This is a genomic window from Marivita sp. (assembly GCF_051251565.1).
Lineage (GTDB): Bacteria > Pseudomonadota > Alphaproteobacteria > Rhodobacterales > Rhodobacteraceae > Marivita.
Window position 1 is genome coordinate 1 of the sequence record NZ_JBPOFB010000009.1, and the last position, 57,048, is coordinate 57,048.

54 protein-coding genes and 1 tRNA gene (1 of these 55 only partly in view) are annotated in these 57,048 nt (G+C 60.4%); 23 read left to right on the forward strand and 32 right to left on the reverse strand.

What is annotated here, in order from left to right:
* Nucleotides 1-134 precede the first annotated feature (134 nt).
* Nucleotides 135-638: a DUF2306 domain-containing protein gene (locus ACSHXH_RS12695; RefSeq protein ID WP_435672175.1), complete on the reverse strand. Its 504-nt coding sequence runs from the start codon at nt 636-638 to the stop codon at nt 135-137.
* Nucleotides 639-733: 95 nt separating this feature from the next.
* Here ACSHXH_RS12695 and ACSHXH_RS12700 point away from each other — a divergent pair, with 95 nt between their 5' ends.
* From ACSHXH_RS12700 to ACSHXH_RS12730, 7 genes are all read left to right on the forward strand, one after another.
* Complete coding sequence (locus ACSHXH_RS12700) at nt 734-1,513, forward strand: LytTR family DNA-binding domain-containing protein (protein WP_435672176.1); 780 nt, start codon at nt 734-736, stop codon at nt 1,511-1,513.
* Between the two features lie 5 nt (nt 1,514-1,518).
* Complete coding sequence (lipB, locus tag ACSHXH_RS12705; protein ID WP_435672177.1) at nt 1,519-2,217, forward strand: lipoyl(octanoyl) transferase LipB; 699 nt, start codon at nt 1,519-1,521, stop codon at nt 2,215-2,217.
* A 68-nt stretch (nt 2,218-2,285) separates the two neighbouring features.
* The gene (locus tag ACSHXH_RS12710) at nt 2,286-4,220 is read left to right on the forward strand and encodes a PhoX family protein (RefSeq protein ID WP_435672178.1); all 1,935 of its coding nucleotides are present in this window, start codon (nt 2,286-2,288) and stop codon (nt 4,218-4,220) included.
* Nucleotides 4,221-4,488: 268 nt separating this feature from the next.
* Nucleotides 4,489-6,162: a cytochrome c oxidase subunit I gene (gene ctaD, locus ACSHXH_RS12715; RefSeq protein WP_435672179.1), complete on the forward strand. Its 1,674-nt coding sequence runs from the start codon at nt 4,489-4,491 to the stop codon at nt 6,160-6,162.
* Between the two features lie 119 nt (nt 6,163-6,281).
* A complete protein-coding gene (locus ACSHXH_RS12720; protein WP_435672180.1) occupies nt 6,282-6,464 on the forward strand; it encodes a type II toxin-antitoxin system CcdA family antitoxin in 183 nt (60 codons plus the stop codon).
* A 6-nt stretch (nt 6,465-6,470) separates the two neighbouring features.
* Nucleotides 6,471-6,962, forward strand: a complete 492-nt coding sequence (locus ACSHXH_RS12725) for a DUF2244 domain-containing protein (RefSeq protein ID WP_435672181.1) — start codon at nt 6,471-6,473, stop codon at nt 6,960-6,962.
* Nucleotides 6,963-6,973: 11 nt separating this feature from the next.
* On the forward strand, nt 6,974-7,894 hold the full coding sequence (locus ACSHXH_RS12730; RefSeq protein ID WP_435672182.1) for a hypothetical protein: 921 nt from the start codon (nt 6,974-6,976) through the stop codon (nt 7,892-7,894).
* Nucleotides 7,895-7,980: 86 nt separating this feature from the next.
* Here the strand turns inward: ACSHXH_RS12730 and ACSHXH_RS12735 are convergent, their stop codons facing one another.
* Nucleotides 7,981-8,445 (reverse strand): GatB/YqeY domain-containing protein, encoded by a 465-nt coding sequence (locus ACSHXH_RS12735; protein WP_435672183.1) that lies wholly within the window; start codon nt 8,443-8,445, stop codon nt 7,981-7,983.
* A gap of 180 nt (nt 8,446-8,625) precedes the next feature.
* Between ACSHXH_RS12735 and carA the strand changes: the two genes are divergently transcribed.
* Nucleotides 8,626-9,795, forward strand: a complete 1,170-nt coding sequence (gene carA, locus ACSHXH_RS12740) for a glutamine-hydrolyzing carbamoyl-phosphate synthase small subunit (protein WP_435672184.1) — start codon at nt 8,626-8,628, stop codon at nt 9,793-9,795.
* Between the two features lie 64 nt (nt 9,796-9,859).
* Complete coding sequence (locus ACSHXH_RS12745; RefSeq protein ID WP_435672185.1) at nt 9,860-11,650, forward strand: glycosyltransferase; 1,791 nt, start codon at nt 9,860-9,862, stop codon at nt 11,648-11,650.
* Nucleotides 11,651-11,654: 4 nt separating this feature from the next.
* Here the strand turns inward: ACSHXH_RS12745 and ACSHXH_RS12750 are convergent, their stop codons facing one another.
* A complete protein-coding gene (locus tag ACSHXH_RS12750; RefSeq protein ID WP_435672186.1) occupies nt 11,655-12,299 on the reverse strand; it encodes a GntR family transcriptional regulator in 645 nt (214 codons plus the stop codon).
* A 103-nt stretch (nt 12,300-12,402) separates the two neighbouring features.
* Between ACSHXH_RS12750 and ACSHXH_RS12755 the strand changes: the two genes are divergently transcribed.
* The 3 genes from ACSHXH_RS12755 to ACSHXH_RS12765 all read left to right on the forward strand — a co-directional run bounded on the left by ACSHXH_RS12755 (nt 12,403) and on the right by ACSHXH_RS12765 (nt 14,665).
* Nucleotides 12,403-13,047, forward strand: coding sequence for a pyrimidine 5'-nucleotidase (locus tag ACSHXH_RS12755; RefSeq protein ID WP_435672187.1), 645 nt, complete (start codon nt 12,403-12,405; stop codon nt 13,045-13,047).
* A gap of 85 nt (nt 13,048-13,132) precedes the next feature.
* On the forward strand, nt 13,133-13,378 hold the full coding sequence (locus tag ACSHXH_RS12760; protein ID WP_435672188.1) for a hypothetical protein: 246 nt from the start codon (nt 13,133-13,135) through the stop codon (nt 13,376-13,378).
* 90 nt (nt 13,379-13,468) lie between these two features.
* Complete coding sequence (locus ACSHXH_RS12765) at nt 13,469-14,665, forward strand: UbiH/UbiF family hydroxylase (protein ID WP_435672189.1); 1,197 nt, start codon at nt 13,469-13,471, stop codon at nt 14,663-14,665.
* Between the two features lie 22 nt (nt 14,666-14,687).
* On the opposite strand, the gene msrB is transcribed toward ACSHXH_RS12765, so the two are convergent.
* From msrB to ACSHXH_RS12785, 4 genes are all read right to left on the reverse strand, one after another.
* Nucleotides 14,688-15,161 (reverse strand): peptide-methionine (R)-S-oxide reductase MsrB, encoded by a 474-nt coding sequence (gene msrB, locus ACSHXH_RS12770; RefSeq protein ID WP_435672190.1) that lies wholly within the window; start codon nt 15,159-15,161, stop codon nt 14,688-14,690.
* Nucleotides 15,162-15,269: 108 nt separating this feature from the next.
* A complete protein-coding gene (locus tag ACSHXH_RS12775; RefSeq protein WP_435672191.1) occupies nt 15,270-15,839 on the reverse strand; it encodes a fasciclin domain-containing protein in 570 nt (189 codons plus the stop codon).
* A gap of 95 nt (nt 15,840-15,934) precedes the next feature.
* Nucleotides 15,935-16,648: an anti-sigma factor gene (locus ACSHXH_RS12780; protein ID WP_435672192.1), complete on the reverse strand. Its 714-nt coding sequence runs from the start codon at nt 16,646-16,648 to the stop codon at nt 15,935-15,937.
* On the reverse strand, nt 16,645-17,187 hold the full coding sequence (locus tag ACSHXH_RS12785) for a sigma-70 family RNA polymerase sigma factor (protein WP_435672193.1): 543 nt from the start codon (nt 17,185-17,187) through the stop codon (nt 16,645-16,647). The genes ACSHXH_RS12780 and ACSHXH_RS12785 overlap by 4 nt, the downstream gene beginning before the upstream one ends.
* Before the next feature lie 89 nt (nt 17,188-17,276).
* Here ACSHXH_RS12785 and cobS point away from each other — a divergent pair, with 89 nt between their 5' ends.
* From cobS to ACSHXH_RS12805, 4 genes are all read left to right on the forward strand, one after another.
* Nucleotides 17,277-18,263, forward strand: coding sequence for a cobaltochelatase subunit CobS (cobS, locus tag ACSHXH_RS12790; RefSeq protein ID WP_435672194.1), 987 nt, complete (start codon nt 17,277-17,279; stop codon nt 18,261-18,263).
* Nucleotides 18,264-18,360: 97 nt separating this feature from the next.
* Nucleotides 18,361-20,238, forward strand: a complete 1,878-nt coding sequence (gene cobT, locus ACSHXH_RS12795) for a cobaltochelatase subunit CobT (protein ID WP_435672195.1) — start codon at nt 18,361-18,363, stop codon at nt 20,236-20,238.
* A 175-nt stretch (nt 20,239-20,413) separates the two neighbouring features.
* Nucleotides 20,414-22,195: an aminopeptidase P family protein gene (locus tag ACSHXH_RS12800; protein WP_435672196.1), complete on the forward strand. Its 1,782-nt coding sequence runs from the start codon at nt 20,414-20,416 to the stop codon at nt 22,193-22,195.
* A gap of 59 nt (nt 22,196-22,254) precedes the next feature.
* Complete coding sequence (locus tag ACSHXH_RS12805; protein ID WP_435672197.1) at nt 22,255-22,599, forward strand: DUF427 domain-containing protein; 345 nt, start codon at nt 22,255-22,257, stop codon at nt 22,597-22,599.
* Between the two features lie 4 nt (nt 22,600-22,603).
* Here ACSHXH_RS12805 and ACSHXH_RS12810 read toward each other — a convergent pair whose 3' ends face one another.
* The 5 genes from ACSHXH_RS12810 to ftsZ form a co-directional block, all read right to left on the reverse strand.
* Nucleotides 22,604-24,247, reverse strand: a complete 1,644-nt coding sequence (locus ACSHXH_RS12810; protein ID WP_435672198.1) for a chloride channel protein — start codon at nt 24,245-24,247, stop codon at nt 22,604-22,606.
* Nucleotides 24,248-24,443: 196 nt separating this feature from the next.
* Complete coding sequence (recN, locus tag ACSHXH_RS12815) at nt 24,444-26,096, reverse strand: DNA repair protein RecN (protein ID WP_435672199.1); 1,653 nt, start codon at nt 26,094-26,096, stop codon at nt 24,444-24,446.
* 41 nt (nt 26,097-26,137) lie between these two features.
* Nucleotides 26,138-26,992, reverse strand: coding sequence for an outer membrane protein assembly factor BamD (locus ACSHXH_RS12820; RefSeq protein WP_435672200.1), 855 nt, complete (start codon nt 26,990-26,992; stop codon nt 26,138-26,140).
* A 159-nt stretch (nt 26,993-27,151) separates the two neighbouring features.
* The gene (lpxC, locus tag ACSHXH_RS12825; protein ID WP_435672201.1) at nt 27,152-28,072 is read right to left on the reverse strand and encodes a UDP-3-O-acyl-N-acetylglucosamine deacetylase; all 921 of its coding nucleotides are present in this window, start codon (nt 28,070-28,072) and stop codon (nt 27,152-27,154) included.
* Between the two features lie 213 nt (nt 28,073-28,285).
* Nucleotides 28,286-29,905 (reverse strand): cell division protein FtsZ, encoded by a 1,620-nt coding sequence (gene ftsZ, locus ACSHXH_RS12830; protein WP_435672202.1) that lies wholly within the window; start codon nt 29,903-29,905, stop codon nt 28,286-28,288.
* A gap of 429 nt (nt 29,906-30,334) precedes the next feature.
* On the opposite strand from ftsZ, the gene ACSHXH_RS12835 reads away from it, so the two are divergent.
* Nucleotides 30,335-31,567 (forward strand): PhnD/SsuA/transferrin family substrate-binding protein, encoded by a 1,233-nt coding sequence (locus ACSHXH_RS12835; protein WP_435672203.1) that lies wholly within the window; start codon nt 30,335-30,337, stop codon nt 31,565-31,567.
* 137 nt (nt 31,568-31,704) lie between these two features.
* A complete protein-coding gene (locus ACSHXH_RS12840; protein ID WP_435672204.1) occupies nt 31,705-32,169 on the forward strand; it encodes a DsrE family protein in 465 nt (154 codons plus the stop codon).
* A 74-nt stretch (nt 32,170-32,243) separates the two neighbouring features.
* On the opposite strand, the gene ftsA is transcribed toward ACSHXH_RS12840, so the two are convergent.
* The 10 genes from ftsA to ftsW form a co-directional block, all read right to left on the reverse strand.
* On the reverse strand, nt 32,244-33,578 hold the full coding sequence (gene ftsA, locus ACSHXH_RS12845; RefSeq protein ID WP_435672205.1) for a cell division protein FtsA: 1,335 nt from the start codon (nt 33,576-33,578) through the stop codon (nt 32,244-32,246).
* A complete protein-coding gene (locus tag ACSHXH_RS12850; protein WP_435672206.1) occupies nt 33,575-34,450 on the reverse strand; it encodes a cell division protein FtsQ/DivIB in 876 nt (291 codons plus the stop codon). The genes ftsA and ACSHXH_RS12850 overlap by 4 nt, the downstream gene beginning before the upstream one ends.
* Nucleotides 34,438-35,352: a D-alanine--D-alanine ligase gene (locus ACSHXH_RS12855; RefSeq protein WP_435672207.1), complete on the reverse strand. Its 915-nt coding sequence runs from the start codon at nt 35,350-35,352 to the stop codon at nt 34,438-34,440. Before ACSHXH_RS12855 ends, ACSHXH_RS12850 begins: the two co-directional genes overlap by 13 nt.
* A 107-nt stretch (nt 35,353-35,459) precedes the next feature.
* Nucleotides 35,460-36,407 (reverse strand): UDP-N-acetylmuramate dehydrogenase, encoded by a 948-nt coding sequence (gene murB, locus ACSHXH_RS12860; protein ID WP_435672208.1) that lies wholly within the window; start codon nt 36,405-36,407, stop codon nt 35,460-35,462.
* 39 nt (nt 36,408-36,446) lie between these two features.
* Nucleotides 36,447-36,704, reverse strand: coding sequence for a DUF2484 family protein (locus tag ACSHXH_RS12865; RefSeq protein ID WP_435672209.1), 258 nt, complete (start codon nt 36,702-36,704; stop codon nt 36,447-36,449).
* Between the two features lie 182 nt (nt 36,705-36,886).
* Entirely contained in the window at nt 36,887-37,936 is a 1,050-nt protein-coding gene (locus ACSHXH_RS12870) for a flavin monoamine oxidase family protein (protein ID WP_435672210.1), read from the reverse strand.
* Entirely contained in the window at nt 37,936-38,604 is a 669-nt protein-coding gene (locus ACSHXH_RS12875) for a cupin domain-containing protein (protein WP_435672211.1), read from the reverse strand. The genes ACSHXH_RS12870 and ACSHXH_RS12875 overlap by 1 nt, the downstream gene beginning before the upstream one ends.
* 200 nt (nt 38,605-38,804) lie before the next feature.
* Nucleotides 38,805-40,202: a UDP-N-acetylmuramate--L-alanine ligase gene (murC, locus tag ACSHXH_RS12880; RefSeq protein ID WP_435672212.1), complete on the reverse strand. Its 1,398-nt coding sequence runs from the start codon at nt 40,200-40,202 to the stop codon at nt 38,805-38,807.
* Entirely contained in the window at nt 40,199-41,317 is a 1,119-nt protein-coding gene (locus ACSHXH_RS12885) for a UDP-N-acetylglucosamine--N-acetylmuramyl-(pentapeptide) pyrophosphoryl-undecaprenol N-acetylglucosamine transferase (RefSeq protein ID WP_435672213.1), read from the reverse strand. Before ACSHXH_RS12885 ends, murC begins: the two co-directional genes overlap by 4 nt.
* An 89-nt stretch (nt 41,318-41,406) precedes the next feature.
* The gene (gene ftsW, locus ACSHXH_RS12890) at nt 41,407-42,573 is read right to left on the reverse strand and encodes a putative lipid II flippase FtsW (protein ID WP_435672214.1); all 1,167 of its coding nucleotides are present in this window, start codon (nt 42,571-42,573) and stop codon (nt 41,407-41,409) included.
* 143 nt (nt 42,574-42,716) lie between these two features.
* Here ftsW and ACSHXH_RS12895 point away from each other — a divergent pair, with 143 nt between their 5' ends.
* Genes ACSHXH_RS12895 through ACSHXH_RS12905 form a run of 3 tightly spaced genes read left to right on the forward strand, consistent with a single transcriptional unit; the run spans nt 42,717 to nt 45,282 of the window.
* The gene (locus tag ACSHXH_RS12895; RefSeq protein WP_435672215.1) at nt 42,717-43,898 is read left to right on the forward strand and encodes an NAD(P)/FAD-dependent oxidoreductase; all 1,182 of its coding nucleotides are present in this window, start codon (nt 42,717-42,719) and stop codon (nt 43,896-43,898) included.
* Nucleotides 43,899-43,930: 32 nt separating this feature from the next.
* Complete coding sequence (locus tag ACSHXH_RS12900; protein ID WP_435672216.1) at nt 43,931-44,593, forward strand: hypothetical protein; 663 nt, start codon at nt 43,931-43,933, stop codon at nt 44,591-44,593.
* The gene (locus ACSHXH_RS12905) at nt 44,590-45,282 is read left to right on the forward strand and encodes a hypothetical protein (protein ID WP_435672217.1); all 693 of its coding nucleotides are present in this window, start codon (nt 44,590-44,592) and stop codon (nt 45,280-45,282) included. The genes ACSHXH_RS12900 and ACSHXH_RS12905 overlap by 4 nt, the downstream gene beginning before the upstream one ends.
* Here the strand turns inward: ACSHXH_RS12905 and murD are convergent, their stop codons facing one another.
* Genes murD through ACSHXH_RS12935 form a run of 6 tightly spaced genes read right to left on the reverse strand, consistent with a single transcriptional unit; the run spans nt 45,283 to nt 50,534 of the window.
* On the reverse strand, nt 45,283-46,686 hold the full coding sequence (gene murD / locus ACSHXH_RS12910; RefSeq protein ID WP_435672218.1) for a UDP-N-acetylmuramoyl-L-alanine--D-glutamate ligase: 1,404 nt from the start codon (nt 46,684-46,686) through the stop codon (nt 45,283-45,285).
* 57 nt (nt 46,687-46,743) lie between these two features.
* Nucleotides 46,744-48,045, reverse strand: coding sequence for a histidinol dehydrogenase (gene hisD / locus ACSHXH_RS12915; RefSeq protein WP_435672219.1), 1,302 nt, complete (start codon nt 48,043-48,045; stop codon nt 46,744-46,746).
* A 53-nt stretch (nt 48,046-48,098) separates the two neighbouring features.
* A complete protein-coding gene (locus ACSHXH_RS12920) occupies nt 48,099-48,617 on the reverse strand; it encodes an N-acetyltransferase family protein (RefSeq protein WP_435672220.1) in 519 nt (172 codons plus the stop codon).
* Entirely contained in the window at nt 48,614-49,093 is a 480-nt protein-coding gene (locus ACSHXH_RS12925; RefSeq protein ID WP_435672221.1) for a DUF2948 family protein, read from the reverse strand. The genes ACSHXH_RS12920 and ACSHXH_RS12925 overlap by 4 nt, the downstream gene beginning before the upstream one ends.
* Nucleotides 49,090-50,361, reverse strand: coding sequence for a UDP-N-acetylglucosamine 1-carboxyvinyltransferase (murA, locus tag ACSHXH_RS12930; protein ID WP_435672222.1), 1,272 nt, complete (start codon nt 50,359-50,361; stop codon nt 49,090-49,092). The genes ACSHXH_RS12925 and murA overlap by 4 nt, the downstream gene beginning before the upstream one ends.
* Nucleotides 50,362-50,366: 5 nt before the next feature.
* Nucleotides 50,367-50,534 (reverse strand): hypothetical protein, encoded by a 168-nt coding sequence (locus ACSHXH_RS12935; protein ID WP_435672223.1) that lies wholly within the window; start codon nt 50,532-50,534, stop codon nt 50,367-50,369.
* Nucleotides 50,535-50,633: 99 nt separating this feature from the next.
* Between ACSHXH_RS12935 and ACSHXH_RS12940 the strand changes: the two genes are divergently transcribed.
* Nucleotides 50,634-50,708 (forward strand) — tRNA-Thr (locus ACSHXH_RS12940).
* A 182-nt stretch (nt 50,709-50,890) separates the two neighbouring features.
* Here the strand turns inward: ACSHXH_RS12940 and ptsP are convergent.
* Nucleotides 50,891-53,140: a phosphoenolpyruvate--protein phosphotransferase gene (gene ptsP / locus ACSHXH_RS12945; RefSeq protein WP_435672224.1), complete on the reverse strand. Its 2,250-nt coding sequence runs from the start codon at nt 53,138-53,140 to the stop codon at nt 50,891-50,893.
* A gap of 217 nt (nt 53,141-53,357) precedes the next feature.
* Between ptsP and ACSHXH_RS12950 the strand changes: the two genes are divergently transcribed.
* A complete protein-coding gene (locus tag ACSHXH_RS12950) occupies nt 53,358-54,746 on the forward strand; it encodes a DUF3179 domain-containing (seleno)protein (protein ID WP_435672225.1) in 1,389 nt (462 codons plus the stop codon).
* Nucleotides 54,747-54,781: 35 nt separating this feature from the next.
* Here ACSHXH_RS12950 and ACSHXH_RS12955 read toward each other — a convergent pair whose 3' ends face one another.
* From ACSHXH_RS12955 to ACSHXH_RS12965, 3 genes are all read right to left on the reverse strand, one after another.
* A complete protein-coding gene (locus tag ACSHXH_RS12955; RefSeq protein WP_435672226.1) occupies nt 54,782-56,020 on the reverse strand; it encodes an aspartate kinase in 1,239 nt (412 codons plus the stop codon).
* Between the two features lie 86 nt (nt 56,021-56,106).
* Nucleotides 56,107-56,553: an SgcJ/EcaC family oxidoreductase gene (locus tag ACSHXH_RS12960; protein ID WP_435672227.1), complete on the reverse strand. Its 447-nt coding sequence runs from the start codon at nt 56,551-56,553 to the stop codon at nt 56,107-56,109.
* Nucleotides 56,553-57,048, reverse strand: partial view of an SDR family NAD(P)-dependent oxidoreductase gene (locus ACSHXH_RS12965; RefSeq protein WP_435672228.1) — the 3' portion only. Its footprint extends 155 nt past the window's final position; only the last 496 of its 651 coding nucleotides appear in the window; its start codon lies off the right edge, out of view; it ends in the stop codon at nt 56,553-56,555. Before ACSHXH_RS12965 ends, ACSHXH_RS12960 begins: the two co-directional genes overlap by 1 nt.

Sequence of the window (57,048 nt, forward strand, 5' to 3'; positions counted from 1 at the left end):
AGAGACTCGAACTCTCACGGGTGTTACCCCACAGCGACCTCAACGCTGCGCGTCTACCATTCCGCCACGACCGCACAGTCTTGACTTGGTAGGCGGGTGATTAGCGAAACGGCCGAACGGGGGCAAGCGCAAATTTACATGTCTGACGAAGTACGCAAACCTGACCGGAACCGACGCATCAGCAGCCGGTAAAGCGCCCATGCCAGAAAGGCAGCAATCACGATCCATCCCAACTCCGGCCTGTCCCCAAAGACCATGCGATTGATCGTGCGTCCCGGCAGGAAAGTCAGAAAGCCTGTAATGATCAATCCGGTGGCATAAAGACTGCGAAACACCGTTTGGTGCTTTGCGAAATCCCGGTTGATCGCGGCACGGACCCCAACCCACAGAGACCAAAGCGTCAGGAATGCGAACCCATGCAGGGGGCCAAAGTAGAACGGGCTCCAAAATGCCTCAATCCAGAAGGCGGACAGCGCGAGCGTGGCCATTGCCAACACCCAGACGTAGCCCAGCACTTTATGGACACGGTCACGTCTTGACCGGTAAAGAACAAATGGCCCAATCGTCAGACCAAGCATGGCCGATACCATATGGGCTTGAATGAAGAGTGTTGCATTTAGGAATGGGTCTAGCGTCATGTCGTCCTCTTGTCGTTTTTGGTGCGATACGGCACCACACATCGCCATGAGGCTGATCCGGCCAGAGGAGATACGTCAGTGAACGGGGAAGGTTCGTGAAAAACAGCCACACGCAACTCGCGCTTCGTGAATGGCGGCGGCATTTGCTGAACCCGCTGACCGTCACAGCGCTTGCCGGGGTGACGGCGATTCTGGCGCTGGTTGGTCCATTTGGCACGATATCGTCCCTGTCCCTGCCCGAACGCGCGACGTATTGGGGCCTGCTGGTCGTGTTGGGATATGTCGCCGGTTATCTGATCAGCTATGCGCTGTTGCGGTCCAACGATGCACACTACCGCATTGTCCGCGTTTTGCTGGCTGGCGTCCTGACTGGCATTGCCATGAATGTAATGGTCACAGCATTGAATATCCCTGTGTTCGGGTTCGTCCCCAGCCTGTCGGATTATCCGGCGTTTGTTGCAACAACGGTGGCAATTTCGGTGATTGTCATGGCCGTGATCGACACCTTCAACCGCAACCTGAAGCCGCTCCAAGTGGCGGCGGAACGACCCAAGGACACCCCGCCCCTTCTTGACCGGCTGCCGTTTGACAAGCGCGGGGCGCTGGTGGCGCTGTCAGTTGAAGACCATTATGTCCGCGTACGCACCACACAGGGCGAAGAGATGATCCTGTTGCGCCTTGCCGATGCGATCCGCGAGGTGGGCCCTGTGCGTGGCGCACAGGTGCATCGGTCCCATTGGGCGGCCTTTGATCAGGTGGCGGCGGTCACCCGCGACGCCGACCGGGCGATCCTGCGCATGACCACCGGGGGTGACATCCCGGTCAGCCGACGTCATATCCCAACCCTAAAGGAGGCCGGGCTGTTGCCCCGGTAGATGATATGGTCGAATGGCGCATCACGGACGGGTTGACTGACTATAACGAGGCTGTGGCCGTGATGGAGGCGCGCGCCGCCGCGATTGCCGACGGTACGGCAGACGAGCTGGTCTGGCTGGTGGAACATCCCCCGCTCTATACTGCGGGCACCAGCGCCAAGATCGAAGACCTGAAAGATCCCGACCGTTTTCCTGTGCACCCGTCCAAACGCGGCGGGCAGTATACTTATCACGGCCCCGGACAGCGGGTGGTCTATGTCATGCTCGATGTTGGCAAGCGCGGGCGCGATGTGCGGTGTTTCGTGCAAGATCTCGAACGCTGGGTTATTGCGACCTTGGGTGAATTTGGCCTGACTGGCCATATCCGCGACGGGCGTGTCGGGGTCTGGATTGAACGGCCTGACAAGAGATTTTTACCAAATGGTAAAATAGCCGAGGACAAGATTGCCGCCATCGGCATCCGCCTGCGCAAATGGGTGAGCTTTCATGGCATTTCAATCAATGTCGAACCAGATCTGAGCCATTTTGACGGCATTGTCCCGTGTGGCATCACACAGTACGGCGTCACGTCGCTGGTAGATCTGGGCATGCCCGTGACGATGGATGATGTGGATGTGGCCTTGCGCCGGAGCTTTGACGGGGTTTTCGGCGAAGCGGCAAAAAACCAAGAGGCTTGTCACGATTCTGATACCCGAATCCGGTGAAGTAACGCCACCCGGCGTGGCGCGATACGCTGTTGCCCGGCATCGGCAATCATCATCGGATATGGATCATGACACCCAAAGACATTCACGACATTTCTGCAGACGAGTGGGATGAACTGAACTTCCCACGCCCCGAGGGCAATGACTTTGACAAGGTGGTCGACCGTGCGATCTCGCGTCGCGGCTTTCTTGGCGGCGTGCTGGCCTTTGGGTCGGGTGCCGCCGTTATGGGCGCGGGTCTGCTCAAGGGCACGACCGCAATGGCACAGCCTGCCTCGCGTTTTCCGTTCACGCCCATCCCGGCGCAGACCGATGGCACGATCCACGTTCCCGAAGGGTATAGTTGGAAAACGCTTGTCCGTTGGGGGGATCCGCTGTTCTCGGATGCCGACGGCGCGTTTGATCCCGCAGCGGGCGTGGCACTTGACCATGCAGACCGCGTGATGGGCGAAAATACCGATGGGATGGAACTCTTCAATGTCGATGGCCGCGAGGTTTTCGTCGTCAACAGCGAATACGTGAACCCCAAGGTCAACCTGCCGCACACCGAAGACGGAATGTCCAAGTCGCTGGACGATGTGCGCATCCTGCAAAGCTTTCAGGGCGTGAGCGTGATGGAACTGGCGCAGGGCGATGATGGCTGGAACGTCGTCATCGACAGCCCTTATAACCGCCGCATCCACCACAACACGCCGATGGCCTTTTCGGGTCCGGCTGCGGGCCATGACCTTCTCAAGACCGAGGCCGATCCGACCGGTATGGAGTCGCTTGGCACGTTCAACAACTGCGGATCCGGCCGGACACCGTGGGGCACCTACCTGACCTGCGAAGAAAACTTCAACGGCTATTTCGGGGCGGTGTCCGACGTGTCCGCCGAGCCTTTGGTGATGGACGGTTTCCGCCGCTACGGCGTGTCGACCAAGGTTGATCCGGGCCGGTACAACTATCACGGTTTCGATGCGCGCTTTGACGTTGCGACCAACCCGAACGAGCCGCACCGCGCGGGTTATATCGTGGAAATCGACCCGGCAAACCCAGACGCGACCCCGATCAAGCACACGGCACTTGGCCGCTTCAAGCACGAGAACGCGGCTTACGGCATCGCCGCAGATGGACGTGTTGTGGTTTACATGGGTGATGATGAACGCGGCGAATTCATGTATCGCTGGGTCAGCAGTGACCTTTATGTGCCGGGCGAAGACACATCGACCTTGCTGGTCGACGGCACCCTGTCTGTGGCCGTGTTCGAAGACGACATGAGCGGACGCTGGGTGCCGCTGACCCCGGCGACCACGGGCATGGATGCGGCGATGATCTCGATCTTCACCCGTATGGCGGCCTCCAAGGTTGGCGCGACCACCATGGACCGTCCCGAGTGGATCGCGGTTCACCCGAACGCGTCCGAGGCCTATTGCTGCCTGACCAACAACTCGCGTCGCGGCGTGTTGAACGACGATGGCACGGTGCGCACCAATGCCGGTGGCGACCCGATGACGGTCAACGCAGTCAATCCGCGGGATACAAACCGTTACGGCCAGATCGTGCGGTGGCGCCCCGAGGGCGGGGATCATGGCGCAGACGGTTTCGCGTGGGATCTGTATGTGATGGCGGGCAACCCGACCGTCGCAGAAGGCGCACAGGCAGGATCGGCCAACATCAACGCCGGCAACCTGTTCAATTCGCCCGATGGCATGGTCATCGACTCCACCGGCCTGATCTGGATCCAGACAGACGGCGACGACAGCAACGACGGCGATTTTGCAGGCATGGGCAACAACCAAATGCTGGCGGGTGACCCGGTGACGGGCCGCATCGAGCGCTTTATGACCGGACCGAACGGCTGTGAAGTCACCGGACTGTGCTGGTCCACAGACCGTCGCACGATGTTCATAGGCATCCAGCACCCGGGTGACAGCGGCGGCAACTGGCCCGATGGTGAAGGCAGCCTGCCACGGTCGGCTGTGATTGCCGTTACCCGCGACGATGGTGATTTGATCGGCTGATCCCAACCAGGTCTCAATTCAGCCCCGGGCGCAAATCTGTGCCCGGGGTTTTCATTTGCACCTCGCAAATATCAATAAAAGTCAGAGCGTTGCGTGACGTTCCGTCGCAACGCCAGCCGCGCCAAATGACCAAACTGCGACAATAAAGTTTGATCTGCGTCAAATACATCCGTTGCCGCCACCGGTGTCACATTCTAAAACGTTGATGGAACAAATGGCGCGCGGAGAATCCCTGCGCCATTTTATTGGGAACCAGCAGGAGGCAGATATGGCAGACGCCGCCATTCACGGCCACGAACATGAAGATCAGCGGAGCTTTTTCACCCGTTGGTTTATGTCCACGAACCACAAGGATATCGGGATTCTCTACCTGATCGCCGCCGGTATCGCGGGCTTCATTTCGGTGGCCTTTACCGTTTACATGCGTATGGAGCTTATGAACCCCGGGGTTCAGTACATGTGTATGGAAGGCGCCCGCCTGACCGCAGCAGCGGTTGGCGATTGTACCCCCAACGGACATCTTTGGAACGTGCTGATCACCGGCCACGGCATCCTGATGATGTTCTTTGTGGTCATTCCGGCGCTGTTCGGCGGTTTTGGTAACTATTTCATGCCCTTGCAGATCGGCGCGCCGGATATGGCGTTCCCGCGACTGAACAACCTGTCATTCTGGCTGTTCATTGCAGGCACAACGATGGCGGTCTGTTCGGTCTTTGCACCGGGTGGCAATGGTCAGCTTGGGTCAGGCGTGGGCTGGGTTCTGTACCCGCCTCTGTCGACCAATGAAGGCGGCTTCTCGATGGACCTGGCGATTTTCGCGGTCCACATCTCAGGCGCGTCGTCGATTTTGGGTGCGATCAACGTGATCACCACCTTCCTGAATATGCGCGCGCCGGGCATGACTCTGTTCAAGGTGCCTCTGTTCGCGTGGTCGATCTTCGTCACAGCTTGGTTGATCCTTTTGGCACTGCCGGTTCTGGCGGGCGCGATCACAATGCTGCTCACAGATCGTAACTTTGGGACGACCTTCTTTGATCCCGCAGGCGGTGGTGACCCGGTTCTCTACCAGCACATTCTGTGGTTCTTTGGTCACCCCGAAGTTTACATCGTGATCCTGCCGGCCTTCGGCATCATCAGCCACGTCATCGCCACGTTCAGCCGCAAGCCGGTTTTCGGCTACCTGCCGATGGTCTGGGCGATCATCGCGATTGGGGCCCTGGGCTTTGTCGTGTGGGCACACCACATGTACACGGTCGGCATGTCGCTGACGCAGCAATCCTACTTCATGCTGGCAACGATGGTCATTGCGGTGCCGACCGGGGTCAAGATCTTCTCGTGGATTGCCACGATGTGGGGCGGATCGATCGAGTTCAAGACACCGATGCTTTGGGCATTCGGCTTCCTGTTCCTGTTCACCGTGGGTGGTGTGACGGGCATCGTTCTGTCTCAGGCTGCCGTGGACCGCGCTTATCATGACACCTACTACGTGGTTGCGCACTTCCACTATGTGATGAGCCTTGGCGCTGTGTTTGGTATCTTCGCGGGGATTTATTTCTACTTCCCCAAGATGACCGGCAAGATGTACCCCGAATGGGCAGGCAAACTGCACTTCTGGACCTTCTTCATCGGTACGAACATCACGTTCTTCCCGCAGCACTTCCTGGGCCGTCAGGGCATGCCGCGCCGCTACATCGACTATCCCGAGGCCTTCGCCTATTGGAACTACGTGTCGAGCTGGGGTGCCTTCCTGTCCTTTGCGTCCTTCCTGTTCTTCATCGGCGTGATCGTCTGGAGCCTTGCAAAGGGCCGTGCCGAGACCGCGAAGAACCCGTGGAACGAATATGCGGACACGCTGGAATGGACCCTGCCCTCCCCCCCGCCCGAGCACACGTTCGAGCAGCTTCCAAAGCGGGAAGACTGGGAAAAGTCCCACGCGCATTAATCCCAGCGCGATTGGAAACCAAAGGCTCCGGTGGAAACATCGGGGCCTTTTGCTATGAAACCTATCGTTGTTTTCCGGTACGTCTCGAGACATTATTCAAATCAAAGAAGATGTGTTAAATGCCGCGCAAATCTACCAGCCTCAGCCTTGATGCCGACCTGATCGCCCGTGCTACAGCCGTTGGCGCGAACATCTCGCGCGCCGCCGAAGCCGGAGTCGAACAAGACGTCCGCCGCGTCGAGGCGGAGCGTTGGAAAGACGACATCACCCGCGCCTGTGATCTGCTTATGACAGGATACTAAGCACCCATGCCCTATACGTGGACCGACAATTCCCAGAACACCTCAGAACTGCGCCTCTGGCCGCATCAATCGCTGCCCGCGCATGGCTTTGCCGCGACGATCCTTGGCATCTTTACCCTGTCCACGATCCCGCTTTACGGGTTGATTGGCACCGTGTTGCTTTGGGGCATTCTGCCCTTCATGCTGCTTGCGCTTGGGGCAATGTGGTATGCACTGCGCCGCAACGAACGGGATCTGCAAATCGTGGAGACCCTGACGTTGACGCCCGAGGATCTGCACCTGACACGCCAGACCCTCAAAGGCGCGCCACAGGAATGGCACTGCAATCCCTATTGGACGCAGGTCAACATGCACCACAAGGGCGGCCCGGTTCCGCACTACGTCACGCTGTCCGGGGCCGGAAGAGAGGTTGAGATCGGCGCGTTTCTGAGCGAAGACGAGCGCAAAGAGCTATACGCAGAACTGAGCGAGAAAGTTCGGCGCATCGCCACCCCCTGATCCGAGGCATCATGGCACAGGTTCCCGCCGTCCCCAAACTCAGCCGCGCCTGGCGTCTTATGCGAAGCGATACGTTAGGGCGCACAGATGCCACGCCAGATATGGCGCCATCGGAACGGGCTGCCCTTGCGCTGCGGGCATCGCAACCGCACCGATCCCGCGCAGAACAGGTGACGTTCCTTTTACCGTTGGTGGGGCCAGATCATGTTGGCGATTGGGGCGCGGTGACAGCGCGGTTGCGTACGACGCTTGCGGGGTTCATCGCGCAGGACAATCCCAATTGGAGCGCAGTTGTCTGCTGTCAGGCGCGCCCTGATCTTCCAGACGACCCGCGGATCACCTATCTGCCCTTCAGTGACCCGACGCCGGGAAATGACAAATGGCGCAAGCTGCGCCTGCTGAACGAGGCCCTGCCTGATCTGGTCACGCAGCCGGGATATGTAATGTCCTTTGACGCCGATGACCTGCTGCGCCAAGGTGCTGTGGGTGACATGCTCTCGCGGCAAGATCGCGGCGGGTATCTGGTGCAGTCCGGATATGTCATGGATGTGTCGACCGGCGATATCGGGCTGGCGGACAGGCGCACCCTGACGGCCCCGATGCGAAAACCGTTCTGGAAGCTCTGCGGGAGTTGTGCGGCGCTGTATCATGACCCGGCCAGCCCTGCCTCAACGGCGTTCCTGGCCGAGATGACGCAGCACGAGCACAGGATGTTTCCTTATCTGGCCGAATTGGCAGGGCAACCGTTGGCGCCGCTGTCCAGACCGTCGGTTTTGTATATGCTCAACCATGGCGAGAATTTCGGCGCGCGCCGTGGGCGTGTCGGGTACAAGACGCGCTTTGTTCAGACCTACAAGATCACGGACAAACAGTCGCTTGCCGACATCAGTCGGGATTTTTCTCTGCAACCGGCCGGACACAGGATGCGTTGACGCAACATAGGGTTTCCATTGACGAAAAGCGGCCAGCCCCCCCCCCCCCGATGCGAACCCGCATCAGGGGAAGTGGCTAGAGCCGCTTATGCGTTTGACAGCCGGTCCTTGACCATCGGGCCAACCGCGCCAAAATCCATCTGCCCGGTGTATTTTGATTTCAGCGCCCCCATGACCCGCCCCATATCGCGGATCGAAGACGCTCCGGTCTCTGCGACAGCGGCATCCACCGCGCTGGCGACTTCGTCTTCGGACAATTTGCGCGGCAGAAATTCGTCGATAACGACGATTTCCGCCAACTCACGTTCGGCCAGATCAAGCCGCCCGCCTTCTTCGTAGGTCTTGGCGGTATCAGCGCGCTGTTTGACCATTTTGCCAAGGATACCAAGAACTTCATCATCGCCGACACCGTCGTCGTTGCCGTCCCCACGCGCCGCGATATCGCGGTCCTTGATCGCCGCGTTGATAAGCCGAAGTGTCGATAGCCGTGCACTGTCCTTGTCGCGCATCGCCTGTTTGATAGACGTGTTGAGCCGGGTGCGAAGGTCCATGAATTCCTATCCCATGGTTGAACGAGCGAGCACATTAAGCGAGGACCTGTTTAGAAGCAAGCCTTCCAGATTTATGCTAAACTATTGAAAAATAACAAAAACGCATTTTCGCACCTCCCTTGACCGCGAGGCAGCACAGCCGTAGGTTCCGCACGATTTTACCCCCTTCGGAGTCGCGCCATGTCCCAGCCTGCAAATGACAAACCGACCGCCTGTCTGGTGCTTGCCGATGGCACGGTTTTCTATGGCCAGGGCTTTGGTGCCACGGGCACATCGGTGGCTGAACTGTGCTTCAACACCGCGATGACCGGCTATCAAGAGATCATGACCGACCCATCCTATGCAGGTCAAATCGTGACCTTTACCTTCCCGCATATCGGAAATGTTGGCGTGAACCCCGAAGACGACGAAACCGCGGACCCTGTGGCCGAAGGGATGGTCGTCAAATGGATGCCGACCCAAAGCTCGAACTGGCGGGCCGTGCAGGAATTGGGCGACTGGCTTGCTGCACGCGGGCGCATTGCCATTGGTGGGATCGACACCCGCCGCCTGACCCGCGCCATTCGCCAGCTTGGTGCGCCGCATGTGGCTCTCGAACACAACCCAGGCGGCGTGTTTGACCTTGCTGCACTGGTGGAAAAAGCCCGCGCCTTTCCCGGGCTAGAGGGGTTGGATTTGGCCAAGAGCGTCACCTGCGCACAATCCTATCGCTGGGACGAAATGCGGTGGGCCTGGCCCGAAGGCTATGCCCCGCAGACCGATCCCAAACACAAGGTCGTGGCCATCGACTATGGTGCCAAGCGCAACATTCTGCGCTGCCTTGCCAGTGCGGGATGCGATGTGACTGTCCTGCCTGCCTCGGCCACTGCCGAAGATGTACTGGCCCACAATCCTGACGGTGTGTTCCTGTCCAATGGTCCCGGCGACCCTGCCGCCACAGGCGTTTATGCGGTGCCGATGATCCAGACCATTCTGAATGAGACCGATCTGCCCATGTTCGGTATCTGCCTTGGGCACCAGATGCTCGCGCTCGCGCTTGGGGCCAAGACGGTCAAGATGAACCACGGCCATCACGGGGCCAACCACCCGGTCAAGGATACCGAGACCGGCAAAGTCGAGATCACCTCGATGAATCACGGGTTTGCGGTGGACAGCCAAACCCTGCCCAAAGGTGTGCTTGAGACGCATGTGTCGCTGTTTGACGGATCGAACTGTGGTATCCGCATGGCGGACCGCCCGGTGTTTTCGGTGCAACAACACCCCGAAGCAAGCCCCGGCCCGCAGGACAGCTTTTACCTGTTTGAACGGTTCGCAGAGTCGATGGCGGCCAAGAAAGCCGTCACTGCCTAGGCTCCGTTAACCGACAGTTAACCAGCCAGCGCTTAACTGACCCTCGGTAAGACCCGGGGGACACATGGCTTGGACGTCAAAATTTGCTGCGGACCGACCGTTTGTGCTTGGGTCGTCAAGTCGTGTTACTGCCTCTGCGGATGGGGATCTTGCGGCCAGCGTGCTGCGCAATGCCCGCTCACTGACTGCACGGCACAGACGGCTTGATCCGGCGACCAACCCGCCTGATCCCGCCCTCGATCACCTGCTGCCACCCGAATTTTGTCTTGAACACCGGGTCCTGCCCTGGGGCACGGTGGGCGAGGCAGTGCTGGTCGGCGCAACACCTGATGGCGATCGCACCCAACTGCGCGACATGCTCGAACATGTTCTGGGTCCGGTTCTGTTTGCCGATGTGTCCGAGGACGATCTGCTACACATCATTTCGGAGCGGAACGGCGATTACCTTGCCGATCTGGCCGAAACGATGGTCGCTGATGATTATAGCTGCCGCGACATCAATAAGCTGACCTGGACACGGGGGATATTGGCATCGGTGTTTTTCGGGGTCAGCCTTGCGTTGATCTTTTTCTTCCCCAACGCGTTTTTCGCCGGCATCACGGCAGTGGCCGTGGTCAACCTTTTGGCCTGTGTGCTTTTCAAGATCACTGTCTTTTTGGCGGGCTACAAGAAACCACCCGTCAAAGCGGTGCATGTGCCCCTGGCGGAAAAACCTGTGGTAAGCCTGATGGTTCCGCTTTTTCGGGAAGCGGACATCGCTCATACGCTCGTGCAACGCCTATCGCGGCTCAGCTATCCAAAGTCACTTCTGGATGTGGTTTTGGTGCTTGAGGCAGAAGACACACTTACCCGTCAGATGATCGACGCGCTGTCCCTGCCCGGCTGGATGCGGGTTGTCCGCGTGCCCGATGCCACGCTCAAGACGAAACCGCGCGCACTCAACTATGCGCTTGGGCATACGCGGGGTGACATTATCGGCGTGCTTGATGCCGAAGACGCCCCCGCCACCGACCAGATTGAACGCGTGGTCGAAGCGTTCCACCTTGCGCCAAAAGATGTGGCCTGCGTGCAGGGCATTTTGGATTTCTACAATACAAAATCGAACTGGATCTCGCGCTGTTTTACCATCGAATATGCCACATGGTTCCGCATCGTGCTGGCAGGGGCCGCACGTTTGGGCCTGCCAATCCCGTTGGGCGGCACAACAGTTTACCTAAAACGGTCAGCACTGACTCATGTCGGTGGATGGGACGCGCATAACGTGACCGAAGATGCCGATCTTGGCATTCGGCTTGCGCGGTTTGGATACCGCACCATCCTGATCCCCACCGTCACCCGCGAAGAGGCCAACAACCGGGTGGTCCCTTGGATCAAGCAACGATCACGCTGGCTTAAAGGGTATATCATCACCTATCTTGTGCATATGCGACGGCCCTTCCGTCTGCTCCGCGATCTTGGACTGCGCAAGTTTCTGGGGTTTCAGTTTTTCTTTCTGACCACGATCCTGCAATTCACCCTTGCGCCAGCGCTTTGGTCATTCTGGCTCGTGTGTTTTGGGTTATCGACGCCGTTTACGGACCTTTTTCCACCGACATGGACCGGGGGCCTTTTGGCCCTCTTTCTTTTGACCGAGCTTGTGTCCCTGCTCATTGGATTTGTCGCAGTCGCGCGCACACAGCATGAAAAACTGATGCATTGGGTGCCGATGATGTTCTTCTATTTCCCGATGGGTGTGTTTGCCGTTTACAAGGCGTGGTCGGAGCTCATCTTCAAGCCCTTCTACTGGGACAAGACGCAACATGGCCTGTCCGAACCCGATGTCTTGGGCGGCGACATTCACATGACACGGCGCTGAGGCGCTATCCCTTGGACATGGAATCCAGCTTGAGACGGGTCACAAAGGCCACCGAGATATGATCGCGCAGCGCCTTGTAGGCGGCATCCTCGTCGCGGTGCGTGATCGCGTCCACAATGGCCTGATGTTCGGCCAGCGCGATTTCACCCCGCCCCTGCGCGGCAAGCGATGTTGTCGCCATCAGCGCCATGGACCGATGAACAAGATCAAGCTGTTGCACCAGAAAACGGTTATGCGACGCCAGATGGATCTGCTTGTGAAACCGCCGGTTGGCCCGCGCCAAGGCGGATGGATCATCCAGCAGGGCGCGATCATCATGGACCATATCTTGCAGTACTTGCACCTCTTCTTCGGTGGCGTGACGCGCGGCAAGCCGTGCCGCGAGCCCCTCAAGCTCAGTTCGCACCACATATAGCTCGGCCATCTGGTTGTGGTCCAACGATGCGACGATCAAAGACCGCCCGTCCCGTGTCAGAAGCGATTGCGTCTCAAGCCGCTGCAATGCCTCGCGGATCGGGGTGCGCGACATGCCAAACCGTTCGGCCAGATCGCTTTCCACCAGCCGATCGCCAGGACGGTACACCCCCACATCAATCGCTTCGAGGATCGAGGCATACGCATCCTTCTGAGGAGGTTTGACGTCTTTCATTCCGCAATGTCCTTTGTCCGTTCGGCACAAGATAGCGCCGGACAGTCAAGGGACGCAAGTTGGGCCATTGCCGCGCCCTGCCTGCCGTCTTAAACTAGACCATATGGTAAAATCTGCTTTCTCACATGTGCGCCACTGGGTGTTTGACCTTGACAACACGCTGTATTCGCCGGCCGTTCGCCTGTTCGACCAGATCGAAGTGCGGATGACGAAATTCGTCATGGACGCCGTTGGCGTTGACCGCGACCGCGCCAATCAGCTGCGGGTCGCGTATTGGCAGACCTATGGCACAACCCTGGCCGGATTGATGCGTGAACATGACGTGGACCCGGCCCCGTATCTGCATGACGTACATGATATCGATTTCACCGTCCTGTCCGAAGACCCCTATCTGGCCTCGCTGATCAAAGACCTCCCGGGGCGTAAGATTGTCTACACCAACGGGTCAGCCCCTTATGCGGAAAACGTGCTGCGCGCGCGCGGGCTCGACGGTATCTTTGACGCGGTGTACGGCGTGGAACACGCAGAGTACCACCCAAAGCCCGAGCGCGGCGCGTTTGAGCGCGTCTTTGCCCGCGATGGCACTGATACCGGCCTTGCAGCGATGTTCGAGGATGATCCGCGCAATCTTGCCGCGCCCCACGCGATGGGCATGCGCACGGTGCACGTCGCACCAGATGCAATTGAGGCCGATCATATTCATCATCACACCTCCGACCTTGCGGAATTTCTGGCGCGGCTGACCTAGGCGCAACCTGCCGAGTTGCGGCAATTTGCCAGTTTTCGTTCGCCGCGCGCTTCCTATTTGACAAGGGTCAAAAGCGAGGTCTGATATGTCTGTTACCGAACCAACCCTGTCCCGACGCCGCCGCGCGTTTTATGCCATCCCCGTGTTCGGCTGGGTTGCCCGCGATCTGATTGAAGGATCGCCAGACACGATTTACTATCTGCTGGTCGCGCTGTTCACCATGGTGGTGCTGGCGGTGATGACATGGGGCATTGTCGCGTTAAGTATGATAGCGCTGGCCATGGTGCCGGTGGTGATGGTGACCTTGATCCTGATCACGGTCGGGAAATAGAATTGCCCGGTGGCGTGCGCGCTGAAACATAGCGCTGGGGGACCAATCACGATATATCCGTCCGGGACTATAGCACCGAAAGGCCATGCCATGGAGTATGACATCGTCGTATCAGGAGGCGGCATTGCGGGAATGGCTGCGGCAGCGGCCTTTGGCGCGGACGGCCATTCGGTCTTGTGCCTTGACCCGACGCCCCCGATCACGGACCGCGAGGCGGTCGGGGCTGATTTGCGCAGCACCGCGTTTTTGCAACCTGCCCAGTCTTTTCTGGACGAGATCGGGCTGTGGGCCCGGCTCGAAAACCACGCAATGCCATTGCAAGTCATGCGGATTGTCGATGCGGGCGGGCCAGAGCCAACAGCCCGTGTGACCAAGGCGTTCAACGCCTCTGACATCTCGGATTTGCCTTTTGGATGGAACCTCCCAAACTGGCTGTTGCGACGGGAATTTCTTGCCCATCTTGATCACCTCGATACGGTGACGTTTCGCGCCGGTGTCGGGACCACATCGCTTTTCACCCGCGAGGCTGAGGCCCGCGTCGGCCTGAGCGATGGCACCCACGTGCGCTGCAAGCTGGTGATCGCGGCGGATGGGCGCGGCTCTCCGATGCGCAAGGCGGCGGGGATCGACGTGCAGACCACGCGCTTTGGTCAAAAAGCGCTGGCCTTTGCCGTGACGCATGCAATTCCGCATGACAACGTTTCGACCGAAATTCACCGCACCGGCGGGCCGTTCACCTTTGTGCCGCTGCCCGATCTGGACGGACGCCCATCTTCGGCGATTGTCTGGATGGAGGAAGGCCCAAACGCCGACGCGTTGATGGCGCTTGAGCCGGAGGCGTTTGAAGACGCGATGACCACACGGTCATGCAGCCTGTTTGGGCCGCTAAAATTAGCCTCGCGCCACACGATCTGGCCGATCATCAGCCAACACGCCGACAGGCTGAGTGGTGAGCGTATCGCCCTTGTGGCCGAGGCCGCGCATGTGGTGCCACCCATCGGGGCACAGGGTTTGAACATGAGCCTGACGGATTTGAGCGTGCTGCGCGATTTGGCGCGGCAGGCTGGGGCGGACCTTGGCAATCGCAAGATGCTGGATGCCTACCACCAAAAGCGGATCACAGACATCCGGGCGCGTGTGGCGGGGATCACCTTGCTGAACCGCACCTCGATGCTGAGCGCGCAACCCCTGCGTGACATCCGGGCCAAGGGGTTGGATGCGCTTTATACGCTGAAGCCCGTGCGCAAGACGTTGATGCAACTGGGGCTTGGTGCACGCGGCGTATGAGCGCGTACCCTGTTGGACGAAATTACGTGGCGCGGAACGTCAGGCTGACACCGTTGATGCAGTGGCGCTTGCCGGTGGGCCGTGGACCGTCATCAAAGATGTGACCCAGATGGCTGCCGCAGCGGCGGCAATGACATTCAGTGCGCGTCATGAACAAGGATCGGTCGGCTTTTGTACCAATCCCATTGGCCTGCGCCTGCCAGAAACTCGGCCAGCCCGTACCGCTGTCATATTTGTGCTCCGACGCATAAAGCGCCAAGTCACAGCCTTTGCAGTGGAACATGCCAGCGCGCTTTTCATCGTTCAGGGGCGACGTAAATGCCCGCTCAGTGCCTTCTTCACGCATCACACGGTATTCCAGCGAAGTCAGCATCGCCTTCCATTCTGCGTCCGTGCGGGTGATTTCGAACGTGCCCTTGGCCGCGTGGGCCATTCCAGTCGAGCCGGTAAGGCCCAACACGGCCGCTGCGCCTTGCAAGAAATGTCGTCTCAACATGGTGTCCTCCTCGGATGGTCAATAGATGGTGCCCCGACCCGCGCCAACGCAAGGTCGGGGCACACACTTTTGCGCGATCTCAGTGCCGCAGATGTGGGGGGTCAGGGCTTATTGAGTCGGCAAAAGCACGCGGTCAATCACGTGGATCACACCATTGGATTGACGCACATCCGCGATGGTGACAGAGGCCTCGCGCCCGTTTTCGTCGGTTAGCGTGATCCGGGACCCCTCCATTTTCGCCTGTAAAACACAGCCCCCCACCGTCTGCACAGGATGCGCACCACCATCATCGGCGATCATTCCGGCGATGGCGTCGGACATCGCGTTGGCCGCTACCACGTGACAGGTGAGGATCTGCGTCAGTTGCGCCTTTGCTTCGGGCTGAAGCAAAGCGTTGAGCGACTCGTCCGAGATCATGTCAAACGCTGCATTGGTCGGTGCAAAGACCGTAAAGGGGCCATCACCCATCAGCGTGTCAACCAGCCCGGCCGCTTTGACAGCCGCGACTAGCGTGGTGTGATCTGCCGAATTGACCGCGTTTTCCACGATATTGCGGTCCGCGAACATCGCTGCACCGCCGACCATCGGGTTGTCGGTGCCAGCATGGCTTTCAGCAAAGGCAGCCCCCGTCACGACGGTGGCGGTCAGGAATGCGGTGGTCAGTGTCTTGAGTGTCATGTCGTTCTCCAAAAATCCCCGCCGGGTGTTGGCGGGTCGGAAGCAGACACGGGCGTCACACCGCCCCTGTTTCAAAAACACCGATCACATGAGTATCACGACGCTGTGAGCGGGCCCGCCGCGCGCACCGCCCCTGTTGGCGCACCTGTAGGCGATCCTCCAGGCGGTTCATCCGATACCGCCAAAACGGCGTCAGGCAGAAGTGCCAGCACATCCGCAGGCAGATCGATGATCGTGCTGGACGCGTCGGTCAGCAGCCCCAATGACACGGGAGACGCTTCGCCCGCAATCAGCCACAGCTCGAACACCCGACCGTCCGGGGGCGCACCTGTCGCACGGATCACCTGCACCGCGCCGCGGGCTGTGTCGACGGTGGCGGTGAGGGCAAGACCGTCTCCGTCGGGCGTTGGGACAAGCTGCGCCGTCAGATCGGCACGCAGCAGATCGTCGTCCGGTGTGATGACGCCAAAGGTGACCGCCGCCCAAAGAACGAGTGCAGCTGCGATGCCACCAAGACCGTAGGGCCAGATTTGCTGCCAAAACGACGGCCCGCTTGGTTTGAACAGGACCGATTCAAGCCGTTTTTGCAGTTGTGGCGACGGGGGCACAGGATCGACCCCGTCGAGGATCAGTTCGGCAAAGTGTTCCTGCCACGCAACAACATCCGCGCGCAGGTCTGGATCAGCCTCCATGCGGCGTTCAAACGCATCGCGTTCGGCGTCGGGCAGCAGGCCAAGCGCGTATTCCGCCGCCAGCGCCATTGGGTCGGCATCCTGCGGCCCCAGCGGGGGTGTGGTCTGGTCACTCATCGGCTCAAACACTCTCGTAGGGCAATCAAGCTGCGCCGCAGCCATGTGCGAATGGTGTTGAGGTTCACACCTGTCGCTTCGGCCAGATCGGCATAGCTGTCACCGTCCAGATAGGCTCTCTTTACCAGATGGGCGCGTGCGCGGGGCAACGCGTCAAGACAGGCCTTGATCTGGCGCGCCTCTGACGCAGCGACAGCACTGGCTTCGGGGCCGGGTTTGCTGTCAGGCATGAGATCGGCTGTTTCAATCGGGTTCGGCGGCAGCCTGAGTGCGCGGCGCCGATCCACCGCGCGATTGCGGGTGATCGTGATCAGCCATGTCATCGGGGAATACCCGTTCACCTTGTAGCTGTCGGCTTTGTTCCACACCGTCACGAACACCTCCTGCAAGACCTCCTCGGCCTCTGCGCGGTCGTTCAACACACGCAAACAGACGCCAAAAAGTTTCGCAGAGGTCCTGTCATACAGGCTGGTAAAGGCAGCGCGGTCGCCCATTGCGACACGGGCGATCAGGTTTTCCACCTCTTCTTGCGGTGTCATCGACGGATTCCCGTGCCCTTTCCCTTGCTCCTCCCGGCAATATGTTGCACCACACAGACGCAAAACCAGCTTAGAAGGATGTCCGCAACATGGCTGACGGGACGATCGACATCAACGCCAAACCGACAGAAGAAATTTCCGCGCGCGAGGTGTTTGGCATTGATACGGATATGATTGTCCATGGCTTTCCAGAGCGCACGGACCGCGTGCCGGACATCGACAGTACCTATAAATTCGACCACGATACGACGATGGCGATCCTTGCGGGATTTCGCAACAACCGCCGCGTGATGATCCAAGGCTACCACGGCACCGGCAAATCGACCCATATCGAACAGATCGCCGCGCGCCTGAACTGGCCCTGTGTGCGCGTCAACCTTGACAGTCACATCAGCCGGATCGACCTGATCGGCAAAGACGCGATCAAACTGGTGGATGGCAAGCAGGTCACGCAGTTCCAGGAAGGCATTCTGCCTTGGGCGCTGCGCAACCCCACAGCGATCGTGTTCGACGAATATGACGCAGGCCGTGCGGATGTGATGTTCGTGATCCAGCGTGTCTTGGAAACCGACGGCAAACTGACGCTGCTCGATCAGAACCAAGTCATCACCCCGCACAAGTATTTCCGCATCTTTGCCACCGCGAACACCGTTGGTTTGGGCGACACAACCGGCCTGTACCATGGCACACAGCAGATCAACCAAGGCCAGATGGACCGTTGGTCATTGGTGGCGACGCTGAACTACCTGTCGATTGATGCCGAAACATCCATCGTTCTGTCCAAAGCGCCGCATTATAACACCGAGAAGGGCCGCAAGATCGTGCGCCAGATGGTGACCGTCGCAGACCTGTCGCGCACCGCGTTCATGTCGGGCGACCTGTCCACAGTGATGAGCCCGCGAACCGTAATCGCTTGGGCGCAGAACGCCGAGATTTTCCGCGATGTCGGCTATGCGTTCCGGGTGTCGTTCCTCAACAAATGTGATGAGCTGGAACGTCAGACCGTGGCAGAGTTCTACCAGCGGTGCTTTGACGAAGAGCTGCCCGAAAGTGCAGCATCGCTGAGCATCGGGTGATGGGTTTCGGATCGGCTACGCCGATCCGACAGTCTGGGGGCTCCGCCCCCAGACCCCCGGGATATTTGAAAACCAGAGAAGCAGGGGGCAGTCTCGCATGAGCAAACCGAACGACAACCCCGCCGATCCGTTCAAGAAGGCGCTGGCCGAGGCCACCAAGGTCATGGCCAAGGACCCGGATCTGACGATCAGCTATTCTGTTGATCCAGCAGGGATCTCTGGCGATGCGATGCGGTTGCCCCAGATCAGCCGCAGATTGACCCGTGACGAAGTGCTTTTGGCACGCGGAACTGCTGACGCGATGGCCATGTACCGCCGCTATCACGATGTGGGCACCCATGCGCGCTATGCGCCTCCGGGTGACCTGGCGCGCGAGCTTTACGAGTCGATGGAAACCGCCCGCTGCGAGGCGATGGGCGCGCGCGACATGCCCGGCACCGCTGGTAATATTGATGCCAAGATTGGCCATGACGCGCAGCGCCGGGGCTATGATCAGATCAAGGAAGCCTCTGACGCCCCCTTGCCTGCTGCGGCGGGCTACCTTGTGCGCCATCTGGCCACAGGACGCGATTTGCCTGTAGGCGCGCAGAACGTCATGGAGCTTTGGCGCGGGTTTATCGAAAATCAAGCCGGCGGGACGCTCGAGACCCTGCAAGACGTCTTGAACGATCAGGCCGCGTTTGCCCGCTTCACCCGTGCGGTGATCTCGGATTTGGGATACGGTGACCAGTTGGGGGACGACCCGGACGAGGTTGACGAGGAGTCGCAGGATCAGGCCGAAGACGGCAATGACGACGAACAGGAACCGGACAGCACCGGGCAGGATGAAGACGAAAACGAAGACTCGGAAGCCAGCCCCGAATCGAGCCAGGACGAAACTCAAGACCCGAGCCAGGCTCAGGTCTCGATGGACGAGATGGCCGATCAGGAGATGAGCGACGAGGCCGAGATGCCCGAGGGCGAAGCACCGCTTGAGCCGCCCCCTCCTGCCCCGTATTCCGAAGCGGACCCGACCTACAAGGTCTTCGACGCCACCCATGACGAGGAAGTTATGGCCGAGGATCTGGCCGAACCCATCGAATTGGAACGGCTGCGCGCCTATCTCGACCAGCAGTTGGAACCGCTCAAGGGGGCGGTCAGCCGCCTGGCCAACAAGCTGCAACGCCGCCTTCAGGCCCAACAGAACAGATCGTGGGAGTTCGATCTGGAGGAAGGCATTCTGGATGCGGGCCGTTTGGCGCGTGTCGTGGCAAACCCGACAACGCCATTGTCCTTCAAGGTCGAGAAAGACACCGAATTCCGCGACACGGTGGTGACGCTTCTCTTGGACAATTCCGGGTCCATGCGTGGTCGGCCCATTTCGATTGCTGCGATCTGTGCCGATGTTCTGGCCCGCACCTTGGAGCGGTGTTCCGTCAAGGTCGAGATCCTAGGCTTTACCACCCGCGCGTGGAAGGGTGGACAAGCCCGCGAGAAGTGGTTGAATGAAGGCCGCGAACAGCAGCCCGGACGCCTGAACGACCTGCGCCACATCATCTACAAAAGCGCCGATGCCCCGTGGCGGCGGACCCGGCCCAATCTGGGTCTGATGATGAAGGAAGGCCTGCTGAAGGAAAACATTGACGGTGAGGCGCTGGAATGGGCCCACCGCCGCATGTTGCACCGCACTGAGGCGCGCAAGATCCTGATGGTGATTTCGGACGGCGCACCGGTTGATGACAGCACGTTGTCGGTGAACCCCGCCAACTACCTTGAAAAGCACCTGCGCGATGTGATCGCCATGGTCGAGCGTCGTCGCCAGGTTGAATTGCTGGCCATCGGCATCGGCCATGACGTGACCCGGTATTACGAACGCGCTGTGACGATCACCGATGTTGAACAGCTTGCCGGTGCGATGACCGAACAGCTTGCATCGCTGTTTGACAGTGATCCCCGCGCCCGCGCCCGCTTTAAGGGGATCCGTCGCGCAAGCTGACGTGATTTGTGTTGAACCGATTGTACAGGTGCGACCGACGCGGCCCAAGGGCCGCGCCTTTGTGTGTCAAAAAAAGAAGACACTTGGGCTGTGCGCACTCCAGACTGCGCCACCAGGGCTTGCCGAACTGCCTGTTTCCGGGTTGGCTTGCACCACATAATGGAAAGACCAGTATATGTTTCAGACCTTCACCGACGCGACCTCACCTGAACAGGGCCCCCCGCGACTGACCGCCTTGCGCGCGGCGATGGCCGATGCGGGTCTGGACGGGTTCATCATCCCGCGCGCCGATGCACATCAAGGCGAATACGTGGCCGAGCGCGATAGCCGTTTGGCGTGGCTCACCGGGTTCACCGGGTCCGCAGGATTCTGTGTCGCACTCGCAGACACCGCCGGTGTGTTTGTTGATGGCCGCTACCGGGTTCAAGTGCGCGCGCAGGTGGCGGACGTGTTTACGCCGGTGGATTGGCCAGAGGTGTCCTTGGGCGAATGGATCGCCGAAGCGGTAGCGCAAGACGGCGTTGTCGGCTTTGATCCATGGCTGCATACGGTGTCGCAACTGCGCGATCTTGAGGCAAGCGTCGGGTCAGTTAATTTGCGCCGCTGCGCAAATCTTGTGGACCGCATCTGGGAAGACCAGCCCCCCCCGCCGGCCACCCGCGCCTTTGTCCAGCCCGTTGATCTGACCGGTGAGGCGCATGCCTCCAAGATTGACCGGCTTGCGCAGACGCTTGGCCCTGCCACTTGCGCGGTTATCACATTGCCTGACAGCCTGTGCTGGCTGCTGAACATTCGCGGTGATGACGTGCCGCGCACGCCGTTTGTACACGGCTTTGCAATCCTGCATGCGCAAGGCGCTGTGACGTTGTTCATCAACGAGGCCAAACTGGTCGAGCTTGGAGATCACCTGGGGCCGAAGGTTCGTGTCGCCCCGGTGGATGCGTTCCTGCCGGTTCTGGCCTCGCTTGGGGGGCCGGTGCAGATTGATCCAGCTTCGTGTCCGGTGATCATCGCCGATACCCTGCGCGATGCCGGAACCGAAATCATAGATGCCGCAGACCCCTGCGCTTTGCCAAAAGCCTGCAAGAGCCAAGCCGAGCTGGACGGCACGCGGGCCGCACACCTGCGCGACGGGGCAGCCATGGCGCGGTTCCTGTGCTGGCTTGACCAGCAGCCTGTGGGCAGCCTGACCGAGATCGACATTGTCACCCGGCTTGAGGCGGAACGCGCCGCGACCAATGCCCTGCGGGATATCAGCTTTGACACGATTTCAGGCGCCGGGCCAAACGGGGCGATCGTGCATTACCGCGTGACCGAGACGACAAACCGCCGGGTCAACCAAGGCGTGTTGCTGGTGGACAGCGGAGGACAATATGTGGACGGCACCACGGACATCACCCGCACAATTGCCATCGGTCAGGCCAGTGCCGAAGAGAAGCGCGCGTTCACGCTTGTGCTCAAGGGAATGATCGCCATCTCGAAACTGCGCTGGCCCAAGGGTCTTGCCGGGCGCGACATGGATGCTCTGGCGCGCGTCGCGCTTTGGGAACAGGGCATGGATTACGGCCATGGCACAGGGCACGGCGTTGGGTCGTATCTGAGCGTCCATGAGGGCCCACAGCGTCTTGCCCGCACGGGGACAGTGCCGTTCCTGCCGGGGATGATCCTGTCCAATGAACCCGGTTTCTACAAGGAAGGCGCGTTCGGCATCCGCATTGAGAACCTTGTGGTCGTGCAAGAGGCCCCCGCCCTGCCCGGCCAGACCGTGCCGGATATGCTGTGCTTTGAGACCCTGACCTATGCGCCGATAGACACCGATCTGATCGACATTGATTTGCTGACACGTGCTGAACGCGACTGGCTCAACAGCTATCATACCGACGTGCTTGCCCGGATCGGACCATTGGTCGACGGCGACGTATCCCACTGGCTGACGCGGGCTTGCGCGCCAATCTGACCTAAATCATTTACAATATCCGGCTAACCCCGGTACATCGCATTCAAAAGGGATGGAACATGCAAAAACACATTTCAGTCAGACCTGCCGAAGGCACTTGGGTGGTACGCGCCGGGGGGGCCGTGATCGGCGAAAGCAACTCTGCGCTGGAAGTGACCGAGGGCGATTTGCCCTTCATCATCTACTTTCCACGCTCTGACATTGCGATGGCTTTTCTCGACAGTTCGGAACACAGCACGACTTGCCCACACAAGGGCAAGGCCAGCTATTTCCACATCATGTCGAAAAGCAAGACCTACTCCAACGCGGTCTGGAGCTACGAAGACCCCGAGGCTGACGTTGCTGCGATCAAGGACCACCTGGCCTTTGATGTGCAAGACGGCGTGCAGGTCGAAAGGGTCTGATCCGTTAGCTATGCTCTTCGGCTGCCGTTGCAGCAAGCGCCCGGTTATAAGCCTTTAGCGCATCCACATGGAACAATGCCCCCTGATAAATGGGGGCATCGTCATCGCCCTCCATCTTGACGACCGGCAGAAATGCCACGCCTGATTTGTCGAACAAGGGCAGCGCCGTCTCAAGCGTTGCCTGCGCTTGGACATAAAGTCCTTGGTCGATCATCGTCAGGCAGGCCTCTTCATCCGCTGCGTTTGGATCGTTGGGTTTGCGCATCACACCCTGCACTCGGAACATTGCCAAGAGATAGGCTTGCGGCCCCGCAGCAAGGTGTACGTTGCGCCGCTCAAGCTGGGTCAGGAAGAACGACCGATCCACCAGCCGCGCCGACACGGCGGTGGACATCGACACCGACACCATCACCGCCAGCCCGGTTTGCCAGTCGCCCGTCAACTCGAACACAATAAGCGTGGTTGAGATCGGTGCGCCCAGAACTGCCGCCGCCACAGCGCCCATTCCCGCAAGCGCATAAAGCGTCGCGGTGCCGGATTGATCTGGGAACAGCCCCGTTGCGATCAGGCCAAAGGCCAGCCCGGTCAACGCGCCCAGCATCAACGAGGGCGAGAACACGCCGCCACCCATGCGCCCCCCCATGGTGATGGCCACCGCCACCACCTTGAGCATGGCAAACACCACAGCCTCATGCCACAGCAGCGCCCCGGTGAGCGCGCGTGACGTCGTCTCGTATCCAACGCCGATGATGTGGGGAAACCAGATCGCCATAGCGCCCAGCAGGACACCTGCAATTGCAGGCCGCAAAAGGTGCGGAACCCCCAATTGCCTTTGGAACCGCGTTCCCACGTCATCGGCCAGAAACACCGCGCGCATCATGGCCACCGCAACCAAACCGCACAGCAGCCCAAGGATAAAGAACGCAGGCAGCTCAAGATAGAATTCAACTGTTGTGGTTCCCGGCAAGGTAAATTCGGTGACATCGCCGAACACCAGACGGTTGATCACCGTGCCTGCCGCACTGGCCACGACGATGGGGGCAAAGGCATGCACGGCAAAGTGCCGCAGAACCACCTCAAGCGCGAACAGAGCCCCGGCAATGGGCGCATTGAAACTGGCCGAGACGGCAGCAGCCACGGCGCAGCCCAGCAGGTCGCGGCCAGTGATGCCGTCAGCCCGGATCGTGTTTGATACCCAGGACGAGATCATCGCCGCGATATGCACCACCGGCCCTTCACGTCCTGTGCTGCCCCCGGTGGACAGGGTGATCCAGCTACAGACCGCCGACGCGATCCCGGCCTTCTTTTCAACCCGGCCGTCATTAAGCGCGGCACCTTCGATCACATCTGCGACCGACCGCACCCGCCCGTCCGGCGTGAAGTAATGGATGATGACCCCAACCACCAAACCGCCCAGCGTCGGGATAGCGAGCAGCATCCACCACGGCAGGGTTTCGGCATAGCTATGGATCGTGGCAACGCTTGGTGTGCCGTAGACCGTTGTTTGCAGATAGGTGATGGCAAGCCGGAACAGCGTGGCCGCAAGCCCGGCTGCAATCCCGATGAGAAGAGCAATCAGCCAGAACTGGAACTGCGACGGCCCTTTGTGACGCAGCAAATCCCAGCCACGCGCACATTGTCGTTTCATGTCCTGTAGCTGACCTTGCAAAGCGGATGCCATGCCAAGCGGACCTTTCCAGGGCGGGCAACCCGCGTCAAAAATCATTCGATTTTCTAGGGTTATCCAATGTGCGCTAAGTGTCCACCCCTGATGCGCTCAAACTCTGTGTCCGAGGGTGTCAGGGCACGGACAAGGCGCGGCTCTTTCAGAAACGAGGTCAGGCTTAACCGACCAAAAGCGCCCGTGCCGCCGCGCGGGCTTCTGCGGTGATCGTGTCGCCGGATAGCATGCGGGCGATTTCGCCTTCGCGGGCTGACGTGTCCAAAGGCACCACGGTCGACGTGGTCTGGTCATCCACCACCTGTTTTTCAACCCGCCAGTGATGCGCACCCAAAGCGGCCACCTGCGGCGAATGTGTCACCACAAGCACCTGACCCCCATCTGCCAGTGCAGCAAGACGCCGCCCGACAGCATCGGCGGTCGCACCGCCCACGCCGCGGTCGATCTCGTCAAAGATCATCGTCAGACCAGCGTCGCGCTGTTCGGACAGGCACACCTTTAGGGCCAGCAGAAAGCGGCTCAACTCTCCACCCGAAGCGATCTTGCCAATCGGGCCTGCCGGTGCGCCCGGATTGGTGGCCACAGTAAAAGCCACCGCATCGCTGCCATCCGGCCCGGCGGGCGCGTCAGACACATCAGTGACAAACACTGCCCGCTCCATCTTGAGGGGGGCGAGTTCCGCGCAGACCGCTGTGTCAAGCTGCCGCGCAGAGGTCACACGGCTGTCGCGCAACGCATTGGCCGCCGCCGCATAGGTCGTTTCCGCCGCGCGCAGTTCGGATTGCAAGCCGACCATCCGGTCTGCGCCTTGATCCAAGGCCAACAGGCGATCGCGCAAATTGTTGGCGAGGCCCGCCAGATCATCGGGGCCGACTGCATGTTTTCGAGCCAGACCGCGCAGGGCAAAAAGACGCTCTTCGGTCGCCTCAAGTTCGTGCGGGTCAAATTCCAGCGCCTCCAGACAGCTTGAGACGCCGCGCGCGGCATCGTCCAGTTCCGCCATCGCGCGGGCAAGAGCGGCCAAAGGATCGTCCAACTGCCCATCAGCGGCGTCGCTGACCCCTTCAAGCCAGCGCAGGGCATCCCCCATCGCAGCTTCGGCACCGTTTGGCCCCATGACCTGTGCGGCGCGCGCGATGTCATCGCGGATGCGCTCGGCCCCCTGCATCATGCGGCGTCTTGCATCAAGCTGGGCATCTTCCCCCGGCTCAGGGGACAGTTTGTCCAACTCGTCAACTGCGTGCCGCAGGAATTCTTCCTCGGCCTGCGCGGCCGTATAGGCCTTTTCCGCCTCAGCCAACGCCTTGCGGGCCTTGGACATAGCAGTCCACCCCGTGCGCACGTCCGACAGCAACCCGTCATGCCCGGCAAACTGATCCAAGAGCGCACGGTGACCCTTGGGGTTCAATAAGCCACGATCATCGTGCTGACCGTGCAATTCCACCAGAGTTTCGGACAAGGCGCGCAGCATTTCACCCGTCACGCGGCGGTCATTGACCCATCCGGTCTTGCGGCCATCAGCGGTGTTCACCCGGCGCAAAATCAATTCATCCGCATCGTCAAAACCGGCTTCTGCAAGAACAACATGCGCCGGGTGGCTTTTGGGCAGATCGAAAACGGCTGTCACCTCGCCCTGATCAGCACCGCTGCGCACCAATTCGGCACGCCCGCGCCAACCAAGCACAAACCCAAGCGAATCCAGCAAGATAGACTTGCCAGCCCCGGTTTCACCCGTCAGCACGTTCAGGCCCGGCTGGAACTCTAGCTCCAGCCGATCAATGATCAGCATATCTCGTATTTCAAGCGCACGCAGCATTCTGTGCAACCGGGCGCGTCGTCAGACGCACCGCCCCCCGATCAAAGCCATTGACCCTTGACCATCTGGCGATAAACCTGCCGCAGCCAATTGTCTCCGGTCGCCTTCAGCTCAAGCCCGCGGCCTGTCAACAGCTTGAAACTGTCTTCGTACCAATCGGTGGACTGATAATTATAGCCAAGGATGGCCCCCGCTGTTTGCGCCTCGTCTGTTAAACCCAACGACAAATACGCCTCTACAAGACGGTGCAGCGCCTCAGCGGTATGCGTTGTGGTCTGGAAATCCTCAACCACAGAGCGGAACCGGTTGATCGCCGCCGCATGATGGTCGCGCCGTAGGTAGTAGCGCCCAATCTCCATTTCCTTGGCCGCAAGATGATCAAACGCCAGATCGAACTTGAGCACCGAAGACCGCGCATATTCGCTGTCCGGATAGCGTTCGATCACGGTGCGCAACGCCTGCAAGGCCTGAAAAGTCAAACCCTGATCACGGCCCACTTCTTCGATCTGGTCATAATAGCTCAGGGCCAAAAGGTACTGCGCGTAGGCCGCATCTTCGTCGGTCGGGTAAAAGTCGATATAACGTTGCGCGGCACCTCGGCTGTTTTCGTAGTCTTTGTTCTGGTGAAAGGCGAACGCCTGCATGATCACCGCGCGCTTGGCCCATTCTGAATAGGGATAAAGCCGTTCCACCTCGGAAAAGTAGAACGCCGCATCTTCGGGATCGCTGCGGTCGAGTTCGAATTCGCCACGTTCAAAGATTTGTTGTGCTGTAAAATTCTCAATCGGAACGCCGCCGGGTCCAAAACCCGGGCGTTCGCCATCGCTGCACGCGGTCAGCGTTACAATCAAGAGCCCCGCTCCGATCACAGCTCTTGCGTATCTGCCCGCTGCCATGCCCGTCACCTTCGATTCATCGCCGTGGCTATGTGTGCCACTTGTCTGCATCCGGTCCTAGCACATTAAATCCCGAGGCAAAACGCCTTTAGACTCACATACGTTTGACCCTGCACCAGACACCTGTCTTTGGCCCATTCATTCGCCCAAACGCAGAACTTATGCAACTGCGGGAATTTCGCACGCCTCAACACCGGCACCGGGCAGACGCGCGGCAAGCGCGGTGTTGCACTCTCGGATGCGGTAGCCGTCGGGCGTTGCGAACAATTCACGCAGCAACATGTTCGTGAGCGTATGCCCGGCCTTGTGGCCTTCGTAATGACCCAACAAAGGCGCACCGGCCAAGGCCAGATCACCCAAGGCGTCCAGCATCTTGTGACGCACCGCTTCGTCGTGATGGCGCAACCCACCCGGGGTCAAAACGCTGTCGCCATCCACAACCACCGCATTTTCCATTGTGCCGCCAAGCGCCTTGCCCGCAGCGCGCATCGCCGCAACATCGGCTGCGCGGCAGAACGTGCGGCTGTCGCACAGTTCACGCACAAAGGTGCCATTGGCCAGATCAAGCGATTTGCTTTGCTTGCCGATGGCCTTGTCCGCAAAATCAATGTGGAAATCCATAGTCAGACCACCGCCCGGACCAAGCCGCGCCCAACCTTGTGCCGTATGTACCTCAACCATGCTGAGCACTTCGATCACGCGGATCGGCGCGGCCAAGCGTTTCACACCCGTGGCAAGAATGCCCCGCACAAAAGGTGCAGCACTGCCATCGAGAACCGGCACTTCAGGACCATCGATCTTGATCAGCGCATTGTGCACACCGCAGCCAGCAAGGGCTGCCATCACATGTTCGATGGTGGATACCGACACGCCGGCATCGTTCACAATCATAGTGCACAGCGGTGAGTGTTCGGCAAAGTCATACCGCGCCGGAATGCGGGCATTGCCCAAACGAATATCGGTGCGTTCAAACACGATTCCATGATCGACGGGTGCTGCGCACACCACCAAAGCCACAGGAAGGCCGGTGTGCAATCCGACACCCGAGAAACGGACTGTTGACTGAACGGTTGTTTGCAAGGAACCCTCAAGATTTGCGCGCACGTCCGAGACGCCCCGCTTCGGAATAGGTGATACGCCCTGACCTATCTGGTCTCAAATCAAAGATTGTAACGGGCTGAAACACGCGCCCGAAACATATCGGCGGATTCCCGCCAAAGATGCCAATTCTTTGTTTCAAAACAAAAAACGCCCCCGAAATCGGGGGCGTTTTTCAGGAGACTATGCGCGGTTTTAGTTGGCTTGACGGCGCAGAAAGGCGGGAATTTCGATCCGCTCCTGATCTTCGTCGACCTCTTGTGACGGAGCCGGAGCAGGTGCAGCAGCCGCAGAATGGACTGGCGGCTGTGTGCGGCGCGCGGGTGTTTCGGGTTGCTGGGCATGGCCGGTCATCCGGTTGATCAGCGAATTGATACCGAAACGAGGACGCTCGCTGTCAGCCGGTTCCGGCTCGACTTGCATGCTGGGGCGGGCACCGGGTGCAGGGCGCGCACGGGATGCAGCAGCCTGCAACCTGGCCAGTGCTTCGGCGCTTGGTGTGCCCGGTGCAGGCGCACGGGGGGCCACGAATTGTTCGGGGTCCGCTTCAATGCTGTCTTCACGCGGGTTGAATTCGGCAACCTGCGGGCGATACGCGGGCGGCGGCAGACCATCATCAGGGGCAGCTTGCTGGCGTGGCTGTTCGCGTTCAAAGATGGTTTCCATTTGCTCTTTGGCGGCCTGACGCTCGGTGTCCATAGACCCAAACAAGGAAGGCTCTTCGCTGCTGCGTGCTGCAACCTGCTCGGGGGCCTCGCGTTCGATGTTCTGAGCATCTTCAACGCGGGTTGTCTGCGTCAAAGGTGTGGCCAGAGAGCGCCGCGGCACCGGAAGTTCGGAATGCACGTCGACCGCGTCGATGCCTGTGGCCACAACGCTGACGCGCATCATGCCCTCCATGCTATCATCCAGCGTGGAGCCAACGATGATATTTGCATCGGTGTCCACTTCCTCGCGGATGCGGTTCGCTGCTTCGTCGAGTTCGAACAGCGTCAGGTCGTGACCGCCGGTGATGTTGATAAGAACACCCTTTGCGCCGCGCAGGCTGATTTCGTCCAGCAGCGGGTTTGCGATGGCCTTTTCGGCGGCCTGAATGGCGCGATCTTCGCCCTCGGCCTCGCCTGTGCCCATCATCGCCTTGCCCATCTCGTCCATGACCGCACGAACGTCGGCAAAGTCGAGGTTGATCAGGCCCGGACGCACCATCAGGTCTGTCACGCCTTTGACACCCTGGTACAGCACGTCATCCGCCATGCTGAACGCTTCGGTGAAAGTGGTTTTCTCATTGGCCAGACGGAACAGGTTCTGGTTCGGAATGATGATCAGCGTATCCACAACCTTCTGGAGCGCTTCGACACCCTCCTCGGCTTGCTTCATCCGCTTGTTGCCCTCGAACTGGAACGGCTTGGTGACAACACCGACCGTCAGAACACCAAGCTCTCGGGCCGCTTGTGCGATGATCGGTGCAGCACCCGTCCCGGTGCCGCCCCCCATGCCAGCCGTGATAAAGCACATGTGTGCACCGGCCAGATGATCGACGATCTGTTCGATGCTTTCTTCAGCGGCGGCTGCACCAACCGTGGCTCGGGCGCCCGCGCCCAACCCTTCGGTGACCTTGACCCCAAGCTGGATGCGGCTGGTCGAACGGCTTTGCTGAAGCGCCTGAGCGTCTGTGTTGGCCACTACAAAGTCGACGCCCTCAAGGGACTTGTCGATCATGTTGTTGACCGCATTGCCGCCAGCACCACCAACACCGAACACGGTGATGCGGGGTTTCAATTCTTCCTGTCCGGGCACCGAAAGGTTCAAAGTCATGTGTTTGTCCGCCTGCTGTCTCAGCCCCGTTCGGGACGTTTTCTGCACCGATTCCTACTAGTATTATCGTCCAGAGGCGCGAACGTCACGCAAAAAACATGGTTTCGCCCCCAAATATGGGCCAAAACTGTCGGAAGATCGCGGAATTTCGCCAAGTTGTCGATATATAGCGGATAAAGCTCATCTAGCCACAAGGCGACGGGAATCACCCCGCGCAAAGCGGGGAGTTGAATTTATTCATGTTTATGACCTGCTCGGGTCTGCCTTTACTTTTTGGAACACTACCACATACGCAGTCACCAATCCAGAGAGGACTGGGTCGGACAAGCTGATTCCAGCGCCCCGGATGAAACGGTAAAACCGGACCACTGCCAGTGCGCGATTGCGCCATTGACACCGCTCCGCCTATAAATCCCGCAGGAGGAGAAAATGCTCAGAGCAATCATCGCTGCTGTGTGCCTGACCGTATCGGGCACAGGAGCCTGCCTTGCGCAACCTGCGGGGTCGCAGGCGCGCATTGGTGTGCTTGCTTATCTGGGCTACGAAGACGCATTGGTGCGCTGGCACGGGCTCAAGCGGTATCTAGATGCTGCCATCCCACTCTACGAATTCGAATTGGTCCCGATGACGCTCGCATCCGCGTCCTCGCAGATCTCGCGTGGGCAGGTTGATTTCGTCCTCACAAATCCGGGCCATTTTGTGGATCTCACCCACGATCACGCCATGAGCGTGCTGGCCACCCGCAATGTGCAACGCAGCGATGGCACCTATTCCAGCGAATTCGGCAGCCTGATCATTGCTCGCGCCGGCTCTGGTATCGCCGAGCTGAAAGATGCGCGCGACCGAACTGTCGTCGCCGTCGACAAAATGGCGTTTGGCGGTTTTCAACTTGCATGGCGCGAATTTGACAATGCACAGATCAACCTGTTCACCGACACAAGATCGCTCGATTTTGTGGGGTTCCCTATGGACGGCGTCATTGACCGCGTCGCCACCGGACAAGCTGATATCGGGATCATCCGCAGCGGATTGATGGAGCGGGTTCTGGCCGAAGGGACCTATGCGAAAGATGATTTTGTCTATCTCAACACCAACGTCACCTTCACGCATGATGACATGACAAGCACGCGGCTTTACCCCGAATGGCCGTTTGCCGCGTTGGCGGCCGTCGATGCCGACCTGCGGGATGCCGTAGCACTTGCCCTGCTCCAGTCCAAGACCGCGCCGCTTGCCCAAGATATGCGGTTGCGCAATTTCTGGTCCTCTCCCGTTTCCTATACAACGGCAACCGACTTGAAACACGCGTTTGAGCACCGTGTCGAAACGCGATCCATCTGGCAGACGATGACAGGCATTATCCCCCTGCTGGCCTTGGTTGCAACGGGGGTCGCCGCATTGGGACTGCTGTTGTACCGTCAGGTTCGAGGCCGCGCGGACGAAGACGCATCGCTTGATCTCAGTGCACCAGACACCGACAAGACACGCCCCATCCTGACCAAGCGCGAACACCAGATCCTCGATTACATCGCGCAGGGATATTCGTCGAAAGAGATTGCCCAAAAGCTCAAGATCAGTCCCAAAACAGTCGAGTTTCACCGCGCCAACCTACTCAAGAAGTTTGACGCACGCTCTTCGACCCAGCTTGTCGCGCTGGCGACCTGAGGCAGCGCACCCTAGGCATCTCCCCGGTCTGCTTGCGCCCAAACCCGTGGTTCTCCCGAGGTGTTCTTGTGGGCCCCACCATGCCACAATGGACTGCGGGCGGCAGAATGCAGCCCAAGAAAGTCTGGGAGGACCACATGAAGCATCTGACATCACTGGTACTGGCCTGCGCTGTTGCCATGTTCGGCATCTTTGCCGCAACCACCGACGCCGACGCGCAAGAGCGGTATGGCAAGCAAAAGGTTGTCTACCATATCAATTATGACGGTGGCGAAGACGACCGCGCCTATCGTGGCGCGCTGCGCAATATGCAAAACCACATCAACGCCGTGGGTGCCGAAAACATGGACATCAAGCTGGTCCTGCACGGCAACGGGCTTGGCGTTCTGTCGGCCGCGATGAGCAACGAGGCACTGCAAGGTCAGGTGCTTGAACTCAAGGGTCAGAACGTGGCGATCCATGTCTGCAACAACACGCTCCAGGGACGCAAGATTTCCTATGAGAACGATCTGTTTGATGTGTTCGAGGAAGATATCGTGCCAAGCGGCGTGGCAGAGCTGTCGCATCTGCAAATGCAGGGCTACACCTACATCAAGCCATAAAGCCAAAGCCAGGTCGGACAGCGTTGTCAGACCTGGCTTGCTTTACATCAAGAGGTTGATCCGTCGACCGGGTCTTACCAATTGTCGCGGAACCATTTGACCGCACGCTTGAGCGACCGTGCCGGATAGCGGTCTACAGGGATTTCGAAATCCCACCATTCGTCCTGCGGATGCGCCGCAAACAGGCACAGGCCAACGGCACTGGCAAATCCCGGCCCGGTCGCCGCCTGTGGCAAGCCGTGCACGCGCATCGGGCGCCCCAAGCGCACTTGCTGGCCCAGAATCTTGGTCGCCAATCCATCCAGTCCGGGGATCTGGCTTGCGCCACCGGTCAGCACGATCTGTTGGCTGGGCAGGTGTTCGAACCCGGCGGCATCCAACCGCGCCCGCACCTCTTCGAGGATTTCTTCGACCCTTGGGCGCATGATCCCGATCAGTTCCGCACGACTGACGGACCGGCGGTCATGGTGCCAATCGCCGGTATCGCCGCCAATTTCGATCATGTCGCGGTCATCCATACCCGTGGCCACCACGCCACCATGAAAGGTTTTGATCCGTTCGGCCACGGCCATCGGAACCTGTAACCCCATAGAGATATCGCTGGTCACATGATCGCCGCCCATGCGCACAGCATCGGCATAAATCATGTGCTTCTTCATGAAGATGGACAGCCCGGTTGATCCGCCACCCATGTCGATGCAGGCGGCGCCCAGTTCCTGTTCGTCCTCGACCAGCGCCGACACACCCGACACATAGGCCGAGCTGGCAATCCCCGCGAGTTCAAGATCACAACGCTTCATGCAATGGGCGAGGTTCTGAACCGCCATCGCATCCACTGTCAGCATGTGCATATCCGTGGCAAGTTCCTGACCAATCTGCCCGCGCGGGTCGATCAAGCCGCTGCGATGATCCAGCGCAAAATTCACCGGCTGCGCGTGCAGCACTTCGCGGCCATGCCCGTAATCCGGCACATCGCAGGCGGACAGCACGCGCGCGACATCCTGTTCATCGACCGTCGTGCCCGCGACCTCGACCCGCCCCGCAAGGCCATAGCTGCGTGGATCTGCACCAGCAAAGCTTGCGATCACGTGATCCACACGGATTTGCGCCATCTTCTGGGCGGCTTGGACAGCGGTGCGAATGGCACGTTCGGTTTCGCCCATGGAATCGATTTCACCAAAGCGCACACCGCGTGACCGCGTCGTCGCGGCACCGATCACCCGAAAGCCGGACTGCCCCGCGAGCGAGCCAATCGAGTCGCTCTCGATGCCCCGGTCTGTTCCATCAAACCGCAACACCAGACAGGCAATCTTGGAACTGCCGATGTCGAGAATGGCAATCACTCCTCGCTGCATCGCTGCTCGACGTATATTCCGCATTGCCCGTTGAGACTCGTAAAGCTCGATCATTCCGCTGCTTCCCCTGCTTCGATCGCACGGATACGCACCAACTCGCGCACCGCTCCGTCTGTCATTCTAAGTGTGGGCCGGTTCGGCAACCGAAGATCGATTGCAACAAGATCCCGCTCCAGCATGTCGACCGCCTGATCCATCGCGATCACGCGCTCCAGTGCCTGTATCGCATCCGCCTCAGGCAGAAGAATACGTTGATCCCGGTCCAGCACCACATCCCAGCGCCGTTCCCCCATCCGCACCAAGCCACGCAACCGCGCGGCCAAAGGCTCTGCCGCTGACACAAGGTCAAGCGCTTCGGTGACGCGGGTATTTGCCCCGTCCCCGACGATCAGGGGCAGTTCCGGCCAATCTGCCCGCACAAAGGCAGGCCCGACCAGAACACCCTCATTGTCCAAAAGCTGCAATCCGCGATCATTGCGCCACAGCACGACCGGCATGCGTTCGACCACATCCACCTGCAAGACATTGCCCTGCCGCACATAAAGCCGTGCTGATTTCACCGGATCAAGCGAAACAACCGTTTCGCGCATCGCCTCAAGATCCAGATCAAACGAACTGACCGGAAAATCCAAAGGCAACATCTGACGGATGCCTTCAGCCACCAGATCAGTGGCCCCATCAACTGCCATCATGTTGACCATGAATTCAGGACGGCTTTCCACCTGGGCCCGCAGATCTGCAAAGGTGTCAACGATCTTCATCCGGTTGTCGTCAACCGACAGCCACCATGTCGCCAGCGAAAAGGTCAAAAGACAGGGCAGCCCGAACCGCAGCAGCACCCGAAACAGCGGCGTCAGCATGAGCCGCTCCATCCGGTACTTCAACCGTGACGGCGCGGGGTCGGGGCGCGGGGTCATCTGTGACATGACGCATCCTCCACCATCCAGCGGCACAAGGCGCCAAAGCTCATGCCTGTATGCGCCGCCTGTTCGGGTGTCAGGGATGTGGGCGTCATGCCCGGTTGGGTGTTGGTTTCCAACAAAATGAGCCCATCCAGACCTCTGGCCGTATCCCAGCGGAAATCAGTGCGGGTCACACCCCGGCAGCCCAGCGCGATGTGCGCGCGAACGGCATAGTCCATGCAGGCGGCTGTGATTTCGTCCGGCACATCCGCAGGCAACACGTGCCGCGATCCGCCGGGTTTGTATTTCGCATCGTAATCATACCATCCCTCGGTCAGGATATCGGTCACGCACAGCGCCCGATCCCCAACCACGGTGGTCGTCAATTCACGGCCAGGCGCAAACGCTTCGACCATCACGGTCTCGGGCATGTCGTCGGACAATTGCGGCGGACCATTCGCGTCCTCGTTCACAAGGTAGACGCCAACAGACGAGCCCTCGTTATACGGCTTGACCACATAGGGCGGTGGCAAAACATGGCGGCTGCGCGCGTCATCGCGGGACGCCAGAACGCTTTGAACCACGGGCAAGCCGTGACGGCGATACACGTCCTTGGTGCGTTCCTTATCCATCGCCAATGCCGAGGCCAGAACGCCCGAATGGGTATAAGGGATGCCGAGCCATTCCAGCACTCCCTGCACACAGCCATCTTCGCCCCAGCGACCATGCAAGGCATTGAAACACACATCCGGGGAAAGGGCAGACAACACAGATGCAAGATCACGGCCAGCGTCGACCTCGTGAACCTCAAATCCTTCGTCCCGCAAAGCGGCCGCGCATTCACGCCCTGACGACAACGACACCTCGCGTTCCGCCGAGGGGCCACCCATCAATACTGCCACTTTCGGGTTTGCCCTGCTCGACATACCCAAGATCGCCTCAAATCGTGGGGTATACCCCCACTTCTGCCGGGGCTTTGCCCCTTGATTATGTTGTGCAACCTGCCCGGTGCACCGCCTTCACCTGCAAGGGTTTATCCCTCGTCCAGTCGCGCATTGTGATCCGCCGGATCACCCACGCGTTTGATTTCCCACTGTAACTCTATTCCAGAGTGTTGGAAAACCCTTTTTCTCACCTCTTCACCCAATCCTTCAAGCTCTGCGGCTGTGGCGCCGCCGGTGTTGACAAGAAAGTTCGGATGTTTGGGCGACATCTGCGCCCCGCCACGCGTTGCGCCGCGCAGCCCGGCGTCGTCGATCACCTTCCACGCCTTGAGGTCATGCACATCATCCGCCCCCCCGGTCGAGGAAAACCCCGCCGGATTGCGAAACGTGCTGCCTGCGGTCCGGTCTTTGGTGGGTTGGGTCGCATCCCGTTTGGCAAGCTGGTCTTGCATGCGCGCGTGCAGTGCTTCCGGGTCTGCGGACGCGCCGTCAAAGACCGCCTCCACGATCACCCAACCCTCGGGAAGATCGCTCGACCTGTAGGCCAAATGCAGCTCTGCCGCGGGGATCGTTACCAGATCACCCGCCCGCGTGACCGCGCGCACCTCGATCAGATGGTCTGCCACATAAGACCCGTAGCAGCCTGCATTCATACACACCGCGCCGCCAATCGCACCGGGAATGGTGCGCAAAAATGTCAGGTCCACCCCCGCATCCGCCGCCTTGCGCGCCACATGTGCATCCAGCGCCGCCGCACCAGCCGTCACGCGCGTACCCTCAATGGAAATCTGGTTAAAGCCGCGCCCCATTCGGATCACCACAGCGCGCAATCCACCATCGCGCACGATCAGGTTTGACCCAACACCCATGGGAAACACCTTCACATCAGCTGAAAGCGCTGCCAGAAAGGCGCGCAGATCGTCCGGATCGGCAGGTTGGAACAGCCAATCCGCAGGCCCGCCGACGCGCAGCCAGGTCAGATCGGACAGGGGTTTGTCGCGGGTCAGCGTGCCGCGCACATCAGGCAAATGGATCATGCCCCGCGTTTTGCCCAATGGCGCGCGGGGCGTAAAGCCTCAATCGGCGCGGCGCGTCACCTGCCGCACCATCCACGCAAAAAGATACCGCAGCGGCCACCGAAACACGCTTGCCGCCGCCACAGTAAAGACCAGCCCCCACCAGACGCCCTCTTGGACATAGACCCAGACAAGGATCGGTGCGCCCAGCATCATCAACAGATAGGCCCGCCGCCAATGGTTGTCGTTCGACGGGATCGCCGCAAGAATGGCCGCAAGGATGATCCAGCAACAGGCCGCACTCAGGGAATAACTCATCGTCAAGGCTCTCCACCACTTGGCCTGTCGGGCGCTTTCAGAAAGACCGCAGCAGGGCGCAACCCCAAACCAAAGCAGGATCAAGCCGCGCTCTGGTGCTGGACTTTCAAACGTAGACACCCGTTAACACTGTTTTCTGGGCGAAATAAGGACGCTGCAAAGACGATCCTGTGGAAACGCACTCAGCGCGCAAGAACCCAACGCGCCGCCTCGTCCGCTGCGGCCAGCGCTCCTTCAAGGAACCCACCCATCTCCGGGGCGAGTTCGGTTGAAGCCAGAAAGATCCGCGCGCCCAGCGGTGCCCGCAAGGATACAGGCCGACCGTAGGCCGGATGATGCGTCAGGGGGTCTTGGTCGCGCGGCACCGCAGTGTGCAGCTCTTCGGCCCAATCGGTATAGAACACCGCCACCGGTTTGGCCGCCTCAGGTCCGAACAGATGCGTCAACTGCGCCACACAGGCCTGCGCCACGGTGTCACCCTGCCCCGCACGCTGTGCCACTGGCACACCAAGAAAGCCAAAAAGCGCGCCACGGTCCCCTGCACTGGCGTCATGGATTTCTACCATTGGGCCACGGCGGCTCATGACATCGCCTGACAACCCGTCGTGACGCCAGAACGGTACGTCATAGACAGCGACACATTTGGCGTGTCCGGCCATCCATGTCGGGATGTCGCGCAATGCGGCATCGACCTCAGATGTCAGCACCGGCACAAAACCCAGCCCCGCTACAATCCGAGGCGGCATCGCCAGAACGATTTTGTCCGCCTCAAAACTGCCGCCATCCGCAAAGCCCAGCACCCCTGCATCCGACACCGACACAACCGTCCGCCCCGTCTCGGGGCTGCCCTTTGGCAAACCTGCTGCAAGACCTGAAACAATCGCGCCCATACCGCCCTTGACGCGCAAAGACCCCTGCATGGACGACATCCCACGATCGCGGATCACGCCGCCCTGTTCGGTCTCGTAAAGCAAGGCACCGGTCGCATATTGCTCGAACACCTCAAGCCCAAGCGCCTGCACCAAAGCAGCCATGCGTGGCTGGCCGGGCCAGAACCACGATGGCCCCAGATCAAACCCGTCCGTTCCCAGATGCTCGGTCCTGATGCGCCCCCCCAATCGGTCGCGCGCGTCAAACAGACGAAACGGCACACCCGCCGCATGCAGATGCTGCGCCACGGCCAGCCCGGTCAGACCGCCACCCACGATTGCAACTGGGGCGTGCGCAGCCATCAAACGACAGGGGCTGTCGCAAAAGGCAAATGCCCGGTCTTCATCCAAAGCTTGGCACCCTCCGGCCCAGCCTTGGCCTGCAAAGCCAAGCCGTCTGGAAGGCGCAGCCACGACCCGGGATGCAAAATGTCGTCACCATCGCTCAGACTGCCCTCCAGCACGAGGATCTCCATCCCACCGGGTGATTGGTCACCAAGCCGCGCCCCGGCCTCTGCCACCAGATAAGACACCACCTCCCGCGCATCACGGTGCAACTCTGCCCGCGCCACGCCAGACTCAACCGAACCAAGCTCTGCCGCCATGTCTTTGCGAAACTGCGTTCGGTCCTGCGGGTCGAACTGCCAAAGCTTCACGAAAATCGTGCACCCCGCCTCGGCCCCCGGCGTATGAGAACTCGTCGGTGGATTGCGCACATAGGTGCCTGCCGGGTAATCGCCATGCTCGTCCTGAAACACGCCGTCCAAGACAATGAACTCTTCGCCGCAGGTATGCGTATGGGCAGAAAAATGACTGCCCGGCGCATAACGCACAATCGAGGTCGCCCGCGCGACCTCGTTGCCGATCCGGTCCAGCATGCGCCGATCCACCCCGGCCATCGGCGACGCCACCCAAGGCGCTTGCGCCGAATGCACCACCACCCGCTTGGTAAAATCCGCGTTCAGTTCCATAATTCACCCCTGCCAATCCCAATAGGCAGCAGACCTACCGCGCGCCCAAACCAAAGGAAAGCCGCGCCCAGAACAGCGCAGCCTCCTCGTCTTTTCTTGTTCAAAAAAATATCCGTGGGTAAGGCCGCAGGCTGAGGGGCAAAGCCCCTGTTTTGGGTCAACCGAAAACCAAGGATGCGTCGACGCATCCTCTGCCGCGCCTACTTGCCCAACCGCTCTGGCAGCCCATTGGCCCAGGTCGAAATGGTCCCCGCCCCAAGGCAAACCACGATATCGCCGGGGCGGGCCTGTTCGCGGACCAGCCGTTCCAGATCGTCCTCGTTCAGGATCGCGCGGGCATGGCGATGGCCGTGACGGATCAGGCCTGCGACCAGATCATCACGCGATGCGCCTTCGATGGGGTCTTCGCCTGCCGCGAACACTTCGGCAATCGCCACCACATCAGCCTCGTTGAAACAGGCACAAAAGTCGTCAAACAGGCTCGACAGGCGGGTATAGCGATGCGGCTGGTGCACGGCGATCACACGGCCCTCTGACGCCTGACGCGCCGCTTTCAGCACGGCGGCAATCTCAACCGGGTGGTGGCCATAATCGTCGATGATCGTGACGCCGTTCCATTCACCCACCTTGGTAAAGCGCCGGTTCACGCCACCAAATGCCGCCAGCGCCTCGCGGATTTCGGATTTCTTCATCCCCAGATGCCGCGCCACGGCCACGGCGGACAAGGCGTTGGACACGTTGTGATCACCGGGCATCGGCAGGGTGCAGCCCTCGATCACATCGTCTTCGGATTGCAACGCCACATCGAAATGCGCAACGCCCTTTTCGTAACGCAGGTTCACTGCGCGCACATCGGCCTGCGCGTTGAAGCCGTAGGTCACAACCCGGCGGTCCGTGACCTTGCCGACAAGGCGTTGCACCTCTTCATGGTCGGTGCAGCAGACCGCAACGCCGTAAAACGGGATGTTCGACACGAAATCCTGAAACCCCTGACGCAAGCGATCAAAATCACCCCAATGCTCCATGTGCTCGGGGTCGATATTGGTGACGATCCCAATGGTCGCAGGCAGGCGGTTGAACGATCCGTCGCTCTCGTCGGCCTCGACGACCATCCATTCGCCCTGCCCCATCCGCGCATTGGAGCCGTAGGCGTGAATAACCCCGCCATTGATCACGGTGGGGTCAAAACCGCCTGCGACCATCAGCTCGGCCATCATCGTGGTGGTGGTGGTTTTGCCGTGCGTGCCCGCAATTGCGATGTTGGACTTGAGCCGCATCAGCTCCGCCAGCATATCTGCCCGGCGCACCACCGGCAGACCACGCTTGCGCGCTTCGTCAAGTTCGGGATTGCCCGGTTTGATCGCGGTCGAGACAACCACAACCTCCGCCCCGTCCAGGTTTTCGGCCCGCTGGCCTTCGAAAATACGGGCTCCCAGATCGGCAAGGCGGTTGGTGATCTTGCTGGCCTTCAGATCCGATCCCTGCACCGTGTAGCCAAGGTTGACCAGAACTTCGGCGATACCGGACATGCCAATGCCACCAATGCCGACGAAATGAATGGCCCCGATATCAACGGGCAGTTTGGTGGCGGCGTTCATGCGTCTTGTCCTTCCGGGGGCTGAGAGCTGTGACCGGCCAACACCTCGACCAGGTCGGCAAGGTCCTGCGCGGCTTCGGGTTTGGCCTGCGCAAGTGCGGCTTGTGACATTCGCAAAGCAGCGGCTGGGTTTTGCAAAACCAGTGTGAGCTGTTGGGCAAGGCTGTCCACGGTCAGCTTGCTTTCGGGAATGCAGATCGCCGCGCCCGCCTCGACAAGCCCGCGCGCGTTTGCGGTCTGGTGATCGCCAGTGGCGGCGGCGAAAGGCACAAGGATCGACGGGCGGCCAATGACGGAAATGTCTGCCACGCTTGACGCGCCCGAGCGCGAGATCACAAGCTGCGCTTCGGTCATGCGGTTTGGCACATCATTGAAGAACGGCTGCACGTCCGCATTAACCCCCTGTTCGGCATAGTAGCTGGCAACGCGGTCCCCATCTTCGTCACGGGCCTGATGGCTGACTCGCAGGTGTTGCAGCGTTTCCAGCGGCAGCGACGCAATCGCGGGCGGTACCACGTCAGACAGGATGCGCGCGCCTTGCGACCCGCCGATCACCAAGATCGACATCGGGTAATCGCCGGGCGAAATATAAGCAGCCCCGGCACGGTCCTTGATGGCCAATCGCACCGGATTGCCGACATGTATACCGTTCACACCCTCGGGAAGCGTGGTGGGCCATGTGCCGCACGCCACATGATCCACACGTTTGGAGAAGATCGCATTCACGCGCCCCAGAACACCGTTCTGTTCGTGGATCATCCGCGGACGCCGCAACAGCCATGCCGCGCCAAGCGCCGGGATCGACGGGTAGCCACCAAACCCGACCACCGCGTCCGGCCTGTCGCGCAACATCCGCCACGACATTGACAGCACGCCCCCCAACACCCGCACTGGCACCAGTGCCTTAGTCAAAAGACCGCCGCGCGCGAACGTGGCGCTGGCCACTTGTTCGATCTCGGTGGAATGGGGAAACCCGCCCGTGTAGCGCGCGCCGCGCGCATCGGTGGACAGTTTGACCCGCCAGCCCCGACGCAGCATGACCTCGGCCAAGGCTTGTGCCGGGAACATATGTCCTCCGGTGCCGCCTGCTGCGATGATCAAGTAAGGTTTGCGCATGTTTGCCCCGCGTCACGTTTGCTGGACAGAGACCTGCCCACGCGCTGTTTGTCAACAAACGGGCGCGCGAATGACCCAAGATGATGGCTCTATCGCAACCGTCCCCGCAAGATATCGCCGATTTCGCCCTGCGCGCGGGTCCGGGTGAAGGCCAAAAGCATCCCCACGGCAATGCCACCCGCAATCAGCGACGATCCACCGTAGCTGACGAACGGCAAGGTCATGCCCTTGGCCGGCAGCAACCGCACCGCGACGCCCATGTTGATCATGGCCTGAACACCAAACATGCATGCCAGCCCCGTACCAGCCAACCGGATAAACGGGTCCCGTTCGCGGATCAGGCGCAGCAGCGACCGCACCACGATGGTCGTATACAGCGCAATGATGATCAGAACGAGCACAAGGCCGTATTCTTCGGCGGCAACCGCGATGATGAAATCGGTATGCGCGTCTGGCAAAGACCATTTCACCTGTCCTTCGCCCACGCCAACGCCCAGAAACCCACCTTCGCGGATCGCATTGGTGGCATAGCCAAGCTGCGTCGTGGGATCGACCTCGGGGCTCAGAAAGCCGTCGATACGGCGCGCGAAATGTTCAGAGTTCTGGTAGGCGACCGTTCCCGCCAAGACGACCAAACCCGCCATCAGCATAAGCAAAAGCATCGGTGCCCCTGCCACGAAATACATCACACCCCAACCGAACAGCACAAGACAGGCCTGTCCGAAATCCGGCTGCAACGCGAGCATCAGCACGATGCTAACCGTGAGCGCAAACGAGATGGTCTTGCCCGGAGGGCCGCCCAGATCCTGACTGGCTGCCAACAACCACGCCACCACAATCACGAATGTCGGCTTTAGAAATTCGGATGGCTGCAAGGACGCAAAACCCAACGAGTACCAGCGCACAGCGCCTTTGCCAAAGTCGGTCCCAAAAAACGGAAGCAGTGCCAGGGCGATAAAAGCCGCAATGAACCCAAGCACGGCCAATCTGCGCACAACAATCGGGCCAAGCATCGACACAAAGATCATGACGCCCAACGCCATGCCTCCGAACACCGCTTGCCGCTGCACGTAGTGAAATGCTGCGAATCCGTTGCGCTCGGCCAAGGGCGGCGATGCGGCCAGACCCAACAGTATGCCAATGCCAAACAGGATCAGGATGCAGGACAACGACCATCTGTCGACTGTCTGCCACCACTTGGGCAACACAGGTTCACCCGCGCGCGTTGGGACCGCGCCATAGACCATCTCTGTCATGGTTTCACCGCTACTACTGCCTCAATCGTCCGCGTTGTCGCGGATCTCTATGGGTATTCTAACCGATATGATTCGTCCGATCCAGAAGAATGAGTCGCCTGTCATGGCTTGCATGCAGCGCGCATCCGTGATGGGTGCGCAAAATGCAGATAAACACCTTGATCCTCGGGGCCGGAGCGGCCGGACTGATGTGCGCGGCCAATGCCGGGCCCTCGACGCTTGTCATCGACCACGCGAAGGCACCGGGCGAAAAGATCCGCATTTCGGGCGGCGGGCGCTGCAACTTTACCAACATGCACACCGATCCGGGCCGGTTTCTGGGCGCAAACCCGCATTTCCATAAATCCGCACTCAGCCGCTACACCCAATGGGATTTTCTTGACCTCGTGAACCGCCACAAGATCGCGTGGCACGAAAAGACCTTGGGGCAGCTATTTTGCGACGACAAGGCCACCCAGATCGTCGAGATGCTACGCACAGAGTTGACCCGCGCGGGCGCACAGCTTTGGCTTCAGACGGCGCTGGCCGACCTGACCCATGACGGCACCCGCTTCACCGCACATCTTGAGCGAGAGGGCAAACGCCACACGATCACCGCGCGCAACATCGTGCTGGCCACCGGGGGCAAGTCGATCCCCAAGATGGGCGCGACCGGCCTTGCCTATGACATCGCGCGCCAGTTTGGCCATGCCGTCACCGACACCCGCCCTGCCCTTGTGCCGCTGACATTCTCGGATCAGCGCTTTGCCCCCATATCCGGCGTCGCCACGCCGGTTGTTGCGCAGGCCAATGGCACCGCTTTTGAAGAGGCCCTGCTGTTCACCCATCGCGGTCTCAGCGGGCCTGCGGTGCTGCAAATCTCAAGCTACTGGAGCGAGGGCGACACGATCAGCGTGAACCTGCTGCCTGCGCATGATCTGGCGGGCACGCTTCGAACCGCACGCCAGACACATGGCAAACGCAACGTGACCACGGCCCTGGCCGAGGTGCTGCCGGAACGGCTTGTCGATCACCTGTCCACCGATCTGCCACTGGGCGGAAACGTGGGTGACCTTTCGGACAAACGCATCGACGAGATCACGGACCGCTTGCGCGATTGGACGCTGACCCCCACCGGCAGCGAAGGATACCGCACTGCCGAGGTGACGCTGGGCGGGATTTCCACCGACCGGATCGACAGCAAGACCATGATGTCACGCGATGCGCCCGGCCTCTATATGATCGGTGAAGCGGTGGATGTGACCGGGTGGCTGGGTGGCTATAATTTCCAATGGGCGTGGAGTTCAGGTGTCGCGGCAGGTCAGGCCATTGTTCAGACGACTTGAATTTGTCATGAACCTGTTACACATCTTTTGGCATGTCAGACGCCTCTGCCCCCGTTCCCAAAGCGCCTCTCGTGCTTTTGCGCGGCCCTCTGCGCGACCTTTTGAACCGGGTCATGCAGGGGCATGGTGCCCCACGGGCGCAAGAGCGGATCTGGATCGATCCCCGCGCGCTTGGCCGGGTCTATACGCGGAACGCAGCACAAACCCCTGATTTCAAACGACGCCATTCCGGCATGGTGATCGGTGGCGATTGGGATCGTCAGACCGAACCGGTCGATCAATCGTGGAAAATTGCCGCCTGTCTGTCGCGGTTCAGGGATGGCGTGTCTTGGAAGGACACCGGCATCTATGACCGCATGGCCCAGATGATTGCGCAGCGCGGACTGTTTGACAGTTGCGCGACACATGCTGACATTATCGCGCGATACGAACAGATCGACGCGCTTTATTCCGATATTCTTGAAAATGGGTTCCGCGACCAAACCATCCGCGCATTTGGCACCGCGCGGCTGCCCGAAGGCGTGTTTGTCCATATCGACCGCCACGGCGATCCGATTTTCGGGGCGATCGGCAATCACCGCGTCGGCATTGCCCGCGCGCTTGGCCTGTCCCGCATCCCGGCGCAATTGGGGGTGATCCATTCAAAGGCCTTGGCGCACGGCGCGCTTGACCGGTTCCGGGGACACATCACATGACCGATCTGCGAAAAGCATTGAACCTGGATGCCCCTGTCCGCGCGATAAAGGCGGGTGTGCCCGTCAAGACGCTGCGCAACATCTCAAATCGGCTTCGGTTCGGGGCAGATGCACCACAAAGCGACGAACTCATCTGGGTGCGCGCGCGCGACGTCACCGATTGGTACAAACCCGACCCCGCAAACGGGGCACCGCGATTTCGGCGGCGTCATTCGGGCATGGTGGTTGACAGCGACTGGGACAAGTCCCGCAAACCCTTTGGCAGCCAGATCAAGCTCGATAGCATCCGCGATCATTTTGAACGAAATGTCCCGTGGCAGAAAACCGATCTGTTCCAATGGATGCTCAAGCAGATCGCCGAAAAGGGCCGGATCGACGGATGCCACACCCGCGAAGACCTGATCGCCCGGTATCAACAGCTTGACCAGATCTATGCCGAAGCCAAGCAAAGCGGCACCATGCGCCCGCATGGCAGCGTCAACCAGACACGAGGCGAACAGGGCGGCATCCTTGTTCATATCGCCCGCGATGGCACGCCCCTGCGGGATGGCGGCGGCATGCACCGCTTTGCAATCGCCTATATCCTCGACTTGCCCAAGGTGCCTGCACAGCTTGGTGTGATCCATGCCGACGCCGTGGCATCGGGCGTGTTACAAACCCTGCGCACTGGCCCTCAGCCCGAACGTTGATCAGCGTGCAAGAACCGCTGTGACCTGTGCCGCGAAATCCTCGCCGCGTTTTTCAAAGCTGTCATATTGATCAAAACTCGCGGCAGCAGGGGCCAACAGAACCACGTCCCCCGGTTCGGCCTCGGACACCGCCTGCGCAACAGCCACGTCCATTGTCCCGCAGGCCTCGGTGGTCACGCCGGTCAATTGCACCGCAAAGCCATCCGCCTCGCGGCCAATCACATAAGCCTTGCGCACGTTCTCGAACCCCGGTTTGAGCCCGTCCAGCCCACCATCTTTTTGCAACCCGCCACAGATCCAGCGGATGTTCTTGAACGCCAACAGCGCCTTGAGCGCGGAATCGACATTTGTAGCCTTGCTGTCATTCACGAAAGTCACACCGTTCCGTTCGGCCACGATCTGACTGCGATGCGGCAAACCCCCGAAAGTGCCCAACGCTGTTTCGATCTGGCGCGGGGCCAGACCCAGCCCGCGCACCGCCGCATAGGCAGCGCAGGCGTTCTGATGGTTATGCGCTCCCGGCAGGCCCTTGATGGACCGCAGGTCAATCGATGCCACCTGACGCCCCTTGCGCCATTCCGCCAGAAAGCCCTTTTTGGCAAAGACCGACCAGCCGGGACCGGACAGTTTTTGACCCGAAGAGATACGGATCACCCGGTCATCGCCCGCCCCTTCGGCCAGTTGATTGGCAATGTATCGGCCTTCGTTTTCGTCCACACCAATCACCGCGCGGTCCGGCCCACCTTCGGCAAAGAGACGACGCTTGGCAGCGAAATACCCACCAAAACCCGCGTGCCGATCAAGGTGATCAGGCGACAGGTTGGTGAATACCGCCACATCCGGTGTCAGCGCGCGCGCCAGATCGGTCTGGTAACTGGACAGTTCCAGCACCACCACATCGCCATCGCCCGGAGGGTCGATATCCAAGACGCCGCGCCCGATATTGCCCGCCAACTGGCTGTCCCGGCCCGACACCTCAAGTATGTGATGGATCAGCGCCGATGTGGTGGATTTGCCGTTCGATCCCGTCACCGCAATCACCCGTGGCGCGGTGTCGAAGTCATCCCATTCGCTGGTTGCCAAGGACCGGAAGAACAGGCCGATATCGTTGTCCACCGGCACGCCTGCATCCCATGCCTTGGCGATCACCGGATTGGGTGCAGGATAAAGATGCGGAATACCAGGGCTGACGATCAGGCTGGCAACGGCGTCAAACGCGCCGTCACGCGACAGGTCGCGGATCTCGAACCCTTCGGCCTCAGCCGCCTCGCGCGCTTTGGGATTGTCGTCCCAGCACAGCGGAACCGCGCCACCTTCGCGCAGCGCGCGCGCCGCCGACAGGCCAGACCGGCCCAACCCCAACACAGCCACCTGATGGCCTTCAAAGCCCTGAACGGGGATCATCGCGCACCTCTTGTTTTCATAGACAATCGCTAGCGCATCTGCGCGCGACGCGAAAGGTCAGCCGTTGAGCTTGCGCAGACGTGCCGTAACCGACAATCCATGCGCCTCAAGGGATTCAGACCGCGCCAGCGTTTCCGCCGCCGGCCCAATGGCGCGCAAGGCGTCGGGCGACATCTTGGCCAGTGTCGTGCGTTTGAGGAAATCCAGCACCGACAGCCCGGACGAAAACCGCGCCGAGCGCGCCGTGGGCAATACGTGGTTCGGCCCCCCGACATAATCGCCGATGGCTTCGGGCGTCCATTGCCCAAGGAAAATAGCACCTGCATGGGTGATCTTGGCCGACAATGCGTCGGGATCATCCACACACAGTTCAAGATGTTCGGGCGCGATCCGGTCACACAGCGCTGCTGCCTCGTCCAGGTCCCGCACCGTGATTATCGCGCCAAAGTCACGCCAGCTTGCCCCGGCAATCGCCCTGCGCTCCAGCGTTTCCAGCCGCGTCTCCACCGCCTTGGCCACGGCCTGACCAAAGGCGGCATCCGTGGTGATAAGCAACGATTGCGCGGATTCGTCGTGTTCGGCCTGTGACATCAGATCAAGCGCGATCCAGTCGGGGTCATTGTCGCCATCCGCAATCACAAGGATCTCGGACGGCCCGGCGATCATGTCGATGCCAACCTTGCCGAACACCCGCCGCTTGGCCGCTGCCACAAATGCATTGCCCGGTCCGGTGATCTTGTCGACCGGTGCGATGGTGTCGGTGCCGTAGGCCAGTGCTGCAATCGCCTGCGCCCCGCCAATGCGGTACACCTCGTCCACGCCCGCGATGCGGCAGGCCATGAGAACGAGCGGGTTCATCACCCCGTCCGGCGTGGGCACGGTCACGGCCAACCGCCCGACCCCTGCCACCTTGGCCGGGACAGCATTCATCAGGACAGAGGACGGATAGCTGGCCAAGCCGCCGGGCACATACAGCCCCGCGGCTGATACCGGCGTCCAGCGCCATCCAAGCGTGGCCCCGTGGTCATCGGTCCACATCTCGTCTGACGGCATCTGGCGCATGTGATAAGCGCGGATGCGGTCGGCGGCGGTTTCCAACGCGATGCGCTCGGCCTCCGGCACCTTGGCGATCTCGGCGTCAATCTCGGCCTCGGAGACGCGCAACTGGGCGGCGGTCAGGTCAAGCCGGTCAAACCTGGCGGTCAGCTCAAGCACCGCCGCATCGCCGCGCGCCCGCACATCGGCGATGATGCCTGCAACGATATGATCCACATCCGGGCTATCCTCGCGCTTGGCGTTAAGAATGGCCGCAAAGCGCGTATCGAAGTCGGCATCGGTTGTGGACAGGAACTGTGGCATCAAAGCCTCCGGATCAAGTGTTGCCGGGTACTTAGACCGCGCAGCACGAACCCTCAAGCGCCGCGGGTCAGGTTGGCCCCATCCAGCGCCTTGATCATCAGGAAATCGTCGCGCCCCGCCCCATCAATCAGCACCGATCTGGGCCTGCGCCCAAACACATGAAATCCCAGCGCATGATAAAGCTTTTGTGCGCCTGTGTTGTCGACATCGACCACCAGTTCGGCCTGCTGCACGCCGGCGTCTGTCAAGTGCTGCAAAACGGCGCCCATCAGCGCGCGGCCATAGCCCTGCCCTTGGGCATCATGGCGCACGTATAGCGGACCAATGTCCGCCATGTGCCGCATCCGTTGCGGGGCACCGCGCCGGGCGGACACAAATCCAACGAGCCGTTTGGCATTGTCATACGCGCCAAGCGTCAGATTAACCTCCAGACCGCGCTCTACATCCTTGTTGGGGATTGCGCGGACCTCTTCGGCGCCAAACAGAAACGCGGAGGGAACGCGCATCAAGCCGTCGGCCCACAGCGCCCGGAACGCGGACAGGTCTTTGGGCGTCAGCCGCCGGATGATCATTCCGGGTGATCCGGCACCTTGCCCGACACAGCCGCATAAGGCTTGGTCACATCGCGCAGCGCCACTTCGAGTTCCGACACCTGCAACCGGACCGCGCCGTCGCCTGCCAGCGTCAGAAGCACCGCGCCGCCATCGGCGTCCCCCTCTTCAAAGGTGACAGACAGCACCGACAAGATTGTGTCCGCATCTCCGGGTGTCACACCTTGGCTGGCAACCCGTAGCACGTTTTCAACCGCGAGCACGCATTGCACCCGCTCTGGTTTGCGCCCGCCCTGTTCAGCGACGGGAATATCTTCCCAGCGGAACCGATTAAGCAGGATACCAAACCGCTGCTTGCCCCGCTGCCATTGCATTTCGCTGGCCGGGAACACCGCGTCCTGACACAGCGCCGACAACACCTGTAGGTCATCGCTGTCTACAGCGATCAGACGAAGCGGCTTGGCCGCACCGTCTTCGAATGTGGCGTCCACGCTCACTGTTCTTTCACCCGTTCGATCTTGGCGCCCACGCTCGACAGCTTGCGCACAACGTGTTCATAGCCACGATCCAGGTGGTAGACGCGGCTGACAATGGTTTCGCCCTCGGCTGCAAGCCCCGCAAGGATCAACGACACCGACGCCCGCAGGTCCGTCGCCATCACCGGCGCGCCCCTAAGGCGATCGACACCTGTGACCGTCGCGGTCCCGCCGTGCACGTCGATCTTGGCCCCCATGCGGATCAGCTCAGGCGCGTGCATAAAGCGGTTCTCGAAGATTTTTTCCTCAAGAACACTGGTCCCCCCGGCGGTGCACAAAAGCGCCATCATCTGCGCCTGCAAATCGGTCGGAAAGCCGGGAAACGGTTCAGTCGTGACATCCACCGCCGACACGCGCCCATTCTTGCGCGCGACCTTGAGGCCAGTTGGCGTTTCCTCCACCGAGATTCCCGCCGCATCCAGCTTTTCACAAAACGCCGCAAGCAGTTCTATCTTGCCACCAAGACATTCCACCTCTCCGCCGCAGATCGCGGGGGCCAGCATATAGGTGCCCAGTTCGATCCGGTCGGTGACCACGCGGTGTGTGGCCCCGCCCAAACGGTCCACACCCTGAATGGTGATCTCTGACGTGCCTTCGCCCTCGATCTGTGCGCCCATTTTTTGCAAACAGCGGGCAAGGTCGACAATCTCGGGTTCGCGCGCAGCGTTCTTGAGAACGGTTGTGCCCTTGGCCAAGGTCGCCGCCATCAGCGCGTTTTCGGTTGCTCCCACCGACACAAACGGAAAATCCACGATCCCGCCTTTCAGGCCGCCCGCAGGGGCCTTGGCGTGCACATACCCGTCCCGCAGGTTCAGCTCTGCGCCCATCGCCTCGAACGCCTTGAGGTGCAAATCCACCGGGCGCGCGCCAATCGCGCAGCCACCGGGCAGCGACACCTCGGCATGCCCGAACCGCGCAAGAAGCGGCCCCAGCACAAGGATCGACGCACGCATCTTGCGCACAATGTCATAATCCGCCCGCGTCGAGGTCAGATCATGGCTCGACATCGTCAAAACCTGCCCGTCCTGCAACGACTGCACTTCGGCACCGAGGGACTGCAACAGCGTGGTCATGGTGCGAATGTCGCTTAACCGTGGTGCATTGGTGAGCGTCAGTGGCTCTTCGCTCAGCAAAGTGGCTGGCATGAGTGTCAGGCAGGCGTTCTTTGCGCCCGCAATCGGAATTTGGCCGCTCAGCGGGCCGTTCCCCGTTACGATAATCTGGTCCATTGGTGCTAACTGCCCTCGCTCGTATTTTTGCTATCTTTCACCTCATCTCGCGTCCCCGAGGACCGCGCGCGGGCCTGTGCCTTGCGCTTGGCCATATTCGCCTTGAGCGCGGTTTTGAGCCTGTCTTCCCGCGCCTGTGCCGTCGTTTTCCCGGATGAGGTTTTCTGCGTCATGACCACTTCCTATCCCAGAGGCTAAAAAGGGTCCAGATTGCGCTTGCACCGATTTCCGTTTGAGTCTAATCACCCGCCACGTCGAGTACGACACCCGGCGCTGTGGTAGCTCAGTGGCAGAGCACACCCTTGGTAAGGGTGAGGTCGAGAGTTCAATCCTCTCTCACAGCACCATTTTTCAAAAAATCCATGTAAATTGAGGTATTTACACCCATCTCACGCAAGCACTTATGTGTTTGGTGCGCTAGCGTATTCGAGTTACAAACCCTGACGTCCGGGGCAACGCACCTATGGCATGCGATGCTGGATCGCCGGGCGGGTGATCTGAAAAAACACGGACATCCTGACGCTCTGCCTCAGCTTAAGCCGCGTAGATACTCCATGACCGCAGGGCGCACGGATTGTTCGCCCGCGTCCCGTGCGTCGTGGATGATCTTGTGCACCACGTCCAGATCACAGCGCCGCAGCAGGTGTTTGACCGGCCCAACAGAGGCAGGGCGCATGGACAGCGAGGTCAGACCAATCGCGGCAAGGCACAGCGCCTCGACGGGGCGGCCCGCGTCTTCGCCACAAAACGACAGGCGCGTGTTGGTCGCCGCACACCGCGTGATGATGTTTTCCAAAAAGGTCAGGAAGCTGATATTCAGCGTATCATAGCGGCGGCGGACCCGTTCGTTTTCCCGGTCCGCAGCAAAGAAGAACTGCTTGAGGTCATTGCCGCCAATCGACAGGAATTCGACCTCTTCGTAGAACTGGTTGCACGCATAGGCGAGCGACGGCGTCTCGAGCATTGCGCCGATTTCAAGCCGTTCCGGCACAGCGTGGCCCAGCTTTTTCTCACGGGCCAGCGCTTTGTCCACTTCGGCGCGGGCGGCGGTGTATTCTTCGTATTGCGCCACGAACGGGAACATGATCGACAATGGACGACCATTGGCAGCGCGCAAAAGGGCCTGCAACTGCATCCGCATCACTCCCGGTTTGTCGAGGCCCACACGGATCGCGCGCCAGCCCAGCGCCGGGTTCGGCTCATCCTGCGCCTTCATATAGGGCAACACCTTGTCCGACCCGATGTCCAGCGTCCGAAACACCACGCACTTGCCCTTGGCCGCATCCAGGACGCGGGCATAAAGCGATGCCAGCTCGTTGCGCTTGGGCATCTGGCTGCGCACCAGAAATTGCAGTTCGGTGCGGAAAAGGCCCACACCTTCGGCACCCGAATTTTCAAGTGACGGAAGATCGGCCATCAGACCGGCATTCATATCCAGACGGATCGTCTTGCCACATAGCGTGATGGCCGGTTTTTCCCGGATCGACGCGTAGCGTTCCTGCGCCTTGGCCTGCATCGCCATCTTATCGCGGAACGCACTGACCACGGTGTCGTCGGGACGCAGGTGCACAATACCCTGATCGCCGTCCAACATGACATGATCGCCATTCAGAGCCTCGGCCTGAATGCGTTTCGCATTCACCACCAACGGGATTGCAAGCGCCCGCGCGACAATCGCCGCATGGCTGCCGACAGAGCCTTCCTCGAGCACGATCCCACGCAACTGACGTCCGTATTCGAGCAGCTCTCCGGGGCCAATGTTGCGCGCCACAAGGATCGGATTCTCGGGCAGCGCAGCCCCCGTCTGGGCCCCCTGCCCGGTCAGGATGCGCAACAGGCGGTTGGACAGGTCATCAAGGTCTTGCAGCCGTTCGCGCAGATAGGCGTCATTGGCCTGCAACATCCGCGCACGGACGTCGGATTGTTCCTTTTCTACAGCGGCTTCGGCACTCAGGCCCCGGTCGATGTTTTCTTCCATCCGGCGCAACCATCCCTTGGAATTGGCAAACATCCGGTAGGCCTCAAGAACCTGTACCTGCTCGGTATCGCCGCTCTCCCTCGTGGCCCCGGCAAGAAGCTGATCCACACTGACGCGCAGGTTTTCCACAGCTTCGTTCAGGCGAAGACTTTCGGTTTCGGGATCGTCGCCGACAAGGTTGGTCACGACGACACGCGGTTCGTGCAACCAGACATGGCCCTCGGCAGTGCCTTCCTGCGCGGTCGCGCCACGGATCAGGACAGGTTGTGTATGGCGCGCGCGCAAGGCGGCGCCTTCGCCGACAAACGCGCCCAGCTCGGTCATTTCGGCCAGCACCATGGCGACCACTTCAAGCGCGTAGATCTCATCCGCGCTGAACTCCCGGGCGGTCTTGGATTGTACCACCAGCACGCCCAGCTTTTCGCCAAGTCGCTGGATCGGCACCCCGAGAAAGCTGGAATAAATCTCTTCGCCGGTTTCCGGCATATAGCGGAACCCGCGTGCAGACGGCGCATTGGCGGTGTTGATGATCTTGCCTGTGCGCGCCACCCGCCCCACAAGGCCCTCACCCAGCTTCATCCGGGTCTGGTGCACGGATTCGGCGTTCAGGCCCTGCGTTGCGCACAGCTCAAGGGTTTCCTCGTCACGGAACAGGTAGATCGAGCACACTTCGGTGCCCATAGAATCAGCCGTCAGATGGGTGATCTGATCCAGCCGTTCTTGGCCGGCGGCTTCGCTGGCCATTGTGTCACGCAACCGCCCAAGCAGCTTTCGGCTTTCGCTTTCGAATCTGTCTGGCATCTGCCCCACTGCCTTGTCGTTCCTAGACAATTATAGGCCCAGCCGTCGGGCGGGGAAAGCCGCTAATCGGGGGGAGGTCGAACACAGCACCATCCGCAGCGTGATAGGCAACATGGTGCCCGGTGCACCGAAAGGTGATCCAGACGTGATTGGCGCTGTGTCGGGAATGGGCCGAAGGTGACACCACATTGATCATTCCGCTGCGAAAGGATCCGCCATGACACGCCCCCGACCGTTCTGCCCTGACAGATTTCTGATGTCCTACGCGCTGGCGCTTGGCGTGCTTTTGACCAGCCCAAGCGCAGAGGCACAAACCACCGCGCCCCTGCCGGATCACGTGATTGAGGCCTTTGGCCAACCTCCGGCACTCCCCAAAGGTGACTTCACCGACGCGGTGCAAGCTGCGGTGCAGGTGGCCTTTGTCGACAGTATTGCCACCTCAAGCTGGGGGCCTGATCAGGTCGTCGCCTTGGACGAGATCAGCGCATCCCAAGACCCGCGCATCGCTTGGATCATCAGCGACATGATGCGCTTTGTTCAGGGCGGCGCGTTAACAGCGGAACTGGCGCAAACCGCCGCCCAATTGCTGGCTATCGAGACACCGCACCGCAACCAGTGGGGCGTGATCACCGATCACCTGATGGCGTGGGACATCCCTGCACCACCGGGCTATCTGCCGATCAAACGCGCAATCTTTACCAAGGCTGTGCCGGGGTGGGACCGCATCTTTGTCGAGGGCGACATCGACTGGCGTTTTGTGTCCTGGGGCGGCGTTCTGATCGACGATCGCGCCTATGACACCACAGATGCGCGCTGCAATTGCATCCCCGCCGCCGACAATCCCGATGTGATCGCCGCCGAGGATGCAAAATGGCTGCGCGACACTGACATCGTGTTCGGAATCGAGATCAACGGCGAGGCACGGGCCTATCCACGGCGCATCATGGAGGTGCGCGAAATGATCAATGACACCTTGGGCGGACGCGATCTTGGCATCCCGTACTGCACCCTGTGCGGGGCCGCGCAGGCCTATTTCACCGATCGCATGCCCGACGGCGTAGACCGCCCCGTCCTGCGCACCTCTGGGCTGCTGATCCGGTCCAACAAGGTCATGTATGATATCGAAACCTACTCCGTGTTCGACACGTTTCTAGGCCACGCTGTGACCGGACCGCTGGCCGACAAGGGGATCAAACTGGAACAGGCCACGGTGATCACCACCGATTGGGGCACATGGCAACGGGACTACCCGCACACCACCGTTCTGACCGAGGCGCTGGCGCTGGGGCGCAATTTCGACTTCCGCAATGGCCGTGACGCGGATGGGCCAATCTTTCCGGTGGGGGATGTCGACCCGCGCCTGCCTGTGCATGAAGATATCATTGGCGCAATCACCGCATCGGGCAAACCCATCGCCTTTCAACGCAGCGCGGCGGACCTTGCGCTGCAAAACGGCCAGGAGATCACATTCGAAAACCTGCGGCTTGAACTGGCCGCAGGCGGCGTCAAAGCGGTGACTGCCGACGGATCAGACGCGGGCAGCCATCAGGCCTTTTGGTTCGCGTGGTCGCAGTTTTACCCGAACACAGAGCTTTGGTCAGGATGATCAGACCAGACCACGCGACACAGCCAACACGCTGATCAGGAGGCCTTTTCCAGCTCGAACGCGTCGTGCAGCGCCTGAACGGCAAGTTCCATGTACTTGCGATCAATCAGCACCGAGATTTTGATCTCGGACGTGGTGATCACCTTGATGTTGATGCCTTCCTTGGCCAGCACCTGGAACATCTTGGCAGCCACGCCCGTGTGACTGCGCATGCCGATCCCAACCACTGACACCTTGGCCACAGCGGTATCGGCCACGATATCGTGGAAATTGATGTCCCCGCGCGCCTTGGCGTCGATCATCGCCTTTTCCGCGCGCGGCACCTGATTGGTCGGGCACGAGAACGTCATATCCGTGCGCCCCTCTTCCGAGATGTTCTGCACGATCATATCGACATTCACGCCCGCCTCGGACAGCGGTGTAAAGATTGCCGCCGCGATGCCGGGACGGTCGGCGACCGACACCAGCGTCATCTTGGCCTCGTCGCGGGAATAGGCCACGCCTGCCACTACATTGCTTTCCATGATGTCCTCCTCGTCGCAGACCAATGTTCCTGCGTCGTCAGATTGTTCCTCGAAACTGCTCAGCACCCGCAGTTTCACCTTATAGCGCATTGCCAATTCGACAGAGCGGGTTTGCAGAACCTTTGCCCCCAACGATGCAAGCTCCAGCATTTCCTCGAACGCGATCCGGTCCAGTTTGCGGGCCTTGTCGCAGATGCGCGGGTCGGTGGTATAGACGCCGTCCACATCGGTATAGATATCACAGCGCTCGGCCCCGAAGGCGGCAGCAAACGCAACCGCCGTGGTGTCCGATCCACCGCGCCCCAGCGTGGTGATCCGGCCCTCGGGGCTGATCCCCTGGAACCCAGCGACCACGGCAACCCGCATGCCTTCGCCAAACTTGCGCGTGATGTTTTCCGGCGGGATGTCTTCGATCCGGGCCGATGAATGCGCCGAGGTGGTTTTCACCGGCACTTGCCAGCCCTGCCAGCTGCGGGCCGGCACGTCCATTTCCTGCAAGGTCAGGGCCATTAGGCCCGCAGTGACGTTTTCACCTGAAGACACCACGGCGTCGTATTCGCGCGCATCGAACAGCGGCGAGGTTTCCTCGACAAAGCCAACAAGCTTGTTCGTCTCACCAGACATGGCAGACACAATGACAATCACGTCATAGCCTTTGGACACTTCGACGCCGACACGTTTGGCCGCGCGCTTGATCCGATCAAGCGTGGCAACAGACGTTCCGCCGAATTTCATCACGAGAACGGGCATAGAAAAGGGGCCTCCCGGGTCAGACTCAGCGGGTGCTTTACGTTGGGTGGCGGTGTCGCGCAAGGGCGGAGCGTGTCGCGGGCACGCTATGTGCCCCGATAATCCACAGCCCGAAACCCGCCGCTGTTAAGATGGGTTTCCGCGCCGGGTACGACATCGGTGTTTTGCGCCGACACTGCCTGCCACCCACCGGCCATGCGGCGCAACACAAAACTCAGGATTGTCTGACGGTCGCCCGCATTGGTTCCGGCCGGGGCCATCTGACCCGTCAACCGGAACCGGCACTGCACAACGGCATGATCCGGGCCCAGCAGCCGGGTTGTGGTGACACCCGGTGTCAGAACCGTTTCCGCAAAAAATGATTTGAGCGCATAGTCATGCGCCTTGGCAATCGCCGCCCGATCCCGCCACCAAAGCCCAGTGACGTTCACGAAATCTGCATCTTCGGCAAAAAGCGCACCAATCTGGTGCCCATCCCGGCTGTGCCACGCTGCGGCAAAGGCAGTTGGAAAATCCTCGGGGGCTGCGACCATCAAAACGGCATCGCGTCGCCGTTCCACATCTCGAAACACCCCGTGGTGTCCATCGACAGCGCGTCAAACCGCTGCAACAGCCCTGTAGAGGACTCGTCCGTGCCGATGGTAGCAGCGCTTGTGCCCATATCGGTGCGAACCCAGCCGGGGTGATAAATACCCACCGGGATGCCTTCGGATCGAAGATCAACCGCAAGGTTGCGCCCAAGGTTCAGTGCCGCCGATTTGGACGCGCGGTAGATATAGCTTTGCCCTTTGGCCCGGGTGTTCGACCCCATTTGCGACGAGATGATCGCCAGCTTGGGTGCCGACGCACGCCTGAGATGCGGCAGAAACGCCATCGTCGTCAGGTAGACACCCGTGACATTGGTGGCAAACGTATCGGCCCAAAGCTGCGGGTCGGTCAGCGCATCCGCCGCCATGCCCCTTTCAAGGTAGACGCCTGCATTGCAGACCAAAAGATCAATGGGCGTGTCCGACAACCGCCCGGCAAGT

Bases quoted from the DNA above. Each gene is read 5' to 3' on its own strand.
- ACSHXH_RS12695 (WP_435672175.1), bottom strand. From the start codon at position 638: ATGACGCTAGACCCATTCCTAAATGCAACACTCTTCATTCAAGCCCAT.
- lipB (WP_435672177.1), top strand. From the start codon at position 1,519: ATGGTCGAATGGCGCATCACGGACGGGTTGACTGACTATAACGAGGCT.
- ACSHXH_RS12710 (WP_435672178.1), top strand. From the start codon at position 2,286: ATGACACCCAAAGACATTCACGACATTTCTGCAGACGAGTGGGATGAA.
- ctaD (WP_435672179.1), top strand. From the start codon at position 4,489: ATGGCAGACGCCGCCATTCACGGCCACGAACATGAAGATCAGCGGAGC.
- ACSHXH_RS12720 (WP_435672180.1), top strand. From the start codon at position 6,282: ATGCCGCGCAAATCTACCAGCCTCAGCCTTGATGCCGACCTGATCGCC.
- ACSHXH_RS12725 (WP_435672181.1), top strand. From the start codon at position 6,471: ATGCCCTATACGTGGACCGACAATTCCCAGAACACCTCAGAACTGCGC.
- ACSHXH_RS12730 (WP_435672182.1), top strand. From the start codon at position 6,974: ATGGCACAGGTTCCCGCCGTCCCCAAACTCAGCCGCGCCTGGCGTCTT.
- ACSHXH_RS12735 (WP_435672183.1), bottom strand. From the start codon at position 8,445: ATGGACCTTCGCACCCGGCTCAACACGTCTATCAAACAGGCGATGCGC.
- carA (WP_435672184.1), top strand. From the start codon at position 8,626: ATGTCCCAGCCTGCAAATGACAAACCGACCGCCTGTCTGGTGCTTGCC.
- ACSHXH_RS12745 (WP_435672185.1), top strand. From the start codon at position 9,860: ATGGCTTGGACGTCAAAATTTGCTGCGGACCGACCGTTTGTGCTTGGG.
- ACSHXH_RS12750 (WP_435672186.1), bottom strand. From the start codon at position 12,299: ATGAAAGACGTCAAACCTCCTCAGAAGGATGCGTATGCCTCGATCCTC.
- ACSHXH_RS12755 (WP_435672187.1), top strand. From the start codon at position 12,403: ATGGTAAAATCTGCTTTCTCACATGTGCGCCACTGGGTGTTTGACCTT.
- ACSHXH_RS12760 (WP_435672188.1), top strand. From the start codon at position 13,133: ATGTCTGTTACCGAACCAACCCTGTCCCGACGCCGCCGCGCGTTTTAT.
- ACSHXH_RS12765 (WP_435672189.1), top strand. From the start codon at position 13,469: ATGGAGTATGACATCGTCGTATCAGGAGGCGGCATTGCGGGAATGGCT.
- msrB (WP_435672190.1), bottom strand. From the start codon at position 15,161: ATGTTGAGACGACATTTCTTGCAAGGCGCAGCGGCCGTGTTGGGCCTT.
- ACSHXH_RS12775 (WP_435672191.1), bottom strand. From the start codon at position 15,839: ATGACACTCAAGACACTGACCACCGCATTCCTGACCGCCACCGTCGTG.
- ACSHXH_RS12780 (WP_435672192.1), bottom strand. From the start codon at position 16,648: ATGAGTGACCAGACCACACCCCCGCTGGGGCCGCAGGATGCCGACCCA.
- ACSHXH_RS12785 (WP_435672193.1), bottom strand. From the start codon at position 17,187: ATGACACCGCAAGAAGAGGTGGAAAACCTGATCGCCCGTGTCGCAATG.
- cobS (WP_435672194.1), top strand. From the start codon at position 17,277: ATGGCTGACGGGACGATCGACATCAACGCCAAACCGACAGAAGAAATT.
- cobT (WP_435672195.1), top strand. From the start codon at position 18,361: ATGAGCAAACCGAACGACAACCCCGCCGATCCGTTCAAGAAGGCGCTG.
- ACSHXH_RS12800 (WP_435672196.1), top strand. From the start codon at position 20,414: ATGTTTCAGACCTTCACCGACGCGACCTCACCTGAACAGGGCCCCCCG.
- ACSHXH_RS12805 (WP_435672197.1), top strand. From the start codon at position 22,255: ATGCAAAAACACATTTCAGTCAGACCTGCCGAAGGCACTTGGGTGGTA.
- ACSHXH_RS12810 (WP_435672198.1), bottom strand. From the start codon at position 24,247: ATGAAACGACAATGTGCGCGTGGCTGGGATTTGCTGCGTCACAAAGGG.
- recN (WP_435672199.1), bottom strand. From the start codon at position 26,096: ATGCTGCGTGCGCTTGAAATACGAGATATGCTGATCATTGATCGGCTG.
- ACSHXH_RS12820 (WP_435672200.1), bottom strand. From the start codon at position 26,992: ATGGCAGCGGGCAGATACGCAAGAGCTGTGATCGGAGCGGGGCTCTTG.
- ftsZ (WP_435672202.1), bottom strand. From the start codon at position 29,905: ATGACTTTGAACCTTTCGGTGCCCGGACAGGAAGAATTGAAACCCCGC.
- ACSHXH_RS12835 (WP_435672203.1), top strand. From the start codon at position 30,335: ATGCTCAGAGCAATCATCGCTGCTGTGTGCCTGACCGTATCGGGCACA.
- ACSHXH_RS12840 (WP_435672204.1), top strand. From the start codon at position 31,705: ATGAAGCATCTGACATCACTGGTACTGGCCTGCGCTGTTGCCATGTTC.
- ftsA (WP_435672205.1), bottom strand. From the start codon at position 33,578: ATGATCGAGCTTTACGAGTCTCAACGGGCAATGCGGAATATACGTCGA.
- ACSHXH_RS12850 (WP_435672206.1), bottom strand. From the start codon at position 34,450: ATGTCACAGATGACCCCGCGCCCCGACCCCGCGCCGTCACGGTTGAAG.
- ACSHXH_RS12855 (WP_435672207.1), bottom strand. From the start codon at position 35,352: ATGTCGAGCAGGGCAAACCCGAAAGTGGCAGTATTGATGGGTGGCCCC.
- murB (WP_435672208.1), bottom strand. From the start codon at position 36,407: ATGATCCATTTGCCTGATGTGCGCGGCACGCTGACCCGCGACAAACCC.
- ACSHXH_RS12865 (WP_435672209.1), bottom strand. From the start codon at position 36,704: ATGAGTTATTCCCTGAGTGCGGCCTGTTGCTGGATCATCCTTGCGGCC.
- ACSHXH_RS12870 (WP_435672210.1), bottom strand. From the start codon at position 37,936: ATGGCTGCGCACGCCCCAGTTGCAATCGTGGGTGGCGGTCTGACCGGG.
- ACSHXH_RS12875 (WP_435672211.1), bottom strand. From the start codon at position 38,604: ATGGAACTGAACGCGGATTTTACCAAGCGGGTGGTGGTGCATTCGGCG.
- murC (WP_435672212.1), bottom strand. From the start codon at position 40,202: ATGAACGCCGCCACCAAACTGCCCGTTGATATCGGGGCCATTCATTTC.
- ACSHXH_RS12885 (WP_435672213.1), bottom strand. From the start codon at position 41,317: ATGCGCAAACCTTACTTGATCATCGCAGCAGGCGGCACCGGAGGACAT.
- ftsW (WP_435672214.1), bottom strand. From the start codon at position 42,573: ATGACAGAGATGGTCTATGGCGCGGTCCCAACGCGCGCGGGTGAACCT.
- ACSHXH_RS12895 (WP_435672215.1), top strand. From the start codon at position 42,717: ATGCAGATAAACACCTTGATCCTCGGGGCCGGAGCGGCCGGACTGATG.
- ACSHXH_RS12900 (WP_435672216.1), top strand. From the start codon at position 43,931: ATGTCAGACGCCTCTGCCCCCGTTCCCAAAGCGCCTCTCGTGCTTTTG.
- ACSHXH_RS12905 (WP_435672217.1), top strand. From the start codon at position 44,590: ATGACCGATCTGCGAAAAGCATTGAACCTGGATGCCCCTGTCCGCGCG.
- murD (WP_435672218.1), bottom strand. From the start codon at position 46,686: ATGATCCCCGTTCAGGGCTTTGAAGGCCATCAGGTGGCTGTGTTGGGG.
- hisD (WP_435672219.1), bottom strand. From the start codon at position 48,045: ATGCCACAGTTCCTGTCCACAACCGATGCCGACTTCGATACGCGCTTT.
- ACSHXH_RS12920 (WP_435672220.1), bottom strand. From the start codon at position 48,617: ATGATCATCCGGCGGCTGACGCCCAAAGACCTGTCCGCGTTCCGGGCG.
- murA (WP_435672222.1), bottom strand. From the start codon at position 50,361: ATGGACCAGATTATCGTAACGGGGAACGGCCCGCTGAGCGGCCAAATT.
- ACSHXH_RS12935 (WP_435672223.1), bottom strand. From the start codon at position 50,534: ATGACGCAGAAAACCTCATCCGGGAAAACGACGGCACAGGCGCGGGAA.
- ptsP (WP_435672224.1), bottom strand. From the start codon at position 53,140: ATGCCAGACAGATTCGAAAGCGAAAGCCGAAAGCTGCTTGGGCGGTTG.
- ACSHXH_RS12950 (WP_435672225.1), top strand. From the start codon at position 53,358: ATGACACGCCCCCGACCGTTCTGCCCTGACAGATTTCTGATGTCCTAC.
- ACSHXH_RS12955 (WP_435672226.1), bottom strand. From the start codon at position 56,020: ATGCCCGTTCTCGTGATGAAATTCGGCGGAACGTCTGTTGCCACGCTT.
- ACSHXH_RS12960 (WP_435672227.1), bottom strand. From the start codon at position 56,553: ATGGTCGCAGCCCCCGAGGATTTTCCAACTGCCTTTGCCGCAGCGTGG.